We start from the raw sequence: 56534 nt of genomic DNA on the forward strand, positions 1-56534 counted from the left end.
GAGTCACGGCCCGGAGGTGGGCGAGCCCGGACTACTCGAAGAGGTAGCGCTGCACGGTCGGTCCGACGCGCGAGACGATGTCGTCGACGGATGCCGTGGCGATGGGCCCGAGCTTCAGCACGTACCGGGTGAGGAGCAGACCCGCGATCTGCGAGGCGACGAGCGTCGCACGCAGGTCGGCATCTGCGACACCGAGCGTCTTCGCGATCTTGCCGATGAGCTCGCGCGCGAGGAATCCCGCCAGCAGCGGCGTCGTGAGCCGGCTGCCGATCGCCGTGCGGATGAGCATGACCCCTCGGCGGCGGATGTCCGGCTGCTCGAAGGCCTCGAGCACGTAGCGCACGAGACGCTCGCCGACAGCGTCACGCGGACCCGCGACGATGGCCGGCACATCGATGTCGGGGCGGAGCGGAATACCGACCGCCTCGGCGAACAGATCGGCCTTCGTGCCGAAGTAGTGATGCACGAGAGCGGAGTCGACGTCGGCACGGGCGGCGATCGAGCGGATCGTCGAGCCGTCGTATCCGTGCTCGCCGAACTCGTCTACAGCCGCGGCGATGATGCGGTCGCGCGAGTCGGAGACGCCACGGGGTCGCCCGCGCTTCTTCGGCGTGCGCTGCTCGGTCATGGCGCCAGCCTACGACGAGGATTCGGCGTCATCGTCAGTCGAGCAGATGCCGCAGGTAACGCTGCGGATCTTGCAGGAACGAACGCCAGTGGTTCACGATCTCGAGGTCGTTCCATTCGGCGGGACGGATGCCCCAATCGCCCACCTCGAGGATCCGAGCCCCGGGCAGCGCGGCGAGCACCGGCGAGTGGGTGGCGCAGAGCACCTGACCGCCCTCGTCGACGATGCGCTGCAGCACGGCGATGAGGGTGAGCGTCGACTGGAACGACAGTGCTGCTTCGGGTTCGTCGAGACAGTAGAAGCCCGGTTCGTCGAATCGGCTCTCGAGGAGGGCGAGGAAGGACTCGCCATGACTCATCTCGTGGAACGGCACGTCGCCCCGCGGCGAGGGGTTCTCTTCGAGGTACGTGTAGAACGAGTGCATCGTCTCGGCCCGCAGGAAGAAACCCCAGCGGTTCGCTCCGACACCGCGTTGCAGCTGCAGCCACTCCGACAGCGGCGACTCTGTGGGCCGGGTGCTGTGCCTGGCGAACTTCGACCCGCCCTCGGGCGAGAGGCCGTACGCGATCGCGATCCCCTCGACGATCGTGGACTTGCCGCTGCCGTTCTCGCCGACGAGGAACGTCACACCCGGCGAGAGGTCGATCCCCTCTTTCAGCACCTGCGCCACGGCGGGGATGCTCGTGGGCCAGACCCGACCGGGTTCGGGGGCGTCGTCGTTCGCTCGCACGGCGACGACCGGCTGCTCACGTCGACGACGGCTGCCGGGGGCCCAGATCGATTCCATGCTTTCCTCCTCCGAAGGAGGCTAGCCCCAGCCACCGACGCGGCCGTCGGGCCGGCGGCTCAACACTCGATGACGTTGACCGCGAGCCCGCCCTCGCTGGTCTCCTTGTACTTCGTCGACATGTCGATTCCGGTCTGCCGCATCGTCTCGACGACCGCATCCAGCGAGACGTAGTGGCTCCCGTCGCCGCGAAGGGCGAGACGTGTCGCCGTCACCGCGGTGGAGGCGGCGATCGCGTTCCGCTCGATGCACGGGATCTGCACGAGCCCGCCGATCGGGTCGCAGGTGAGTCCGAGGTGATGCTCCATGGCGATCTCCGCGGCGTTCTCGATCTGCCGGTTCGTGCCGCCCATCACGGCGGTGAGGCCACCGGCGGCCATCGCGCACGCCGAGCCGACCTCGGCCTGGCATCCGCCCTCGGCCCCCGAGATCGACGCGTTCGCCTTGAACAGCGATCCGAGAGCAGTGGCGGTCAGCAGGAAGCGCCGGATGCCGCGGCGACGGTTCGCCTCGGCGACCGCGTCGGGGTCGTCGATCGCTCCGACGGCGACGAGTGACGCCTCCGCGCCGAAACCGAGCAGAGCGCTGCCGACGAGCTCGCCATACGGAGTGACCGCGTTGCCGGCGCCGAGGCCGGAGTCGGCAAGGAACCGCCACCAGTACATCGCGACGGCGGGCAGGATGCCGGCTGCGCCGTTCGTCGGCGCGGTGACCACCCGGCCGCCCGCCGCGTTCTCCTCGTTGACGGCGAGAGCGAAGGCACCCAGCCACTCGCCCGGAAGCTCGCGGTGCCCGTCGGCCTCAGCCTCTTCGAGTTGCCCGCGGATCGCGCTCGCGCGGCGCTTGACCTTGAGCATGCCCGGAAGCACCCCGTCGGAGTGCAGGCCGTTGTCGACGCAGGCGGACATCGCATCCCAGATCGCGTCGAGGCCGGCTGCGACGTCCTCCTCCGAGCGCTGCGCCGTCTCGTTCAGGCGAGCGATCTCGGCGATCGACAGCCCGTGCTCGTCGCACAGCGCGAGCAGCGACGCGGCGTCCGCATAGGAGTACGGCAGCGGAGCCGCGGAGATCTTCTCCTCCTCGCCGTCGCGACGGATGAACCCGCCGCCCACGGAGTAGTACGTCTCCTCCGACACGATCTGTCCGTCGGCGTCCCACGCTGTGATCGTCATGGCGTTCGGATGGCCGGGCAGACGGGTGCGCGGTTCGAACGCGATGTCCGTCTTCAAGAAGGGGATCTCGTGCGTGCCGTCGATCCGCACCGTCGCACCCTCGCGAAGGTCCGTCCAGGCGGCGCGCACCTCCGACGGATCGCAGGTCTCGGGGGCGAGACCGCGCAGGCCCGCGACGACGGCATCGGGCGTGCCGTGTCCGATGCCGGTGGCGCCCAGCGAGCCGTACAGCGTGCATCCGACGCGTGCGACGCGGTCGAGCGCCCCGGCCGAGCGCAATCGGTGGGCGAATTCGAGTGCCGCCCGCATCGGCCCGACCGTGTGGGAACTCGAGGGGCCCACTCCGATGGAGAAGAGATCGAAGGCCGAGACGTACGCTGTCACGTCCTAAGCGTACGTCGTGATCAGCGACACGGGCGATCCGGAGGCCGCCGTCAAGCCCCTTCATGCCCGCGGATCGAGACTCCATCCTGGTCATGCACTCGATGCGAAAGGACGATCATGACCGACAACACGCCTGCACAGGACCCGACCTCCAGCGCCGCCCCTGAGGCGCAGACCCCGACCCCCACACCGTCGTCCGGCGACGCCGGGGAGTTCAAGACCCCTGGCGAGAGCACGGAAGCCCCCGCGGAGGCGGAGTCCCCGGAGGACGCCGATCCCTCAGAGATCCCCGACAACGACGAGCTCGAAGAGCCGAGCACTGAGAAGGAACCGTCGGAGGAACCCAAGGCCCCGACACGCAACGACCCCGAACCCGACCATGAGGCGGTCGGGATCGGGGTCATCGACGGTCCGGAGACCGACGAGGGCGACTGAGCGACTCCTACCTCGCTCTGGCCCTCCACTCCCGTCGCGATCTCTGTCGCGCAGAGGGCATCAGCACGACGGATCGCGCGACGGGAGCGTGTTCGGATGCGGGCTACTCGACGAGCTTGCCCTCGGTGTCGACCTCGCGCATGAGCTCCGCGATCTCTGCGGGGATCTCGGGGATCGGCTCGTGCGTCACACCGCCCGTGGGCGACCAGACGAGGTTGACCTGCAGCGTCGGGTCGGTGTCGGGGTAGTCGCTGCGGTTGTGGCAGCCGCGGGTCTCGCGACGCTCGAGCGCGGCCTCGATCGTGGCGCGGGCGGCGAGCGCCGACGCCTTGAGGTCGAAGGCATGCGCGAGATCCTGGAAGCCCGCGATGTCGGGGTGGATGCCGATGTCCTCCATGCGTCCCTCGATCATGTCGAGGTCGGCAAGGCCGGCACGGAGCCCCTCCTCCGACCGCACGACACCGGCGTGCTCCGTCATGGTGTTGCGGATGGCGCGCTGCAGGGCTCGCACGTTCTCGCGACCGTCCGCCGCGAGCAGGTCGTCGATCTCGGCGCGGGCCTGAGCCACGGCATCCGCCGACCGACGCTGCGCGTCGAGACCCGCCGCGTGCGCCATGGCCGCCTGGCCGACGATGCGGCCGTAGACGAGCAGCTCGATCAGCGAGTTGCCGCCGAGGCGGTTCGCCCCGTGCAGTCCGCTCGATGCCTCGCCGATCGCGTAGAGACCGTCGACGTCGGTCTGGTGGTCCTCCGGACGCACCCACACGCCACCCATCGAATAGTGCGCGGTGGGCGCGATCTCGATCGGCTCGGTGGTGATGTCGAGCATCTGCAGCTCCATCATCGTCTGGTAGACGCGGGGCAGCCGGGTCATGATCGTCTCGCGCGGCAGGTGCGACACGTCGAGCCAGACGCCGCCGTTCTCGGTGCCGCGACCCTCGGCGATCTCGGTGTAGGCGGCGAGCGCCACGCGGTCGCGGGTCGAGAGCTCCATGCGCTCGGGGTCGTACTTCGACATGAACCGCTCGCCGAGGGCGTTGCGCAGGATGCCGCCCTCTCCGCGTGCGGCCTCGGAGATGAGGGTGCCGGCGGCGTTCTCGGGCTCGATGATCCCTGACGGGTGGAACTGCACGAGTTCCGGGTCGCGCAGTCGGGCTCCTGCCTCGACCGCGAGGCGGAACGAGTCGCCGGTGTTCTCGTCGCGGCGCGACGATGTGCGGCGCCAGATGCGGTTGTGTCCGCCGGCGGCGAGGATCACGGCATCCGCGTGGATCAGGTAGCGCGTGCCGTCGGACTGGTCGAAGCCGTAGGCGCCGAACACGACGTTGTCGCGCACGAGCAACCGCGTGATGTAGACGTGGTCGAGGATCGGGACCTCGAGCTGCTCGGCCTTGGCGACGAGCGTGCGCTGGATCTCGAGGCCGGTGTAGTCGCCGGCGAACGCGGTGCGGCGGAAGGTGTGCGCGCCGAAGAACCGCTGCGAGATGCGCCCGTCGTCTTCTCGGGCGAAGTCCATGCCCCAGCGCTCGAGGTCACGGATGCCGCGCTCCGCCCCCTGTGTCACGATCTCGACCGTGTGGGGGTTTGCGAGCAGGTAGCTCTCCTTGATGGTGTCGGCGGCGTGCTGCTGCCAGCTGTCGCCTTCGTCCATGGTTCCGAGAGCGGCGTTGATGCCGCCGGCGGCAAGAGAGGTGTGGGCATCCTGTCGGGGGCGTTTGCCGACGGCGAGGACGTCGATGCCGTGTTCGGCGACCTCGATCGCCGCGCGCAGCCCGGATCCGCCGGTCCCGATGACCAGGACCGTGGTGGAGATCTGACGTTCGCGAGTACTCATGCATTTCACGCTAGTTAGGGCGACCTAATAACTCCAATGCATTGTTCTACTGGTATCGATAGACTGCAGGTATGAACCTCGAGCAGCTCCGCGGGTTCGTCGAGGTCGCCCGCCTCGGCCACTTCACCCGCGCCTCCGAGCACCTGCATCTCGCCCAGCCGTCGCTCAGTCGACAGATCTCGACGCTGGAGCGCGAACTCGGCGCCGAGCTCTTCCACCGGGCTCGCGGCCACATCGCGCTCACCTCCGCCGGCGAAGCGCTCCTCCCCCGCGCACAGCGGATGCTCGCGGAATCCGACGCCATCCGCGAGGAGATGGGCGAGCTCGCCGGCCTCCGCCGTGGCCGCGTGCGTCTCGGCGCCCCTCCCACGCTCTGCATCAGCCTCGTCGCCGAAGCGATCAGCACATTTCACGCCGCCCACCCCGGTGTCGACCTGCACCTCACCGAGAGCGGCTCACGCCTGCTCGTCGACCAGCTCGCCGTCGGCGCGGTCGACATCGCACTCATCACCGAGTCGGAGGGGCCTCCGCCGTCGGGGTTCAGCCTGTCGCGGATGCCGCTGCTCACCGAGGAGCTCGTCGTGGTCTCCGCGGCATCCGAGCCCCCGGTGTCGTCGTCCTCGTCGATGAGTCTCGCTCACCTCGCCACCCTCCCCCTGATCGCCCTCGACGAGACCTATGAGCTGCGGGCGACGACCGATGCGGCGTTCCGCTCGGAGGGGTTGACCCCGAACTTCGTTCTCGAAGGCGCGGAGATGGATGCTCTGCTGCGTTTCGTCGAACGGGGAGTCGGCGTTGCGGTGGTTCCGGCGATGGTGCTCCTCGACCAGCCGGCACTGCGGTCGGTGCGACTCACGCATCCGATGATGAGGCGCACCGTGAGCCTGGCCCACCGCGCCGACGTCACCCCCGCGATCGCCGTCGCGGCGATGCGTCACGCGATCGTCGCCACCGCCGCAGAGGTCGCCCGCCGCGACCCGGCGATCACGAGCCTGCTCGAGTGAGGGCCCCTCAGCCGGCGAACGCGCGCGTGAGCCGCACAACCAGCAGACCGACGGACACGATCAGCCCCAGATACGCGAGGCCCAGCCCGACGATGGCGGCGGCGCGGAACGCACCCTGACGCCGCACGGAGGCATGGCCGATCAGCGCAGCGGCTGCGGCGATCGCGATCGCAATGAGGTACCCCACGATGCCGCTCGGCAGCACGAACAGCGACGCGATCGCCAGGACGCCGCACACCAGGCCGACCACGTGCCACACCCGGTTGTTCTGAGCCTGCTCGGGAAGCGTCATGAGCACGAGCCTATCGAGCAGGCGCGCCCGGATGCTTCTGCCCTCTCCTCGGAAAACGCAAAACCCCCGCCGCTTTCGCGACGGGGGTTTCAGCTCATCTGTGCGCCCGAAGGGACTCGAACCCCTAACCTTCTGATCCGTAGTCAGATGCTCTATCCATTGAGCTACGGGCGCTCCTGGACCGCTCAGCGGGCCGTGGAACAGCCTATAACAGTCCACACTCGAATGCGAATCGAGCAGGGTCAGTCGTCGTCATCGGGGACGGTCTGCTTCTTCTTGCGCTTGGCTTTCGCACGCTGCAGAGACGACAGAGCCTGCAGGTCGACGAGGCGTAGCGCCTGCATCCTCGCCTCGCGCATCCGCTCGTAGTCGGGGTCCTGATCGGGACGCATGCCCTCGACGTGCAGCCGACGATCGAGGTTGTGGCGCACGTCGGCCCAGGCACCCTCTCGGGCCTCCTCGACGATCGCGCGCAGCGCGGCCTCGTTCTCCATCGTCTCGCGCAGCTTGGTCGCGACTCCGTGCGACTGCTTCGCGCGACGACGGAGGTTTCGCACATCGCGGTCGCGGTAGTCATGCGTTCCGGAGGGGTCGGAGTGGCGACCGCGAGCGCGCTTGCGCAACTCTGTGAGGTTGCGTTCGACCTCTTCGGACTCCTCGGCCATCGCTCGCAGCGCCTCTCGCGCGTCGGCGACGTACTTGTCGGTGTCGAACACGCCGTTCTCGGCGATCGTGCCGATGAGGATGTGATTCTTCACGGCGAGGCGCGCGGCAGCGGTCGCGATCGCAACGCCTTCGGCGATGGCCTCCGCAGTTCGTCCCACCGCTACCTCCTCCCTTCGAGCGTACCGGTATCGCTCCCCGATGCAGTGGGCCAGAATGGATCGGAATCGGGTCGCCACGGCCTGCTCTACGACCTGCGGCACTCCCGAGCGCCGCCAGGAGGAGTGCAATGAAGCGTCTCACCCTCACCGGAAGCACCACTGTCATCACCGGGGCCGCGAGCGGCATGGGCGCGGAGATCGCACGGATCCTCGCCGGGGACGGCGTGCACCTCGCCCTGGTCGACCACAACGCAGAGGCTCTCGAGACGGTGGCCGCAGGGCTCCGCGGCACGACAGTCACCACGCACGTCGTCGATCTGCGCGACGATGAGGCCGTCTTCACCGCGGTGGGCGAGATCACCTCCGCTCACCCGCACGTCAACGCACTGATCACGTGCGCCGGCTCCTCGATGCTCGGAACCCTCGACCAGCTGACCATGGAGGAGATGCGCTGGCTGACCGATGTGAACCTCTGGGGCACGGTGTCGATCACCAAGGCACTGCTCCCGACGCTCCGCGCGGAGCGCGCCGCACACATCACGCACCTCGCGAGCATCTATGCGCTGGCGGCTCCCGCGGGGCGCATCCCCTATGCACTCAGCAAGTACGCCGTGCGAGGGTTCTCCGAGGCGCTCCGCCACGAACTCGAGGGATCCTCGGTCACCGTCGGCGCGATCTATCCGGCCGGCGTACGCACGGGCATCATCCTGCACGGCCGGTACGCGGCGGCCATCGACCCGGCGGTGGCGGCTCGGGCGGCGGCCGCGCAGGCGGCGATGTACCACACCGAGCCTGCGGATGCCGCGGCGCAGATCATACGTGCGACCGAACGTCGTCGGGCGCGCACCATGGTCGGCCGGGAGGCGAGACTCGTCGACGTGCTCGTGCGCGTCGCACCGGCGGCCTACTGGCGGGTGATGCGGCGGCCGCTGCGCGAGGCGGTCGACACGACCACCCCGGTCCGCTGAGTCAGCGGACCGCGCCGACCCAGATCCCCGACGCCCAAGCCTGCTGGTCGCCGTTGCAGCCGACCGAGCCGGGGAACCCGCGCACGACCGCCATGCAGTTCGCGAGGAACTCGGGGTCCCCGCCGAACATCGACTGGTACGAACCCGATGATGTGAGGGCGCCCCACACCCGGAACTGGTAGATGTGCGCGAGCTCGTGCGCCATCGCCCATCTCAGCCGGTCGGCGCCCCAGTTCGAGATGTCTGCCCGGTACTTGATGTACCCGTTGCTGTTGGCGCATGCCGGAGCCGTTCCTCCCGCGCACGACGACGACTCGTAGAGCCCGACTCCGCCGCCGCCGACCGCGTCCAGGGCGGCGCGCACTCGCGCGTAGCCGTCGGGGCCGCTCGACGACCAGGCCGGTCCCTCAGGAGCCGCGTACTGGGCCGCTTCCCACGTGGTCACATCCTCGCCGACCCTGTCGATGAGGGCATGGACCGTCGCGGTCGCCGCCACGACCGTGGCCGGGTCCTTGCGCTCCGCGAGCACGGTCTGCTGGGCCGACAGCACGGACGCCCGATGAGCGGCCGTGTCGACCTTGCCCTCGGCGCCGGCCATCGCGGCACCGAGCGCGGCGACCTCGTCGACGAAAGCGGGGCGCACCTCGAGCACTGCGGCACGCGAGGCCGTGTCCCTCTCGGCAAGGTCGATCGCACCCTCGAGGTGGTCCGTGCGCATCTGCGCGGTGCGCGTCGACTGCGACAGCGTCTGGAGCTCTGCGATGGCGGCTGCTCTGTCCTCGTCGAGGGCGACGGCGCGACCGATCACGCCCGCGGCGAGGAGGATCGCCGCGACCATGGTGACCGAGAAGACTCTGCGGATCACGACGCTCCCGTCATGGGAGGAACCCCGTGGTGTCGGCGAGCTGCGTCTCCTGCTCGGCGATCGCCGTGCGCAGAGCCGTCAGCTTCTCGGCGAGCAGGTAGTTCGCGTCCCGAGTGGCGTCGAGCTGCTCCTCGGCCTGTACGACTGCGGCGCGCGCCTCGGCGAGGGAGTCGACCCGCTGCTGATCCGCGACCACGACGAGCACCGTCCCGCCGATCAACAGCAGGCCTCCGGTGACGACGGCGAGGCCCCTCATACCGCTCCCCAGAACAAGATGAATATCCGGAACGATTTCCGTAGGGCCCAATATATCCTCGCGAAAGGCGCCGTTCTAGCGCACTGTCTCGCCCGCCGCGCTCCGGAAGCGACGGAGCCTGAGGCTGTTCAGCACGACGAACACACTCGAGAACGCCATCGCCGCGCCGGCGAGCATCGGGTTGAGCAGGCCGAGAGCGGCGAGCGGTATCGCCGCCACGTTATACGCGAGCGCCCAGAAGAGGTTGCCGCGGATCGTTCCGAGCGTGCGTCGGGCCAACCGGATCGAATCCACCGCGCCCCAGAGGTCACCCCGGACGAGCGTCAGATCGGATGCTTCGATCGCGGCATCCGTGCCCGTCCCCATCGCGATCCCGAGGTCGGACTGCGCAAGAGCCGCCGCGTCGTTGACGCCGTCCCCGACCATGGCGACGACGGCACCGCGTGCCTGCAGCGCGGTGATCGCATCGACCTTGCCCTCGGGGAGGACCCCTGCGCGCACCTCGTCGATGCCCACGGCATCCGCCATGCTCCGCGCCGCGCGCTCGTTGTCGCCCGTGAGCAGCACCGGACGCAGACCGAGCCCACGAAGGGCCGCGATCGCGTCAGCGCTGGTGGCCTTGACCTGGTCAGCGACGACGAGGACGCCTCGCACTCGGCCGTCCCACGCCACCGCCACGGCCGTGCGTGCGTCCGCCTCGGCGCTGTCGAACGCCGCGGCGAGGACGCCGTCGAGCGGCAGCGCCCAGTCTTCCAGGAGCGAGGGTCGACCGGCGATCACGGCGTGCGACTCCACGACCCCCGTGACGCCACGGCCCGCGATGCTGCGGAAATCCTGCACGGGGGGAAGATCGCCGATGCGCTCGGTGGCGCCCCGGACGATCGCCTGGGCGATGGGATGCTCGGAGGCCTCTTCGACCGCAGCCGCGTGACGGAGAACCTCGGTGACGTCTTCTCCGTCCGCGACGATGATGTCGACGAGCGCCATGCGGCCCGTCGTTACCGTGCCGGTCTTGTCGAGAACGATCGTGTCGACGCGGCGGGTCGACTCGAGTACTTCCGGCCCCTTGATGAGCACGCCGAGCTGCGCTCCGCGTCCTGTGCCGACGAGCAGCGCCATCGGCGTCGCGAGGCCCAGAGCGCAGGGGCACGCGATGATCAGCACCGCCACGGCCGCGGTGAACGCGGCAGCCGCACCGCCGCCGATCAGCAGCCACACGACCAGCGTGACGGCCGAGATGGCGAACACGATGGGCACGAAGACAGCCGAGAGCCGGTCGGCGAGCCTCTGCGCCTCGGCCTTGCCCGACTGGGCCTCTTCGACGAGCCGGGCCATGCGGGCGAGCTGCGTGTCGGCTCCCACACGCGTCGCCGACACGAGAAGACGACCGCCGACGTTGACGGTGGCGCCGGTGACCGAGTCGCCGGCTCGCACCTCGACCGGGATCGATTCGCCCGTGAGCATCGAGGCGTCGACCGCAGACGACCCCTCGCGCACGATTCCGTCAGTCGCGATCTTCTCGCCGGGGCGCACGACGAACGCATCCCCCACCCGGAGCCGCTCGAGCGGCATCCGCTCCTCGCGTCCGTCGCGCAGGACCGAGACGTCCTTCGCGCCGAGTTCGCCGAGGGCACGGAGTGCCGCACCGGCACGGCGCTTGGAGCGCTGCTCGAGGAAGCGTCCGAGCAGCAGGAACATGGTCACGCCGGCTGCTACCTCGAGATAGATGCTGCCGAGGCCGTCGCCTCGTTCGATCGTGAATCGGAACGGATGGGTCATCCCCCACATGCCGGCGGTTCCGAAGAACAGCGCGTACAGCGACCAGAGGTAGGCCGCGCCGACTCCGACGGAGATGAGCGTGTCCATCGTGACGGCGCGGTGGCGCGCGTTGAGGAATGCAGCACGGTGGAACGGCCAGGCGGCCCAGGTGACGACCGGCGTGGCGAGGATCAGCGACGCCCACTGCCACCCGGGGAACTGCAGCGGTTCGGCCATGGCGAGGGCGATCACCGGGATCGCGAGCACCGCGGCGACGATGAGACGGAGCCGCAGGCGACGATAGGCGGGATCGAGCTCGGCGGATGCGGTCTCGCGCGGAAGTGCGGCCGAATACCCCGTGCGGACGACCTCCGAGATGAGGTCGTCGACGGCGATGCCGGATGCGACCTGCACATGGGCCTTCTCGGTCGCATAGTTGACGGTGGCCGCCACCCCCTCCATGCGGTTGAGTCGCTTCTCGATCCGCGAGGCGCAGGACGCGCACGTCATACCGTCGATCTCGAGGTCGTAGGTCACCGCTTCGCCTGACATGCTCACTCCTCAGGCGCGGGCGGCGCTGTAACCGGCCTCATCGACAGCGGCCAGCACGGCGGCGTCGTCGAGTTCGGCTGTGGAGGTGACTGTCAGGCTGCCCGCCGCGGCGCTGACCTCGATGCCGGTCACGCCGTCGAGCTTCGCGACCTCGCTGCGGACCGACCCCTCGCAGTGTCCGCAGGTCATTCCGGTGACGGAGTAGGTGGTGGTGCTCATTCGTGCGTTCCTTTCGGCATTCATCAAGGGACTAATACCCCTAGGGGGTATCCCTACGATCACAACAGTACCCCGCGGAGGGGTATTCCCTCAACGCGAGGATGCTCAGATCGAGTACGTCGGGCTGCTGAGACGCCGCTCTGCCGCCGCCTGGCCGCTGGCCAGGTGACGCGGGATCAGCCACCTCAGCGTCTCGACGTCGCGGGCCACGACCGCTTCGAGGATCACACGGTGCTCCTCCGCCATGGCGAGCAGATCGTCGTGCTGTCCGAAGAGCCACCGCAGACGCGTGACGAACACGCCGATCAGCTCCCCGAGCATCTCGTTGCCGGCAAGCTCCGCCGAGATCTCATGGAACTCCCCCGCCGCGATGCGGGCGGCCTCGACGTTGCCCGCCTTCGACGCCGCGAGTTCGCGCTCGTATGCCGCCTGCAGTCTGGCGATACCCGCATCGTCGTGACGCTCGGCGGCGAACACGAATATGAGGGTCTCGATCGCCTCGCGCACCTCACCGAAGTCCTGGATGTCGCGGTGCGTGAATTCGCGCACGACGGCCCAGGTTCGGGGCCGCGCGACGACCACGCCCTCGCCGACGAGCGTGCGGATGGCCTCGCGCACCGGCAGGCGCGACACGTTGAGCTCGGCCGCGATATCGCGTTCGACGAGCCGGGATCCGGGCACACGGCGGCCCAGGATGATGTCATCGCGCAGAATGCGCGTCACCCTCACCGACTCGAGTTCGCCGGCAGTCCCCACCCCCGCCATACCGTGATTGTCCCACTCGCACCCCGCTCCGACAAGTTTTGGTATCCCAACGGGGTATTTATTACGAACTCTGCCGCTCGGCACGTGAAAGGGGCGGGGAGGACGCCGCAGCATCCGCCCCGCCCCCTCCGCCGTCGCTCAGGGCAGACGGTTCGCGATCGCGAGGTTGGCCTCGAGCTCGTCGGCATCCTGCTTCACGACGTAGGCGGGGCGATCGCGCTCGACCCGCCAGGACTCGCTGAGCGGACCGACGTTGACCGTGTCGAAGCCGGCCTCGTCGTAGAAGCGAGTGACGAACGCGACCGCCTCGGCGTCGTCGCCCGCGGTCGCGAGGGCACGGCGCCCCTCGGTGCCGGTCGGAGTGCCGTCGGTGGTGATGTCGGCGGCATAGATGTGGTTGAAGGCCTTGGCGATGCGCGAGGTCGGCAGCTGCTTCTGCAGCAGCTCCGAGGTCGTCGTCTCCCCCTTGTCGAGGGCGTCGATGTGGCCGTCGCGCTCGAAGTAGTAGTTGTTGGTGTCGAGCACGATCTTTCCCGCGAGCTGCTCCACGGGAAGAGCATCGATCTTGCCGAGCGGCACCGTCACGACGACAGCATCACCTGCCTCTGCCGCTTCCGCAGCGGTCGCGGCCTTCGCCTGCGACCCGAGCTCGGCGACGAGGTCTGCGAGCGTCTCCGGTCCGCGGGAGTTCGCGATCACGACGTCGTATCCGTTCGCCACCGCGACTCGCGCGACCTGGCTGCCGATGTGTCCTGCACCGATGATTCCGAGAGTTGTCATGCTCGGGCCAACGCCTGAGGCACGAGGCTATTCCCTCGGTGACGCCGTGTTCGCGATCAGACGCCGAGCAGGAATCGCTCTTCCACGCGGCGATACCCCAGGCTCTCGTAGAGCTGGATCGCACCGGTGTTGAACCCGAAGACGTGCAGACCGATCGAATCGGCTCCGAGCCGCGAGGCCTCCCGCTCGGCCGCATGCATGACGTCGCGACCGTAGCCCTTGCGCCGCTGGTCGTCGGCGATCTCGATGTCGAGGATGAACCCGTGCGGACGTCCGCCGCGAGAGCGGACGCCGATCCACAGCACCCCCACCTCGACGCCGTCGACCTCGGCGATGAACAGTTCCTGGCCCTCCGACGCGACTCCGTCGGGCAGCTCCAGCTCCATCTGCCTGTGCGACTCGACCGCCGCGTCCTCGGCCGAGTACCGGCCGGAGGCTGCGAGATCCTCGGCGAAGGCGGCTTCGGATGCCGTGGCGAAACTCGTGAAGCGCTCTGCCGTCATGGGTCTCACGACGACGCGCGAGTCCGACTCTCGCGTCGGGAGCGGTTCGAGGAGCATCTGGATCGAAGCGACCTCGAATCCACCCCGCTCGACGAACGCGCGACTCTCGCTGTCAGAGGCGTAGACGCCCATGCTGATCCGATCGACCTGTTGCTTGCGGGCGAGGGCCTGCAGCTCGTCGAGCAGCGCACCTCGCTGCGCGACGGTCGGCGCGAGCTCGAAGGAGAGATCCACCACGAAGAGGACACCGTTGTTCGCTGCGAGCCAGATGGTTCCCAGCCGCGACCCGTCATCGTCGATCTCGAGGATCAGCGAGGTCGGCGTCTCGTGTCCTTCCGCGAGCAGCTCGGCGAGGAACTCCTCGACGCGGGCGGCGGCGTCGTCACCGACGAACATCCCCGAGTCCTGCCGGAGAGCGATCAGACGCTCGCGCGTCGCCCCGAGCCAGTCGTCGAACCGGTCTGCACCGAGAGGATTCAGAAGAAGAGGCATGGTTCCATCCTGCACCTCACGGCGCCGGTCTCATGCCCTCCGCCTCACGCCTTGTGCAGGGCGTCCTCCACGGCGACCCAGGCCAGCATCGCGCACTTCACCCGTGCCACGTACCGCGAGACGCCGCCGAGGGCTGCGACATCACCGAGGAGCTCCTCGTCCGGCTCGATCTTGCCGCGCGAGCGCATCGCCTCGCGGAACGACGCGATGCGGATCTCCAGCTCCTCGACCGTCAGTCCCTCGGCGAGCTCGGCGAGAAGCGAGGCGGATGCCTGCGAGATGGCGCATCCGTGTCCCTCCCACGCGATCGCCTCGATGCTGCCGTCACCGGCTCGATGCACCTGCAGGGTGACCTCGTCACCGCAGGTCGGGTTCACCTGGTGCGACTGGGCCGCGATCTCGCCGCGGAGCCCGAACCCGTGCGGGGTGCGGGAGTGGTCGAGGATGAGTTCCTGGTACAGGTTCTGCAGGTCGCTCATGCGCCCCTCCGGAAGAAATCGATGGCGCCCCGGACGCCGTCGAGCACGGCGTCGATCTCGGCACCGGTCGTGTACAGATACGTGCTCGCCCTGGTCGACGAGGTGACGCCGAGGCGTCGGTGCAGCGGCTGAGCGCAATGGTGCCCGACGCGCACGGCGATGCCGCGGTCGTCGAGGAACTGGCCGAGGTCGTGCGAGTGGATGCCGTCGACGTCGAAGCTGGCGAGTCCCACTCGTGGCAGGTCGATGCCGGCGCCGAGCACGCGCACGCCGTCGATGGCGGAGAGGCCCTCGACGAGACGAGCGCCGAAGGCGGCCTCGTGCGCGGCGACGCGCGGCATCCCCACAGCCGTCAGGTAGTCGATCGCCGCGGCGAGCGCGACAGCCTGCGACACCCTCTGCGTGCCGGCTTCGAAACGCTGAGGCGGTGGCAGGTACGTGGCCTCGGTCGTGGTGACGGTCGTGATCATCGAGCCGCCGGTGAGGAACGGCGGCATGGCCTCGAGCAGCTCCCTGCGGCCGTAGAGCGCGCCGATGCCGGTCGGACCGAGCATCTTGTGCCCCGAGAGCACCGCGAAGTCGACATCGAGCGCGCGGACGTCCAGCGGCAGATGAGGAGCCGACTGGCAGGCGTCGAGCACGACGAACGCGCCGACGGCTCGGGCCAGGGCGACGAGATGCTCGACGGGGTTGATCACGCCGAGCACATTCGACACGTGGGTGAACGCGACGAGCTTGGTGCGCTCTCCGATCAGCTCGGCGGCGACGTCGAGACGCAGCGCGCCGTCATCGTCGAGCGGAATCACCCGCAGGGTCGCCCCGGTGCGCGCTGCGAGCTCCTGCCAGGGGATCAGGTTGGCGTGGTGCTCCATCTCGGTCGTGACGATCTCGTCGCCCTCGCGCAGACGGAGCCGCTCGGCGGCTACTCCCCCACGGCCGAGGGAGGCGTTCGAGATCGAGTAGGCGACGAGGTTGAGCGCCTCCGTGGCGTTCGAGGTCCAGATGATCTCGCCCTCGTCGGCGCCGATGAACCGCGCGACGGTGGCGCGAGCATCCTCGAAGACCTCCGTGGCCTCCGCCGCGAGAGTGTGCGCTCCGCGGTGCACGGCCGCGTTGAGAGTCGTCGCGAACGTCCGTTCCGCGTCGAGCACCGCGAACGGGCGCTGCGATGTCGCACCCGAGTCGAGGTACGAGAGCGGATGCCCGTTGACCTCGACCTGCAGGATCGGGAAGTCCTCGCGCAGGCGACGCACCTCGGCATCCGTCAGGGGACCGTCGCTCAGCGGGGCGATCACGTCGGCGTCGCGAGAAGTGCTCATCGTTCTAGCTTCTCATCTGGTGCGCCGAGTGGGGTCACGACCGCAGGCGGGCCGGTCAGGGAGAGACGAGGATATCCTCGTCCTCCGCGAGCCCGAGTGCCCCCGTGACCGGATCGACGTAGCGGACCGTGATCTGACGCAGCCCCGGTCGCATGTCGAGCACTGACACGACAGTGGATGCCTCCGTCAGCACGACGCTCATCGCCGCCTCGCCATCGACCGACACGGACACCGTCGAGCCGGTGATTCCCTGGAGCCACAGGCTGATGTCGTCACGCGAGCCGTCGGCGTCGAGATCGGTGCGCATGATGAACGTGTCTGAGACCTCGGCGAGCGATGGAGTCTCGAAGAAGAAGGGGCCGATCGGAGCGCTGACCGTCTGCTCGCCGGTGAGCGCGGTATGGCGCACGGAGATGGACATGCCCTGATGGAGAGCCTCGGCTCCGGGAAGAACCGAGAAAGCACCGGCGGAATCGACGACGGCGGACGCGATGGAGAGGCCGGTCTCGTCGAGGATCTCGACCTCAGCACCCGCGGCACCGGTTCCGACGAGAGCGGTGGGGACGATCATCGACGTCGAGACGTTCCACTCGACGGTCACAGGCAGGATCACCGGCTCCTCAAGCGGAGGTTCCTCGACCGGGGCCGCCGGCGGAAGCCGCTGCGGCTGGCTCCGCGGTTCCGGTGGAGTCGTCGTGGCGGCCTCCTGGGGGGCGGGCGGCGCCACGGTCGTTTCGAGGTCGACCTCGACGACGGGCTGAGACTCCGGGACAGGGTCGGGTGATTCAGGCACCACCGGCGGCGCGGGCGCTTCCACGGACTCCGTGGGCGTCGGCGCCGCGATCGGCGAGGGAGACTCGACGACGATCGCTGCAGGGGACGACGCGTCGGCGCCCGGCGTCGCCTTCGGTGCGAGCTGGGCGGCGACGGCCACCGCCGCGACGATGACGGCAGCCGCTGCGACCGCTCCGCCCACGAGCAGCCACGGAGCGGCTCCCCGGGGGAGCATACCGACCGAGACCGCTGCCATGACCGGAGCCGGCGTCGCGGCGGAGTACGCCGCCGCCGCCGGCCCACCGATGATCGCCGGCAGCAGCAGTGCGCGCAGCTTCGAGGATGCCTGGGCGACCTCCGTGCTCGCCATCGTGCAGCGGCGACAGCCCTCGAGATGCGCCTCGAACCGCTTCCGATCGGCGCGCGAGACCTGCCGCTTGCGTCCCTGGGCGACGATGCGCTCGCACGTCCAGCGGCATTCCGCGTCTCGCCCTGCTTCTTTGATGTGCGCGTTCAGCCAGGCGACCTTGAATCCCTCACGAGCGCGCGAGGCCAGCACCGAGACGGCGTTCGGAGTCATGCCCATCAGCGGTGCGATCTCGCGCGGCTTCATGCCCTCGACCTCGAGGTACCAGAGCAGGGTGCGCCAGCGCTCCGGCAGATCCTGGAATGCCGTCGTGAGCAGCGCCTTGTCGGAGAGGATGTCGAGGGAGTCCTCGGAGTCGTCGACGGGCAGCTCGTCGAGGTATTCGAGGGCGAGGTCCTTCTGCTTGCCTCCCCAGGTCGCGGCGGCGCTGCGCACCGCGGCGAACAGGTAGGGCCGGAAAGCTTCGGTCGGGCCCCCGCCGTTGCGGATCGCGCTGAAGGTCTTCGCGAAGGCCTCGCTGACCAGGTCCTCGGGGTCGATCGAGCTCGTGATGGCCCGAGCGGCGCGCAGCGCTGACGGTGAATGGCGCTCCCAGAGCATCCCGTACGCCCTGTTGTCCCCGTTGCGGGTGGCGCGCACGAGATCGTCGTCGCTCGTGTCGGGTTCGAGGCGAGTACGGATGACGGTCGGCGGCAGCACGGTCATGATCGGCCCTTCATCGCTGCGATGCACCGCGATGCGCGCAGGGTGAGCGCCCCGACGCTCACTGCGCTGCCTCGATCGCTGCGACCGCGGCGTCGAGACGCGGCCCGGTCGAATCCACCAGCGTGCACGGCATCTCCTCGATTCGGGTCACCCCGAGGAAGCCCATGACCGTGAGGAGCTCATCGTGGAGCACCTCGAACGCGCGCTCGACACCGGGTCGGGCTCCTGCCGCCAGCCCCAGCGCGAACGGTCGGCCCGCCGCTGCGGCATCGGCACCGAGCAGGAGCGCCTTCGCGATGTCGGAACCACGCCGGATCCCGCCGTCGACGATCACGGACGCGCGTCCGTCGACCGCGTCGACGACCCCAGGCAGCGCCTCGATCGTGGCCTGCTGACTGTCGAACTGACGGCCGCCGTGGTTCGAGACGAAGACGCCGTCTGCGCCGTGCTCGACGGCGAGGCGTGCGTCCTCGGGCGTCATGACGCCCTTGACGACGATGTTGCCCGTCCAGCTGCTGCGCAGCCGGGCGATGTCGTCCCACGTCGCCGTCTGATTCTCGTTGCGCTCCATCCAGACTTCCATCTCGCGCATGCGGATCGCTCGCCCGTCGATGCGGTAGTTGCCCCACGTCATCGATCTGCCCAGGAGCCACCGCATCACCCACCCCGGATGCAGCGCGGTGTTCATGACGTCGCGGACAGGCGGTCGCGGCGGCATGGCCGTGCCGTGACGGAGGTCGCGGTCGCGCTTGCTCGACACGGCGACGTCACCGGCGACGACCAGGGTGTCGACTCCGAGCGCCCGCGCCCGATCGATGTGCCGTCGGGTCTCGTCAGCATCGTTCCAGAAGGCGATCTGCGCCCACACCCGCTTCGGGGCGGCATCCGTCACCTCTTCGAGCGAGCAGCCGGACCAGGGGCTGTGCACGAACACACTGCCTGCGGTCGCGGCTGCCCGCGCGATGGCCACGTCGGCGTCGGGGTGGCACACCGTCAGAAGACCCATGGGGGACACGACCAGGGGAAGGTCGAGTCGGGTTCCGAGGATGCTGGTCGCCGCGTGGCGCTGCGAGGTGTCGACGAGCACCCGCTGGGGAAGCAGATGTGCGTCGAGAGCCTCACGGTTGCGTCGAAGGGTGAGCTCGTCGAGAGCTCCTCCCTCGATGAAGTCGAAGACCATCGCCGGCAGGCGCCGGCGAGCACGGATCCTGAGGTCTTCGATGCTGTGGATGTTGCGCACGTCATGCTCCTGTGAGGTGTGGATGTCAGTGCAGGATTCGGGAGAGGAAGGCCTGGGTGCGTTCGTGCTGAGGACGCGCGAGCACGTCCTCAGGCGATCCGCTCTCGACGACGACACCGCCGGCCATGAAGACGACCTGATCGCTGACCTCGCGAGCGAAGCCGAGCTCGTGCGTGACGACCATCATGGTCATCCCCTCTGCGGCGAGATCCCGCATGACGGCGAGGACCTCGCCGACCAGTTCGGGGTCGAGAGCCGAGGTCGGCTCGTCGAAGAGCATCAGCTTCGGCTTCATCGCCAGAGCCCTCGCGATCGCGATGCGCTGCTGCTGTCCTCCGGAGAGCTCCTGCGGGTACGAGGACGCCTTGTCGGCCAGGCCGACACGCTCGAGCAGCACCATCGCCTCGGCGATGACCTCGCCTCGGGGGCGCCCGAGGACCTGCGTCGGTCCTTCGATCACGTTCTCCAGCACCGTGCGGTGCGGAAAGAGGTTGAAGCGTTGGAACACCATGCCGGTGTGACGCCGCGTCCTCGCGATCGCGGACTCCTTCGCCTCGACCAGCCGTCCGCGGTGACGGGTGGCGCCGACGAGCTCGCCGTCGACGAGGATGATCCCCGCGTCGACCGTCTCGAGGCGATTCACGCAGCGCAGCAGGGTCGTCTTGCCCGACCCGCTGGGGCCGATCAGGCACGTCACGGAACCTGCGGGGATCCGGAGAGACACGTCTTCGAGCACGGTGTTGTGGCCGAAGGCCTTCCGCACTCCGCGGATCTCGACCACGTTGCGCGTCATGCGACCGGCTCCTTCGACTTCTTGACCCGGCCCGCCCGTCGCGGGGTGAAGCCCCGGCCGTAGCGTTCTTCGAGACGGGACTGCACGATGGTCAGGACCGTGGTCAGCACGAGGTACCAGATGCACGCGACGAGCAGCAGCGGGATGACCTCGTAGTTGAGCGAGTAGATCGATTGCACGGCGTACAGGAGATCGGAGATCGCGAGCACGCTCACCAGAGATGTGCCCTTGAGCATCGAGATGACCTGATTGCCTGTCGGTGGGATCACCACCCGCATCGCCTGAGGCAGCACGACACGGCGGAGCATCTTCGACCGCGTCATGCCGAGCGCCCGCCCGGCGTCCAGCTGCCCCTCGTCGACCGACGAGATCCCGCTGCGGATGATCTCGGCCATATACGCCGCCTCGTTCAGCGACAGACCGAGCAGTGCGGCTCCCAGAGGCGTGATCAGCACGTTGGCCGAGCCCAGTACGATGCTCGGCCCGCCGAACGGCAGCCCGAAGGCGATGACCGGGTAGAGAGCGGCGATGTTGTACCAGAAGATGAGCTGCACCAGCAGCGGGGTGCCACGGAAGAACCAGACGTAGGCGCCACTCACCCCGGCGAACACGGGGTTGCCCGAGACGCGCATGATCGCGAGCACGACGCCGAGGGCGATGCCGGCTGTCATCGAGACGACCGTGAGCACGAGTGTGAGCAGCATGCCCTGCAGCACCTGCGGGTCGAAGAGATAGGCGCCGACGACCGCCCAGCCGAATCGGGGGTTGGTGGCGACGTCGATCAGGAAGAACGCCACGAACAGGCAGAGGAGCACACCGCCGATGAGGATGCCGAAGCGGCGCCTCTTGTGCACCTCCAGCGACGTGAGCGTGCGCTGCAGCCCAGTCGCCTCTCCCGCGGGCTCCCCCGCTGAGGAGGCGCCCTGCTCGATGATGGCCATGGTGATCAGCCCTGCGCCGCGTTGACGCGGGCTTCGGTGATGGCCATCGACTCGAGCCCGTAGTCGGCGAGAAGTTCCTCGTATTCGGGCGAGGCGATGATTGCGCTCATCGCCTCGGCGATGGCGTCGAGCGTGCCGGCGTCATGCGGGATGCCCACCGCCACGGGGGCGAAGTCGTTCTCGTCGCCGACCTCGAGCTTCGAGTCCTGCGCGACCGCGTAGCCGAGGATCGGAGAATCCGCGTAGACGACGTCGGCTCGATCGCTGAGGAGCGCGGAGACGGCCTGCCGGGTGTCCTGGAACTGCAGGATCTCCAGCGGCTTCTCGCCCGCGTCCTCGCATGCCTGATCGAACCCCGGCACGTTGACCGTGAGCTGGTACGAACCCTTGAGCACGGCCACGCGCTTGCCGCACAGCCCGTCGAAGGCGAGCTTCTGCGGATTGCCCGTCGGTACGGCGAGCGCGCTGCCCATCTGCACGTAGTCGACGAAGTCGAGCTGCTCCATGCGCTCTTCGGTCGGCGTCATCGACGACACGGTGAGGTCGTACCGACCGGCGCTCATGCCCGGGATGATCGTGTCGAACGTGGTCACCTCGATGTCGAGATCGAGGCCGAGGGCACCGGCGAGGAGGCGGGCGATGTCGGGGTTGATCCCGGTCATGTCCTGGGTGCCCTCGCGGTAGAACTGTGTCGGCGGCTCGTTGGTGGGGATCGCCACCCGGAGGGTTCCGCCGTCCTTCAGCTCGTCCGGCAGCAGCGCCACGGCATCCGCCACCGGCTCCATGGTGATCTCGTCGGCGCTCGGCGCCGGGTCTGCCTGCGCTGCGCAGCCGCCGAGGAGGATCGCGACACCGAATGCGGCGAGGGCCGCCGCCGAGCGGCGCCGAAGATCGTGAGTGCTGTTCATGTGAGCGTCCTCTGTGAGGGGGCGACGTTGCCCGGAATCCATCTGCGCGTGTGACGTGCGAGAAGAGGAGATGGTCGGATATCTCGCGAGGTGCCCCGTCGACCTCGTACTCTCAGTCTTACGGGGAACCGATCTGACCGATATGTGAGTTCCTCCGGTAGTTGCCTTTTCTGAATGGAGAAGATTCCATGTCCATACCTTCGGAGCCCGGTGATTCGGGAGCCCCGACGCTGCGAGAGGCGATCCTCGTCGCAGACGGCTCCCTCTCCACCCGCACCGGGGACTCCGACGCGGAGGAGACAGTCTTCAGGGGCGTGGACTTCTACGACCCCGCTCTCGACGTGACGGAGTATCGCGATCAGATCGTGCTCGGCGCCGGAGTGTCGGAGACAGCGCTGCCCGCACTCGCCGTGCAGCTCGCGGCGGCGGGCGCAGCGGCATTGATCGTCCGCCGCGCGCAGCCGGTCGACATCACGAGCGAGGCTCCCGAATGGTCCCTGGCGCTGCCGCTGCTCCACCACCTCGAAGGCGATTGGGCGCAGCTCGCGAACCTGCTGCGATCGCTCCTCAGTCCGCACTCGGTCGGCCACGTGACGGGCGTGCGCCTCGGCGACCTGTTCGGCCTCGCGAACGCGCTCGCCACACTGTCGGAGGGTGCGGTGAGCATCGTCGATTCCACCGGCCAGGTCGTGGGGTACTCGACGCACAGCGAGCAGCCGATCGACGACATCCGGCGCCGCACCACGCTTCTGCTGCAGGAGGAGATCCCCATCTCCTCCGACGCGGAGTACCAGTCGCTGCTCCGCGCTCCCGATGCCCGGCACTTCCCTTCCGAGACCGACCAGTTCGGCAGGGTCGGCATCGCTGTGCGGGCGTCCGGCGAGCTTCTCGGGTCGATCTGGGTGATCCAGATCGACCCGTCGCTCGCCCCTCGCACGAACCTCCTGCTCGAGGAGATGGAGCCGATCGCCGCTCAGCACCTGCTGCGCGCACGCGAGGATGCCGCGGATCGGGACCAGCGCAACTCCGGGCTGCTTCGCACGCTGCTCGAGGACGACCGGCATGCCCGAAGTGCGGCGTCGCAGCTTCTGATCCGCCCGGAGGCGGGCTGCACGATCGTGTGCTTCCGCGTCGACACCTTCGACCAGGTCGAGGCGATGCGGGGCCTGCATCGCCTGCTGCACCTCGCGATCAGCGTGTCGAGCGCCGCGTTCCCCGGATCCCACAGTGCGGTGATCGGCACACAGGTCGTGACCCTGATCCCCGGCTCGATCGCGGCGCGAGCGCATACGTTCGCGCATTCGGTCATCAGAACCGACACCGCTCTGATCGCCGGCATCGGCACCCGTGCGTACGACGTGAACGGCATCGCCCGTTCGCATCGTGAGGCCGGTGCGACCGCCGGCGTGCTGATGAGCTCTCCGATCGCCGACGACCGCCACCGGCAGACCCGGATCGCCACGTTCGACGAGATGCGAGACCGACTCGCCATCCTCCAGGTCACCGACCTGATCGAGGGCCTCGACGCCGCCGTCGGCGACTCCGCGAGCATCCTGGCCGAGCACGATGCCGCACAGGGCACCGATCTGTCTCGGACCATGCGCATCTACCTCGATCACCTCGGGAGTGTGCGAGAGACCGCCGCCGCGCTGCACGTTCACCAGAACACCGTGCGATATCGGCTGGAGGTCGTGCGCAACGACCTGGGCATCGATCTCGACTCACCGGACACGCGGCTGTGGCTGTGGCTGCGCCTGTCTGTCGCCTCCCGCTCCACGCGTTGAGCACTCATCCGACACCTCGGGGAACCGCGACCGACACGCCGGACCGCCCCGACGTCGGATCGATGTAGCGGGCTGCGACGACCGGCGTTCCGGCTCCGACGTCGAACAGGATCAGCTCGTCGATGCCCTGGGGCATTCTCACCGTCTGCGAACGCCCCTGCTGGTCGAGCAGTTCGACCCACGCGCCCGGCACCGCGCGGAGGCTCAGGCAGCCGCGCTCGAGAGCGGACGGCACACGGCAGTGCTCGTCGTCGCCGGCCGTGATCACCGGGACCGAGAAGGACAGCGGACCGATCGCCTGCGCCCACCGTGTGACGCCGGTCTGGGGATCCTCGTGCCGCACCCTCAGCGTGATGCCCTGTCGCAGTCGATCACCGGACACGTCGAGCGCGAACGTACCGTCGTCGGCGACCGACTCCGCGTCGATGGTCACACCGGCCTCGTCGACCACGCTCACGATCGCGCCCGGCGACCCCGTGCCCTCGAGCCACCCCGGCACCAGGGAGTCCTGCGCGATCGACCGGGTGATATCGAATTCGTGGGGCTCTTCGGACAGGGAGTCCACCGCCGGCGGATCGGCTGGCGCCCTCGGCGACGACGTCGGCTGCGGTGCCGATGGCGGGATCGGCGTCTGCGTCGGGGCCGGGGTGTGCGTCGGGGTCGGCCTCGGCCGCGCCGCTGCGGGCGGTGCTTCGGCCGGGACTGACGTGCCGTCCGCCTCCACCGCGTCGGGCTGCACTTCGACGGTCAGCAGTCGTTGGCCACCGGGGCTCGGGAGCGTCCCGCGCATCGCGGGATCCGTCGCACGCGACAGATGCTCGTCGGAATCCGCCTGCGGTTGAACCTCGACGGGTCCGGATGCCTCGACCTTCGACGATCTGTCCTCATGTCCGCCCACGTCAGGGAGGCTGAGCACGCTCCCGGCGAAGACGACCGCTCCGATAACGGCGACGGTCGTGGCGGCCAGGGCGGCGAGCCCGCTCATCGGGAGGGAGGCGGACGAACTGGCGTGCGCAGCGATTCCGGCGGTCGAGGCGACAGCTGGGGCGCGCTCTGTCGCGCCGCGGGTCCCCGCATGCTCGGACCAGGTTCCGAGGCCACTCGCGTCGTCGGGCACCACATCGGCGGCGACCGACGGCGCATCCGTCGCCGCGTAGAGTCCCGCCGCGACACCGCCGAGCAACGCCGCGGGCAGGATCGACCGGAGCCTCTGCGAGACCGTGTCGATCTCCGCCGCGACGAGCTGACACCCGCGGCAACTGCCCATATGGGCACGGAAACGTGCGATGTCATCGCCCCGCACCGGACGCTCACGCTGCGACACGATCCGTTCGCAGAACCAGCGGCAGTCCTCGGATCGAGAGGGATCGTGGATGTGCGCCTGCAGCCATGCCCGGCGAAAACTGTCGCGTGCACGGAGCGCGAGCGCTGACACCGCGTTGGGGGTGATTCCCATGAGGGGCGCGAGTTCTCGCGGCTTCATTCCCTCGACTTCGAGGTACCACAGCAGCGTCCGGTGCCTCGCAGAGAGCTTTCCGAAGACCGCGGCCACGCTCGTCCGCTCCGAGATCCTCTCTATGGGGTCTCCCGCATCCGACGCCAGGTCCTGCTCGGAGATCACTTCGATCGACAGCATCCCGGATCCGCGCGACCATCGCGCGGCGGTGTTGCGCAGGGTGGCGAGGAGATACGGACGGAAGGCGTCGCTCGGCCCGCCGCCGGCCTTGGTCACGCGCAGGATCGACGCGAAGGCCTCGCTCACGAGATCGTCGGGGTCCGCCGACGGCGAGATCGCACGCGCGGCCCGACGGGCGGCGTCGACGTGACGCCTCCACAGGAGTGCGAAATCCCCGATGTCGCCACCACGCACCGCAGCGATGATCTGATCGTCGGAAGGTTCGACCGACGCGGCGTCGTCGCTGTCGAGAGGCGCGGCGGGATTCATGCTGCTCCGTGTGTGAGGGGACTCTCGATCTCACGAGAAGACGTCGGAGTCGGCGTCGAGCGCCACGACGCGTGCGCGCGTGTCGGGTAGCCCGTGAGATCGCGGAACTGTGTCTCAGGACAGGGCCGCGATCGGGCGCGTCCCTGACGCGCCCGCGTCAGGTCGGTGCCGGATGAGGGACGAGGCGTTGGGGGTGCCTCGTCCCTTCGACTCTCGTGAGGGTCGATTCCGCGGTGCGTGAGTCGGCCGGGGAGGCGTCGATTCTCGCGAAGCGGAGCGTCGGGCGGGAGTCCGACGCAAGGCCGATGGCCATACTTACAAGACCCTGACGGGAGCGAATCGTGACGAATGCGCGTGGAATCGACGTTCACGGAGGGCATCAGCCGGCGTTCGGCAGGGATTCCACCGGCGCGAGCGCCAGGAAGCGCATCTTGTTCTCGCCGTAGAAGCAGGTCTGGACCATGAATTCTCCGGACATGCCGACCAGCTCTTCGACGTTCGACCACTTCGGCGTGTGTCGCTCTTCTACGACCTCATAGACGATGTCGGAGCCTGCCACCATGACCCGTTGACCGATCTCCCAGCCCAGGATGACGTCTCCCCCGCAGTTGTTGTGCGCCGCGAACAGGGGCAGGACCGCATCGACCCGATAGCTGACCATCTCGGTGAACGTGCCGTCGCAGTGGTCGAGCTCCACCATGCCGCCTGCGGCACCGAGCCTGATCATCGGCAGCTCGTCAGGTGCGACGATCTGATGCAACTGCTTCTGCACGGCGACCTTGACGTCACCGGTCACCTTGTCGACGAGTTCGGGGGCGAAGGTCGACGCGGCGAGGAACGCGACCCCGAGGCCGACCAGCGCGATACTGCAGCCCAGCAAACCGACCCGCCGTCGGCGGCGCCGGCGGTGGGGGGCGGGGGACGACTCGGAGCCCGCTCCTGGCTTCATGCCGTCATCGACGCGGCGTTCCTCGATCCCGGCCGTCATGACGAGGGCGTCCGGTCGAGGTGAGTCGAGCGCCGCGGAGAGCGACGGTGATCACGGGAGCGGCGCCGAGAGCTGCTGCGATCGCGTGCTCGGCGCGGCTTGACGACGAGGAAGGTGAGCACCGGAACCGCGATGACGAGCAGCGCCCACCAGGGCAGGCCGGCAGGGCCCGTCGCATCCTCGATCGTGGTGATGGCCGTGTCATCCGACGGCGCGTCGATGCGCTCGGCGCGCACCAGAAGACGATGCGTGTTGACGCCTGTCGGAGTGCACGTCACGAGGGTGATGTAGTCCTTGCCCGGCACCTGGCGCAGCGCCTCGGTGTCATCGGGCAGCACGGTCGTGGTCTGATCCACCTCGTAGTAGAGGTCTTCTCCGAGTGTGGTGACGACGATGACGTCACCCTCGACGAGCTCGTCGATGTCGTCGAACAGCGTCGCCTGGACGAAGCCGTTGTGGCCCGTGAGGACCGAGTGCGTCCCTGCCCCGCCGACGGGGAGCGACGATCCGTAGAGATGTCCGACGCCGCGAGAGAGCGTCTCTTCGCTCGTGCCGTGGAAGATCGGCAGGTCGACGTGGATCTTCGGGATCCGCACGCGCGCCATCGCGTCGGTACCGTCGGGGCTCAGCGTGTCGAAGTACGCGGCGGCGCCGTCGCCGATGGCGGTCTGCTGGCCGTCCGCGCCGAGCGCGTAGGGATCACGTAACGGCCCGGTGGGCAGATTCTCGTTGTACGCCTCGGCATCCGCGAGCATCTCGGTGATCGCGTCGTCAGGTACCTGCTCGACCGACTGGACGTACCCGTCGACGTCGGTGTCATGGCTCCAGGCCGAGAACCACGATGCGGCAGTCGGGTACACCAGCACCACGATCCCGACGGTCGCGATGAGCATGACGATCGTCTGGCTCCAGCCCCAGCGCGCACGCCGCGCGGGGACCCGCGGGGTCGGTGTCGTGCGGGCATCCGGAGCGGATGCGTCGATGAGCGTCATGCGGAACTCTCTGTGTGGATGTCGATCAGCGTCTGAAAGTGAACCGTGCGGAGACGAATGGGCCGTGCGGGGGAAGGGACCTCAACACCTCCCCCGCACGGCCGGTCTTCGTATTACGCCTCGATACCGGCCTTGCGGCGGCTGCGGATGGCGAGGAGCACTGCTCCGCCGAGCAGCAGAACGCCGCCGGCCAGGAACAGGGTGGTGCCGGCGCCACCGGTCAGCGGCAGCTTGAATCCGGCGTTCGACGGGACGTTGACGACCTCGAGGTCGACGCCGACGGCCGTGGTGGCCGCGGTGACGGTGAACTCGATGGGAGCCGCGAGCAGCTCGAACCCGTCGGGAGCGACCGTCTCAGCGAGCCAGTACGTCTGGTAGCCGTCTTCGCCGGCAGCGACAGCGGCGTTGTCGGCCCAGTCGGAGTAGCGCAGACCCGAGATGGTCACGGTGCCGTCGGCGGCCACGGCGAACTCGGTCGCTCCGCCGAGCGCGATGGCGTTGGTGCCGTCGATCGCGTCCTGCTGAGTCGGGTACACCGAGAACACGGCGCCGGTCAGTGGAGCTCCGGCCTTGTCAGTCTTCTCGACCGTGATGTCGCCCCACTTGGTGATGACCTCAGGGGTGACGGTGGGTCCGCCGGGCTCGCCCGGAGCGACCGTGTACGAACCGAGGTTCGGGTAGAGCACAGCCGTGTTGGCGATCTCGCCCACCGTGTTGACAGCGGCCGTGAGCACCACCTGCACCTGCGTGGCCGGGTGAGCGGCGAGCACTGCGAGGCCGGATGCGGTGAACTCCACCGTGACCGTGTTGGTGGCGGCGTCGAGGACGACGGTGTAGTCGGTCGCGGCGAGCGCGGTGCCGTCGAGCAGCGTCACTGCGGCGCTGACGTAGTCGAGCTTGGCGTCGAGTGCGTCGACGACCTTGTAGCCGTCGATGACGGCGACGTTCGGGATGTCGGTCGTGATCGTGAAGTCGATCTCGTCGCCGAGCTTGACGTCCTCGGAGTCCTCCACGGTCTTCGTGGCCTCGGTGAGAGCGTTCTTCGGGTAGACGTGCACGTCGTACAGCCATGTGCTGTCATCGGCGGGATCGGTGAGCGGCACAGTCACGAGGAAGGGTGCCACGGCGGTCGATCCGCTCAGCGGTGCGGTCTCGACCACGAAGTACAGACCGAGGTCGAGGTTCGCGAGAGCGATCTCGCCGTTCGCGTCGGTCAGGGTCTCCCCGCCGATGGCGCTCGCGGTGTAGCCGGCTGCGGTGATGTCGGCGACGCTGTCGGGCGCGAGGTCTGCGAGGTCGTTCGCGTCGATCCAGCCCTGGTTGCTGGTGAGATCGATGGTGTCGACCTTGTAGACCGTGAAGCCCACGCCGGGGAGCGGTGCCAGGGCGACGTTCTGCTCGGTGCCGTCGTTCGGGAGCCCCGTCGGCGTCTCGGGTGCCTCGAACTTGTGGATCGTCAGCGAGCCGGTCGCGTCAGGATCGACGAGGTTGGGCGTCGCGGCACTCGCAGGTGCAGCGAGGGTCAGGGCGGCGACGCCTGCGGCAAGCAGGCCCGCTGCGACGCGGGAGCCGCGCCTGTTGTTCTCGGTGTTCACTGTGTCTCTCTCTCGGTAATCCAGGTCGCCCTGGAGGTCTTCGGATGGTGGTGAGCTGAAGCAGTTCAGAGCTGCGGATCTTCGGTGTCGGCACGTGCGCTGCGGCGACGGATCCAGAGTGCGAATCCACCTGCGCCCAGCACGATCAGGGAACCGGCGAGGATGTAAGGCAGCGCGCCCGTCCCCCCGGTGGTCGGAAGCTCCATCGCGGGCACGTCGTGCACGGTGATCGTCTGACCTGCTGCTGTCACGGCTTCATCCCCTCCGGCCGTGATGCTCACGGTGCGATCGGAGTTGATGATGAACTTCACCGGTGCCGCGAGCAGGCTGAACCCGTCGGGTGCTGTCAGCTCGCTCAGCCAGTACGTGCCGGCCGGGATGCTGTCGATCTGGAACAGACCGGTGTCGACGTCGCCGATCGTGAAGGGCAGTGCCGCGCCGGGCTCGCCGGCGACGTCTTCGAGCACCGCGAACGAGGAGCCGTCCATGCGCACCCAGGTGTCGGCGGCCGACTCTCCGACCTTCTCGATCTTGAGAGGGATCCGGAACGGTTCGATGGGCGTCTCGGTGCTGTCATCGTTCGATCGCACCGGTCCGCTGTCGGGGTCGGTGCCCGTCGAGTGGGCGGTGTTGATGACCTTCTTCGCGTCGACATCCGCCTGATCGATGACGTAGGGCGCGTTCGCGACGCAGTGCGCGATCTGGGTCGGAGCGATCGTCGTCGGCGTGCATGTGACGCTGATGTTCCGCTGGGTCAACCGGTCGTCGATCACGGTGATGTTCGCGACGGTGACGTTGCCGGTGTTGGTGACGTCGAACGCGTACATGATGTGATCGCCGAGCCCGGTCACGCCGTCCTGATCGACGTCGACGACGGATGCCGTCTTGTCGAGCACGATCTTCGGCGTCCACAAGGCGGGGATGATCTCGTCGTCCGTGTCGGTGACGTTCGGCCCGACCGTCGGCGTTCCGGTCGCCCGGGCGACGTTCGTCAGCGGCGCGTTGTCGAGGTCGGCCTGCTGCACCACGTACGTGGCCGTGCAGGTCATCGTCGCACCCGACGCGAGCGTGGAACCCTGAACCGGCGTGCACGACAGGGTCGTCATGTCACCCGCACCCGAGAACGTGTCCTCGGTGATCTGCACGTTCGTGAGGTTCGTATTGAGCGTCGTGTTGGTCGGCGCCTTGGGCGTCGTGTTGGTCGCCACGAACGAGTAGGTGATGACATCACCCACCTTGGTGAAGACCTTGTCCGGGTCGGTGTCACTCGTCACGGCGACTCCGTTCACGGCGGTGATGCGCTTGACCAGGTCGATCGACGGCTGGATGACCTCGAGCGACGCGTTGGCCGGCGGGTAGAGGTTCGTGGTGATGTTGGCCGGACCGTTGATGTAGGTGCCGTTGACCGTGGAGGTCACGTCGACCGTGATCGTGCACGATGCGACACCGACGCCGAGGTCGCCACCGGTGATGCCGACCGTCGTGCCGCCGGCGGGCGCGGTGACCGCGTAAGCCGCGCCGGTGCGCTGGGTGCAGGTGCCGCCGACGTTCGGCACGGCGGCGATCCTCAGGTTCGCCGGGAGCGCGTCCGTGATGAACCAGTCGTTCTTGGCCATCAGGTCGGTGGTGTTGGTGACCGTCAACGTCATCTTCGACGTGGTGCCGTTGAGGATCAACGTCGGGCTGAAGGCCTTGTCGAGCTGGGGCGTGACGTCGACGATCTGCGGGAGGTCGAAGGCGACGTCATTGCCTGCACCCGTGGCGGTCGCGTTGTTGAGCATCAGGCCGAGGTTCGGCGTGGTTCCGGTGGGCACCTGATAGGCGGCCGACTGCAGCTTCGCGATCTGCGTCTCCCAGACCGTGTTGTTCGTGCAGGGGTTCAGTCCGGTGCTCAGTGTGATCGGGCTGCCGTTCACGATGAGACTGAAGGTCTCCTTGGGCTGGTTGGCACCGCCCGCCGCCGGACAGTTGACCGCGGCGAAGTAGGCGGAGACCGCATAGTAGTGGCCGCCGATCGCGGGGATCGTGTTCACCGTGCGGAACTGAGTGCCTGCGGCGATGGCTCCGTTGGTCGCGTTGGTGTAGGAGGTCAGCACCTGGTTGGTCGCGGCCTGCGTCGTGGTCTGGCCCTGCGCCACCCCGAGCGCGCGAGCCATCTGCTGCAGGGTGGTCCATGTCGTGCTGACGTTGTTGAGGCAGCCCAGGTCGGTGATGGGGGCGGTCGGAGTCGCACCGCTCATGATCCAGCCGTTGCACTGGTTGCCGGCCGGCGTGTACTGAGCGGAGGCCGTGTAGGTGGAGTTCGCCGCGGCCACGCCACCCGTGTAGTTCAGGATGCTGATCGGCAGCAGAGACGCGTTCTGGTTCGAGAAGTTCTCGGTGTAGACGGGCGTCCCCGCCTGCGGGGCGCCAGGAGTGCCGGGAACAGTGGCCGCAGCGGTGAGACCGGAATTCGGGGCCAGTGTTGCTCCGGCGACGAGCACGCCGGCGACCGCGAGTGCGCCGAGCAGCCGAACGAGTGCCCGTCGGCGCGGCACGACCGCGGCGCGTGCAGAACGGCCCGTCGAGCGGTGGTGTGAGCGAATGCTCATTCGTGTCCCAATCCCGGCGCACGCCGTGCGTCGGCCGCGTACGGCGAAGCGACGACGGCGTGAGCCTGTCCCCAGAAGTGCGTGTGTGAATTCCCCTGTGACGTGCAGCCGAGATAGGCCGCCCATCACATACCCAGACCCCCGCGCGGAGCTTTTATGACGGTCCGGCGAAAACTTTCTGATCGGGCACCCCGGAGCTGCCCTAGGCTCGCAGCATGTTCAGCGCCGACACTCTTCTGACCTTCGTCGTCGCGGCGTTCATCATGGTCGTGATCCCCGGGCCGACCGTGCTCTTCACCATCGGAAGGGCCATGGCCCTGGGCAGGCTCGGCGGCTTCCTGAGCATCCTGGGCACCGCGATCGGCTCGATCGTGCTCGTCGTGGCAGTCGCTCTGGGCGTCGGCACCGTGGTCGCGCAGTCGATCGTGCTCTTCACGATCGTCAAGATCCTCGGCGCCGGCTACCTCGTGTTCCTGGGGATCCAGGCGATCAGGCACCGCAAGGACGCGGCGAAGGCGATGACGGGAGCCGTGCCCAGTCGTTCAGGTCTGCGGCTGCTCGGCGAGGGCCTCGTCGTCGGAGTCACGAACCCCAAATCGATCGCGTTCTTCCTGGCGATCCTGCCGCAGTTCGTCGATCTTCACTCGGGATCGGTGCCGATGCAGTTGTTCGTGCTCGGCGTGATCGTCGTCGCGATCGGTGTGGCGTGCGACGCGATCTGGGTGCTGCTCGCGAGCGCGGCGCGGGACTGGTTCGGTCGCTCGCCGCGGCGTATCGAGGCGATGAGCGCGACCGGCGGAGGCCTCATGATCGGGCTCGGCGCGTTCCTGCTGCTCTGGAGCGAGAAGCCCTCGAGCGTCTGAGACTCGAGATCACATGCGGGCGTAGCGCGCGCGGACCATCGAGAAGATGCCGTAGATCGCGAGTCCCGCGCCGACGAGCCACAGCACGAGCCGTCCGAACGGCAGGTCGGTGAGACTGCGGAGCGCGGCGTCGAGGCCCGCGGCCTTCTCCGGATCCTGCGTCCACGCCGCCACCACGAACAGCACGCCCGTGACCGCGATCGCGATGCCCTTGGCGATGTAGCCCGCGATCCCGAGGGCGACGATGCCCGGTCGGGCGGCGCCCGTCGGCACGTCCATCGTCTTCTCGAACCCCCGCGTGAACCCGATGACGATGAACCCGACTCCGACACCTGCCACGCTGAGCCCCAGGACGATGAGCAGCACCACCCCGCCGGGGGCGGAGAGCACCACGGCGCTGAGCGTCTGCGAGGTCTTCTCGGACTCGACCGTGCCTCCGAACGCGAAGATCAGCGCAAGCCCTGCGATCACCAGGTACGCCAGCGCGATTCCGATGAGTTTCACCCGCTGCCCCCACTTGCGTGGTTCCTTGCCCGAGGCGAGCATCCCGCTCGCGACCTGCCAGATCGCCAGCGCGATCAACGCGGTGGCGACCACCGCGAGCAGCAGTCCCCCGATGGGGGTGGAGCGGATCTGCTCCATGGCGCCGTCCTGATCGGCATCCCCGCCGCCGCCTGACGCGATCGAGATCGCGATGGCTCCGATGATGATGTGCACCACCCCGACCATCACGAACCCCGTCCGCGCCACACGGCGGAAGGCGTCGGAATGCTGGGCGGTGCGCGCGGCATCCTTCGGAGAGGAGGTCATCCGTGCAGGATATCGCCGCGTGGGGTGTCGGCGATGGGGCTGGCCTCCTGGCCCTCGTCGAGCAGTCGACGGTCGGCCTCGTCGTCGTAGCGGTCCTGAGCATCGAGGACCTCCTCGACATGCGATTCCGCCCACCGCTGCAGAGCCTGCAGCGGTTCGTGCAGTGTGCGACCGAGCGGGGTGAGGCGGTAGCGTGCATGCCCGTCGTCGTCCACGGCCCGCACGAGCATCCCGTCACGGTCGAGGGCGCGAAGAGTGTCGACCAGGACCTTCTTCGTGATCCCCTCGACCTTGCGGTGCAGCTCGCCGAACCGCAGAGGCTCCTCGTGCAGGAGGATCACGATCATCGCGGTCCACTTGTTGGCCACCCGCGCCAGCGACGCCCGAGACGGGCAGCTCGATGAGAACACGGTCCACTCGGGGCTCATCCGCTCGGCATCCTTCCGGTGACGTTGAAGTGACCGCGCTCGGGTGGAGACGCTGGACCCTCAGAGTACCGAGACAACGAGGAGGACATCATGTCGGCGATCGACATCGTGGGACAGTACGGCGCGGCCATGGCCGCGGGAGACATGCAGGCGCTGGAGGCGACGTTCGCCGCGGATGCCGTCTGGCACCAGCCCGGCGGGAGCCAGGTCTCGGGCGACAAGGTGGGGCCTTCGGCGATCATCGCGCACCTCGGACGCTTCATGGAACTGAGCGGCGGCACCTTCGTGCTCGACACCGACTCGGCGACCGAGAGCGGTGCCCTCGTGTCGGCGACAGTGCGCTTCCGGGCCGTGCGCGAGGGACGCGCCGATCTCGTGCAGCACGGGGTCGACGTGTTCCGCGTGGCAGACGGCCGGATCGCGGAGGTCTGGCTGATCAGTGAGGACCAGCAGGCGGAGGACGCGTTCTGGGGCCACGCCTGAGGCTGAGTTCTGAGAACGGAAGTCGGAGATGCGCGGGTTCGCGATGCGCGGGTCCGTGATGCGCGGGTCTTCGATCGGCACCAAGCGGTCTCCGGCTTCCGTGCAGGCACCGTGGGTCAGCTCACGCGCCCGACCGGTTGACGGAGGATCGTGCGGAGCTTCGCCGGCTCGACCCGCCGGACGTCGCTGAGATAGATCTCGTGATGCAGGCCCGTCATGCGCAGGCGGTTGTCGGGGATGAAGCGGTGGTGCAGGTCGTCGAGCACCGGAGCTTCGTCATCGTAGGACCCGACATGCAGTGTCTGCACGCAGAGCCCCTCGTCGAGCGTCTCGAGGCGCACCGAACGCAGTCCCGGAGTCTGCTGCTTCTTCTTCGCCGACTTCTGCTCGACCGCCTCGACGGCGTCGGCGAACATCTCGGGCGTGACGTGGTCGGGAACCAGGATCATGAGCGTCCACAACCATGCCGACTTGTCTCGCCGCGATGTGAACGACTCCATGTCAGGCGCGTGCCAGAGCCCTTCCAGCGGCATCACGACGGTGTCGACGCCGAGAGTCTTCCTGCTCTCGAACTTGAGCGTGTACGCCAGAGGGAAGAGTGCTGCGACCGCCTCCGAATACGCCGCCGCCGTGTTCGGGTCGCCCGCGCCGTCGATCATCAGGTACTGCATCGCCGGGACCTCGAGGATGCGGAACTCGCCCCGTTTCGCCCTGTACGCGTCGAGCGTCTTCTTCGGGTCGATCGCCATCGCCGTTCCTCTCGCTGCCAGGCACGGACCTCCGCCCGTGGCGACAGTGTCGCACGGACGGCCGACACCGGGTGGGCGAGGCGATGAGGCCCGCCCACCCGATCGCGATCACCCCTGCTCGACCGCCACCCAGAGTTCGCACGACGCATGCGTGCCGGTGAACTCGAGGTATCGGACGATCGACGGCCCCGGCCGCAGCCTCCACGGGTTCGACGGGAACCACTCGCTCGCCGTCGCGGCCCAGAGATTCTGCAGGGTTTCGGGGAACGAGCCCGCGGCGGCGAAGACCGCCCACGAACCGGCCTCCACTCGGATGGTGTCGAGGTCGGCGGGTACCGGTGCAGCCGGAGCCACGGAGACCCCGTGCAGGTAGGTCAGCTCGGTGCCTTCGGGGGCGTCCGGCGCGACGTCGCCCGTGATCGCGAGGATCCCCGAGGGCTCCGCGTCGCTCAGCTGCTTCAGCCGGATGTGCTCCTCGGGTGCGATCTCCGCGATGTGCGCCTGGATGTGCGGATTCACTCCGGCGTGGATGAGCGGGACTCGCGCGGCATGGCCGACGAGCACGAGCTCGGGCATGGTGGTGATGGTGACGTCCATCGGGGTGCTCCCTTCGACGCTCAGGCGGAACCGGAGCGTGGGTTGTGTACGGAGAGGACCCCCGTCCCTGCGCGCGTCGACGGGGCCGATGCCGTGCACCGCGCGGAACGCGCGGCCGAACGCCTCGGATGAGCCGTAGCCGTGTCGCGCCGCGACCTCGAGCACGTTCGGGGCACCCGCCGCGAGCTCGGCACCCGCGAGCGTCATGCGGCGTCGACGGATGTAGTCCGACAGTGGCATGCCCGCCAGCGCCGAGAACATCCGGCGAAGGTGATACTCGGTCGTGGCGTGAGTCCGAGCGAACCCGGCGACGTCGAGGTCTGTGCGCGAGTCGCTCTCCACGAGCTCGACCAGGGCGTTGAGCGTTCCGATCATGAGGTCCTCCTTTCCCCACCATCGTGCGCCGATCGGGGCCGCACCACCCGACCATCCGGATCGGATGCGATCAGGTGCGCTCCCCCGGATCGGCCAGCAGCCCGGCGAAGGCGAGCTCCGCGGCTCCGATCAGCAATCGGTCGGCACCGAGGGCGGCAGGGCGGATCTCGAGACCCTCGACGCTCTCGGACATGGCGAGCGCGCCGACGTCTGCGGCGATCTGCTCGGAACGCAGATCCGCGACCGTCGCGAGGAATCCTCCCAGCACGACGAGGGTCGGATTGAGCACGTTGACGGCGTTGGCCAGTGCACTCGCGAGCACATTCGCCTGTCGTGTGATCTCGTCGGCCACCGTCGGCGACTCCGACGAGGTGAGCTCGGCGTCGAGCGTCTCGTCGTCAGCAGCATCCAGGCCCACAGCATCGAGCAGCAACCGTCTGCTCACCTCGGCCTCGAGAACGCCGTCACCGGTGCGACGGTCGCCGTCCGCCGAGATGCGCGGACGGTTCTGTCCGAACTCCCCCGCGTATCCGCCTGCACCGGCGACCGCTCGTCCGTTGATGATCAGGCCACCGCCGATACCGGAGGCGCCGCCGTTCAGATAGACGATGTCGTCGATCCCCCTGCCCGCTCCGTAGCGGTGCTCGGCGATCGCGCCGAGGGTGGCGTCGTTGTCGACGAAGGCCGGCGATCCCGTCGCCGAACGCACGAGATCGGCGAGCGGAACATCGGTCCACTCGAGGTGGGGAGCGTTGCGGACGACGCCGTCCGTCGTCCTCACCAGGCCCGGTACGGCGACCCCCACAGCCTCGATCCGCGCTCCTGCGAGCGGCCCCGCTCGCCAGGCCTCGACGCGCTCCCGGATGGTCTTCGCCACGCCCTCGGGTGTGGGCAGGACCTCGTTCGGCAGTCGTTCGCGAACCAGGATGCTCCGGTCCAGTCCCACGGCGGCGATCTCGATCGCATCCACCTCGGGGTTCACGGCGATCGCGACGACGCCTGCAGAAGCCGTCACGACGGGCGAAGGGCGCCCCACTCTGCCCGGCATGTCGGGCACTCGTTCCTCGACGAGCCCCCGCCTGACCAGCTCGGCGACCAGATCGGCGATCGTCGATCGGTTGAGCCCTGTGGCCTCGGTGAGCGCCGCCCGCGACTGCGCACCCTCCTCGTGCACGAGGCGCAGGATGCGGGCGAGATTGTGCGCGCGGGTTCCCGATGCGGGACTCGGCTGTGACGGCATCCCTTCACTGTAGGGGGTGGACGCGGCTCCCGTCCTGATATATGTTGTGAATCGCAACTTATTCGATGACCTGCACAGGAGCAGCCATGCCCACCCCCACTCGTGATGACAAGTTCTCCTTCGGCCTGTGGACCGTCGGCTACAACGGAGCCGACCCGTTCGGCGGCCCGACACGACCTGCACTCGACGTCGTGCACGCCGTCGAGAAGCTCGCCGAGCTCGGCGCCTACGGCCTGACGTTCCACGACGACGACCTCTTCGCGTTCGGCTCGACCGATGCCGAGCGTCAGAACCAGATCGACCGCCTCAAGGGCGCTCTCGCCGACACCGGTCTCGTCGTCCCGATGGTGACGACCAACCTGTTCAGCGCACCGATCTTCAAGGACGGCGGCTTCACCTCGAACGACCGCGACGTGCGCCGCTACGCCCTGCGCAAGGTCTTCCGCCAGCTCGACCTCGGTGCTGAGCTCGGCGCCAAGACCTTCGTGATGTGGGGTGGTCGCGAGGGTGCCGAGTACGACTCGGCGAAGGACATCCGCCAGGCGCTGGAACGCTACCGCGAGGCCGTGAACCTGCTCGGCGACTACGTGACCGACAAGGGATACGACATCCGGTTCGCGATCGAGCCGAAGCCGAACGAGCCCCGAGGCGACATCCTGCTGCCCACGCTCGGCCACGCGATCGCATTCATCGACTCGCTCGAGCGCCCCGAGCTCGTCGGCGTGAACCCCGAGGTCGGCCACGAGCAGATGGCGGGTCTCAACTTCACCGCTGGCATCGCGCAGGCGCTGTTCCACGGCAAGCTCTTCCACATCGACCTCAACGGCCAGCGCGGCATCAAGTACGACCAGGACCTCGTGTTCGGTCACGGCGACCTGCACAACGCCTTCTCGCTCGTCGACCTGCTCGAGAACGGCGGCCCCGGCGGTGTGCCCGCCTATGACGGCCCCCGTCACTTCGACTACAAGCCGAGCCGCACGGAAGACGAGAAGGGCGTCTGGGACTCGGCTGCCGCGAACATGCGCACGTACCTGCTGCTCAAGGAGCGGGCGGCCGCGTTCCGCGCCGACCCGGAGGTGCAGGAGGCACTCGCCGCCGCCCGCGTCGACGAGCTCTCGACGCCGACGCTGAACGCCGGTGAGACGTACGACGACTTCCTCGCCGATCGCTCCGCCTACGAGGACTTCGACGCGGACTCCTACTTCGGCGGCAAGGGCTTCGGCTTCGTCCGTCTGCAGCAGCTCGCGACCGAGCACCTGCTCGGCGCCCGCTGATCGTCATGCCACTGGTTCTCGGGGTCGATTCGTCGACCCAGTCCTGCAAGGTCGTCGTCGTCGACACGTCGACCGGCGCGGTCGTCCGCTCCGGTCGAGCGTCGCACCCCGAGGGGACGTCGGTCGACCCCGAGGCCTGGTGGAGTGCACTGACTGCGGCGATCGCGGAGGCGGGCTCTCTCGACGACATCGCAGCCTGGTCGATCGGCGGCCAGCAGCACGGCCTGGTCGCTCTCGACGAGTCGGGCGCCTTGATCCGCGATGCGCTGCTGTGGAACGACACCCGCTCGGCGGGCGCGGCGCAGGACCTGATCGACGAGTTCGGCGCCGAAGAGCTGTCCACTCGAACCGGCCTCGTGCCCGTCGCCTCGTTCACGATCACGAAGCTGCGCTGGTTGCGCGATCACGAGCCCGAGAACGCGGCGCGGGTGGCCGCGGTGGCGCTGCCGCACGACTGGCTCACCTGGCGGCTGCGCGGCTTCGGCCCCGACAACCCCGTGCTCGAGGAGCTGGTCACGGATCGCTCCGACGCGTCAGGAACCGGGTACTGGAATCCTGCGACGGGCGAGTACGACCGCGCGCTGCTCGCGGCGGCGCTCGGCCATGATGCGGTCCTGCCGCGCGTGCTCGCTCACGACGAGTCGGTGACGGATGCCGATGGGCGGCTCGTCGGCGCGGGAGCGGGAGACAACGCCGCTGCCGCGCTCGGACTCGGTGCCGTGCCCGGCGACGTCGTGGTGTCGATCGGCACATCGGGCACCGTCTGCGCCGTCAGCACCACGCCGATCAGCGATCCGAGCGGCACCGTGGCCGGCTTCGCCGACGCCTCGGGCAACTTCCTGCCGCTCGTCGCGACACTCAACGCGGCTCGGGTCGCGGACGTCACCGCTGCTCTCCTCGGAGTCACCCACAGCGAGTTCAGCGACCTGGCGCTGCGGGCATCGCCAGGGTCCGGGGGCCTGACGCTGCTCCCCTACTTCGAGGGCGAGCGCACCCCGAACCTGCCGGATGCCACGGCTTCTCTCACGGGCATGACACTCGGCTCGACGACCAGGGAGAACCTCGCCAGGGCCGCGGTCGAAGGGATGCTGCGCGGACTCGGGGCCGGGCTCGACGCACTTCGCGACCTCGGCGTCCCGCTCGAACGGGCGCTGCTGATCGGCGGCGGTGCGCAATCCGAGGCCGTACGCCGCATCGCGCCCGAGATCCTCGGCCTGGCGGTCGAGGTGCCCGAGCCCGGCGAGTATGTGGCGCTCGGCGCCGCACGGCAGGCTGCGGCGCTGGCCGGCTGAGCGTCGGACCTTCGCTCCTTCGGGAGGAGAACTGCGCTTCGGGCTGACGAATACGCTGCATCCGTCCTCCCGAGGCGCAGTTCTCCTCCGCAGCAGCCCCGCGCGAGCGACCGGATGCCGTCAGCCGGCGAGCACCCGAGCATCCCGCTGCGCGATGATGCTCAGCTCTGCCGCCGTGAATGCGTGCGCCTGCGTCATCGCGAACTCGGTGCGGTCGAGGCAGTCGCGGATGAGCTGCCCGAAGAACGGGAACCCGGTCTTGCCGGTCGCGTCGAAGCGGAACTGACCGTCCTGATCGACGAGCAGCACCTGCCCTCCGCCGTTGTCGGTCGTGATGTCGGTGTACTTGCGCAGCTCGATGTATCCGTCGGTACCGAGCAGCACCGTGCGGCCGTCGCCGAAGACGTCGAGTCCCGCCGGGGTGAACCAGTCGACGCGGACATATCCGGTGGTGCCGTTGTCGAGCACCACGTGCGCGTCTCCGAAGTCCTGCAGCCCGGGGGTCTCGGGGTGCGCGTAATTGGCGACCGTCGAGCTGACGATCTCCCCGTCGGTCGCGCCCGTGTAATAGAGCATCTGCTCGAAGTTGTGGCTGCCGATGTCGCAGATGATGCCGCCGTACTGCTCGGGATCGTAGAACCACTCAGGGCGTCCTGCGCCGATGCGGTGCGGCCCGAAGGACGCCACCTGCAGCACCGTGCCGATCGCCCCCTGGTCGATCAGCTGCCCCGCGAGGATCGCCGCCTCCGAGTGCACGCGCTCGCCGTAGTAGACCGCGAACTTGCGACCCGTGCGCGCCACGGCGTCACGGGCGGCCTCGAGGTCGTCGATCGTCGTGATCGCGGGCTTGTCGGCGAAGAAGTCCTTGCCCGCATCGAGCACGCGCACTCCGAGAGGCGCCCGCTGATTCGCGATCGACGCGCTCGCGACGAGCTGCACCTCGGGGTCGTGGAGGACCTCCTGCTCGCTCGCGGCGACTCGTGCCTGCGGAAACCGCTCGACGAAGTCGGCGATCTTCGCGGGGTCCTCGTCATAGACGAGCGAGAGGGTCGCGCCGGCGTCGATGAGCTGCTCGACCATCCCGTGGATGTGTCCGTGCGCCAGGCCCACGGCCGCGAAGACGAACTCCCCGGGGCCGACGACCGGCTCGGGCAGCGGATCGAAGGTATAGGTGCGGGTCATCGGTCATTCTCCTCATCGGTCACGCGATCGGTCACGTCGCCATCGGTCACGTCATAGGTGCGCAGGCGTCCGCACATGCCGAAGCCGCGATCCCCCACCGAGGGTACGGCCTGGTGAACGCGGGCGTCGGCGAGGTGCGTCACCGAACCGGACGCGACGGCTTCGGCGAGCGCGAGCGACTGCTCGGCCTGGGCCAGCGGCCGCTCTCGCACGAGGTCTCCCCATGCCTCGGCACGATCGCGCACGAGCGCACCCGCGGCGGCATGGAACGCCTCGAGAGCAGCACGATCGCCGGCGACGACCGCATCCCGCAGCGCCTCGAATCCGGTCACGGCCAGGTCCCGACGTGCGGACGCACGCTCGGCTCGCTCGTTCTCGTCTCCGAGCGAGGCCGCCTCCGCATACGCAGCCGGGTCCGCCACGATCTCTGCGGGGAAGGTCATCACGGCATCCCCCGCCTCGGGCAGCCCGGCGTTGCTCATCAGCACGACGACCCGAAGGTCGCCGCGGTTCACGGCGCGATGGATGGTTCCCGGGGTGAACCACACCACCGATCCCGCCGCCAGGGCGGTCTCGCGGAAGCCGTCCGCGTCGATCGTCTGCAGCGCTCCCTCACCCGAGATCACCACGTATGCCTCGGTCGAGACGAGGTGCATGTGGGGGCTTCCGCCGCAGATGCCGTCGGGCGCCGCATCCGCATAGACGTCGAGATGCGACAGCGACGTGCCGCCGGGGAACGAGGATGCGGTCACGATGCCGCCTCGATCAGCGAGGTGGTCTTCTCGAAGAAGTGCGGAGCGTTCGCGACGAGCTGCCCGGCCCGGTAGTACGGGTCGGATGCCTCGATCGGCAGGGACACGAACCGGCGCTCGAAGCCCGCCTTGTAGATCGCCGTCACGACCTCGACCGCATTGCGTCCGTCGAGGCCGCCGGCGATCGGCGGCCTCCCGTCACGGATCGCGCCGAGCAGGTCACCGATCTGGCCTTCGTGCCCGAGGTGAGCGAGAGGTGTGCGCGCGGCGACGAGCGCCTCGATGCGCGCCACCACGTCGGAATCGCCTCCCTCTTCGGGGAATCCGTCCGCGCGAGCGCGCTCGGCGATGACCGAGAACGGCTGAGACACCCGGGCATTCGCGCCCTGGATGACGATCGCCTGTTCCTGCCCGTGGTGCACGACCGAGCTGGTGAGCTGGGCGAGGCCGCGGTCGTAGCGGAAGATCGCGACCGAGAGGTCCTCGACCTCGGCGTTGTCGTGCTGTGCATTGGCGAGCATCGCGGTGATCTCGCTCGGACTCCCCAGCAGCCACAGCAGCAGGTCGATGTGGTGGATGGCGTGGTTCAGGGTGCATCCCCCACCCTCCTTCTCCCACGTGCCGCGCCACCACAGGTCGTAGTAGGGCAGCCCCCGCCACCACGCCGAGTCGACGCGGACGTGCGAGATCGATCCGAGCAGCCCGGAGTCTACGACCTCCTTGAGGGTCGCGAGATCGTCGCGGAACCGGTTCTGGGCGACGACCGAGAGCACCGTGCCGGAGCGCTCCTGCGCCGCGAGCATCGCATCGCACTCTTCGAGCGACGGGGCCATGGGCTTCTCGACCAGCACGTGGATGCCGGCGTCGAGAGCCGCGATCGCGAGCGACGCGTGCGTCGACGGCGGGGTCGCGATGCTCACGATGTCGACCAGCCCGGAGGCGATCATCTCGAGCGGATCGTCGAACGTCGCGACGTCCGTCAGCCCGAAGGCCTCGGCCTTCTGCGAGGCCTTGCCGGAGATCACATCGGCGAGCGCCGCGATCTCACATTCGTCGGGGAACGAGAGGTATCCGTCGATGTGCGCGTCGGCGATCCCGCCGGTGCCGATGATTCCGATCCTGAGCATCCAGTGCCTCCTCGATGAGGTGTTACTACGTATTACTAAGACGTAGTAGATACTATCGAGAGAGACACCGGTCACGTCAAGCCCCGAAAGGACGGATGCCATGGAGAAGCGCCCGACGAGCCATGACGTCGCCCATCTCGCCGGGGTGTCGCAATCCACCGTGTCGTTCGTCTTCACGGGACGCGCCGGAATCTCCGAGGGCACCCGCGAGAAGGTGCTGCGCGCGGCATCCGAGCTCAACTACCGGCCGAACCTCGCCGCCCGATCGATGCGCACGCAGCGCACCGGCCGCCTCGCCGTCGTGGTGCCGATCGCGACGATGAATCCACTGACCCTGCTGGCGGGGGCCATCGCCGCCGCCCGCGATGAGGGATATGTCGTCGAGGTCGTCAGCCTGCCCGACGGCCCGGAGGAACGCCTCGAGCGTCTGACCGACGTGGTCGAGTCCGGGCAGTACGAGGGCGTGCTCGCGTTCACGCCGCTCCCGTTCACCGACACGACCGGCGGTGGGCCGATCGTGCTCTCGGTCGGCGAGTTCGACGACGCCATGCACATGACCGGCGAGTTCACCGACTCACGTCCGATCGCCGAGATGATCGAGCGGCTGGCAGCCCAGGGGCACCGACGGTTCATCCACCTCGCCGGGGCCGAGGACTTCCCCTCCGCACGAGCACGCCGCGACGCCTATCTCTCGACCATCGACCGACTCGGACTCGAGTCCCTCGGAGTCACCGACGGCGACTGGAGCGGCAAGGCGGGAGAGGATGCGATCGACGCCCTGCCCGACGATGCTCCCCCGCTCGCGGTGATCGCCGCGAACGACGTCATCGCGACCGGCGCGATCCGGGCCGCCACCAGGCGAGGGTGGAAGCTCCCGCACGAAGTCGCCGTGACCGGCTGGGACGATCACCCCCAGAGCGCGTTCCTCGTCCCCTCGCTCACGAGCGTCTCGCAGGACCGCGAACGTCTCGGCGCCTACTCGATGCACCGACTCGTCGCGGCGGTGCGAGGTGGCGAGCCGCCCGAGAAGCCCGACGGACTGCTCACCATCGTGTGGCGCGAGTCGACAGAGTCCCTTCAGTGACTAGCGTGGAAGCGGAGGCCCCCATGAAGATCCTGATCCCGAACACCATCGAACTGCCGGTGAAAGCCGACGTCGAGGCTGTCGTCTACGACATCGAAGCAGCCGTCCCGGAGGAGCACCGCGACGCCGAGGTGCTGGTCGTCTGGCACAACTCGTCGGAATGGCTGAAGGAGGCCGCCCGCGTGCTCCCCCGGCTCCGGCTCGTGCAGGCTCTCGCCTCCGGTGCCGATGTCGTGCTGAACGCCGGGTTCGGTGATGATGTGCGCGTCTGCTCCGGTCGTTCGCTGCACGACGGTCCTGTCGCCGAGCACGCACTGACGCTGATCCTCAGCGCGGTGCGGCGCCTCGATCGGCTCCACGATGCGCAGCGCGAGCACCGCTGGGACGAAGATTTCAACGACGTGCAGAGCGCTCCGAACACGCAGCAGTCCTACACACTCGCAGGCGCGCGGGTCACGATCTGGGGCTTCGGCTCGATCGCCGGGGCGCTCGCTCCCGTCCTCACGGCGCTGGGCGCAGACGTGCAGGGCATCGCCCGCACCGCAGGCACCCGATCGGGTTACCCGGTGCACGCGGATGCCGACGCCACGGCGATCCTCGCAGAGACCGACGTGCTCGTCTCGATCCTCCCCGCCACAGCCGAGACCACCGACCTGTTCGACACCGAGGTCTTCGGTGCACTCAAGCCCGGAGCGGCCTTCGTGAACGTCGGCCGGGGCGCGACGGTCGATGAGAGCGCCTTGATCGCGGCACTCGAGTCGGGCCGGCTGCGCGCCGCCGCCGTCGACGTCACCAAGTCGGAACCCCTTGCGGCATCCGATCCGCTGTGGGATGCGCCGAACCTGCTCATCACGCCGCACATCGCCGGCAACCGGCCGGTCGGCGCCGCGCACCTGGTCGACCAGAACGTGACCCGCCTGCACGCCGGCGACGACCTCGTCAACCAGGTGCGCCCGTAGGGTCTGGACACCGCGCGGCGAGCGGCGCATGCTGAACGCATGACCGCCTTTCAGACCACGCACGCGTTCAGCGGATTCAGCGTCGACGACATCGACGCCGCCCGCTCCTTCTACGGCGACACCCTCGGGTTGGATGTCACCACCAATGCCATGGGCTTCCTCGACATCAGCCTGCCCGATGGCGGCTCGATCCTCGTCTACGCCAAGCCGAATCACACGCCGGCGAGCTTCACGATCCTCAACTTTCCCGTCGACGACATCGACGCGGCGGTCGATGACCTCAACGGGCGCGGAGTCGTGACCAAGATCTACCCCGATTCGGACTTCGACACCGACGACAAGGGCATCCTTCGCGGTGGCCCCGATCGCGGCCCCGACATCGCGTGGTTCACCGACCCTGCGGGCAACGTGCTCGCGGTGATGTCAGCCGCCTGAGCGACGCGGCCACCACGACAGGTCAGGGCGTGCGTGTGCTCGACACGATCAGCGCGCGCCCCAGTGCGGCGGCTCCCAGGAGTTCGACGGCAGCGGGAGCAGATGCATCTCTTCGAGAGCTAGCTCCGCTGCGATCGGATCCGCGTCCTCGACCGCGCGACCCAGACGACCCCACCCGGTCTCGAGCATCGCCCAGTTCGGCTCGCGATCGCCTGCCGTGATGCGGATCTGGTAGCTCATCGGGGTCATCGCCGCGCGCGCGAGTGAGGCCAGCGCGGCATTGGCGCAGCGTCCGAGCAGCAACTCGTACATCTCGATCCCCAGACGCAGGTGCTCATGCGTGTCTCGCGCCGTGAGAGCCGACTCGACCCTGCGGACGATCGCGGCGAATGCCGCCCGGTCGGTGTCGTCGAACGCACCCACCGTGGTTCGGGTCACTCCGCCCATCACCACGCCCAGAGTCTGGATGAACGATTCCACGTGCTCGGGGTCGGGCTTCACGACACGCGTGTAGCTCTGCGCAGCCGACTCGACGAGCCCTTCCATCGCCAGGCCCTGCAGGGCGTCGCGAATCGGTGTCCGCGAGATGCCCAGCCACTGCTGCAGCTCTTTGTCATCGAGGCGCTCGCCCGGCTTCAGCGTGCCGTCGAGAATGGCGTCGCGGATCGCGTCGTGGGCTTCATCACGCAGAAGCCGTCGCTGGACGGTCGGCTTCGAATCATTGGGAACCGGCATGTGGCTTCCTGCTCGGGGGTCGGGAACGCTGCAGCACAGGTTACCGGTCTGCCGTCGCTCAGATCTCCGTCCTCAGGCGAGCAGCCCGTCGAACAGCACGTTCATGGCAGGGTCGACGCGCTGCAGCTCCGGGTGCGCGTCGTGCCAATCGATGATCTCTCTCGCCGCGGTGTGCAGGGGCACGACCGGGTTGAATTCGGGCACGACCCGGCGGATCTTCGTGTTGTCGAAGATGACCGAGTGCGCCATGTCGCCGGTGAGCTGACCGGCACGGTCGGGCGCAGCATCCTCGATCGCCGCGCTCGTGGCGTAGCGGATCTTCGGCTCGGCACCCGCCGCACGTCCGAGGATCGAGTAGATGTCGTTCCAGGTGTAGACGAAGTCGCTGGTGATCTGGAAGGTGTCGCCGTAGGCGAGCGGGTTGCCGAGCAGCCCCGCGAAGCCCACCGCGAAGTCGCTCGAGTGCGTGAGCGTCCAGAGCGACGTGCCATCGCCATGCACGATGATCTCCTCGCCGCGGCGGATGCGGTCGATCGCCGTCCATCCGCCGAAAGCAGGGATCGTCCACTTGTCGTACGTGTGCGACGGACGCAGCACCGTGACCGGGAAGCCGCGGTCACGGTAGGCGGCTTCGAGCAGATCCTCGCAGGCGATCTTGTCGCGCGAGTACTGCCAATACGGATTGCGCAGCGGCGTGGACTCGGTGATCGGCAGGCGCGCCACGGGCTTCTGATACGCGGAGGCCGAGCTGATGAAGACGTACTGCCCCGTGCGGCCCTCGAAGCGATCGATGTCACGCTGCACCTGGTCGGGGGTGAAGGCGATCATGTCTGCGACCACGTCGAACTCGCGGCCGGCGAGGGCGGCGTCGACCGCCGCGGCATCCGAGACATCGGCGGTCAGCACCTCGACGCCCTCGGCGGGCTCACGACGCGACTGCCCACGGTTCAGCAGGGTCACCTCCATGCCCCGAGACGCGGCGAGCGCGCTCGCCGCAGAGGAGATGATCCCTGTCCCACCGATGAACAACACCTTCGTCGCAGTCATGCCTTCGACTCTATCGACGGGTCAGGCGCAGGGCTCCGATCACTGCCCGTTGCGGCAGACTGATCGCATGGCCCCTCGCTCCCGCCTGCTGGCACGCTCCTGGTTCGCGATCGTCGCCCTGATCGGCGTCATCGGCTTCGCCCTCCAGTTCTACCTGCTGTTCACCGGCGGCGCCGACGCGAACTCGGGCGAGACCGGAGCGACCGCACCGCTGGGCGTCAGGTTCTTCCGCCTGTTCAGCTTCTTCACGATCCAGAGCAACGTGTTCGTGCTCGTCGCGTCGCTGCTGCTCGTCTTCCGCCCGCGCCTCGGACCGGTGATGCGCGTGATCTATCACGATGCCGTGTTGAGCATCGCGGTGACCGGACTGGTGTTCAGCTTCGTACTCGACCCCACGCTCGAGCTGCGCGGCGAGGCTGCGGTCGTCACGACGCTCTTCCACAACGTCATCCCCGTCGTGTTCCTCGCCGGGTGGCTGCTGTGGGGACCCCGCAGACTCTGGACGTGGCGCAGCACCCTGTGGGCCTTCGCGTGGCCGCTCGCCTGGATCATCGGATGCTTCGCCGTCGGCGCGGCGACGGGCTGGTACCCCTATGCGTTCCTCGACCCGTCGATCGCAGGACTCGGCGCCGCGGTCGGAGGCGCCGCGATCGTGTTCGGACTCGCGGTCGTGCTCGCCCTGATCACGCTGCTGATCGATCGCAAGGTTCCCGCGATCACCGCATCCGGAGACACGCGCCGCGATGATCGCGGCGAGGCAGCGCTCACCGCGGCGAGGCGCTAGCCGCAACAAGCCTCAGACGACGGTGGCACCGCGGGTGGCCGCGTACACGCGCGATCGCGGCGGACTCAGGCGAGCTGCTCGAAGAGCGCGCGAACTGTCGTCTCGGTGGCTTCCGGTTCTCCCTTGAGTATCGCCCGTGCAGCCGCTCCGGCCGCAGTCGAGTGCGCCTGCGTCGTGGCGTCACGAGGTGCGCCCTCCGAGAGCTGCAACGCGCACTGAGCGAGAATCGTGCTCTCCACGAGATGTCTCGCCTGTCGAGGATGCTCGACGAGGTCGGCCACGGCGGCGAGGAACGCGATCGCTGCCGCATTGCGGTCGGCTGCCGCGTCTGCGCGACCGATCAGTGCGAGATACTCCGCGAGCTCCGAGCGGACCTCGTCCGCAGCCGTGGGAAGAGTCCTTCTGAGCGCTGCGCCGGCGAGCACGCCGGCATAGCCGATCGCCGCACGCGACTCGGGGGTCATGAAGTCGGCGACCTTCGTGTACCGGGCGGGAGTGACCTCCACCAGTCCGATGTCGCGAAGCCGGATGATCGCCTCGCGGATCGGATTCAGCGACATGTCGAGCTCCCTGGCGAACCGGGTGGTGTTGAGCGTGTCGCCTGACGCATACTCTCCCCGGAGTATCGCCGCGAGGATGTGCTGGAAAGCCCGTTCAGGCAGCGGAACGGACCCGTGATGGATCCACTGTCGCGCCCGCGGCTCGGCATAGGCGATGGTCATTGTTGCTCCCCGGGTCCGTCGTGGACGCCCCCGTGCGTAGGAGCCCCTACTGAACAGACTCGCTGCGGGCCAAAATATTACGCCGAGCCGCCGATACGCCTCAGACGACGGTGGCGCCGGGGGTGGCCGCGAACTCCTCGAGAGCTGCGATGAGGTCGACCGAGAGCACGACCTGGCTCGCCGCGACCGCGTCGTCGATCTGGCCGGTGCGCGATGCGCCGATGATCGCGGTGGTCACCACCGGATCGCGCAGCACCCAGGCGATCGCGAGCTGCGGGATCGACAGGCCCGCGTCCTTGGCGACGTGGTCGATGCCGCGGATGCGCTCGAGATAGCTGTCGGTCAGTGCCGAACCGTTGAGGAAGTGGCTGTTCGCCGCACGCGAGTCGGCAGGGACGTCGCCGTCGATGTACTTGCCGGTGAGCAGCCCCTGGGCCAGCGGCGAGAACACCGCGCTGCCGACCTTCAGCTCGCGCAGCACGGGGAACAGCTCAGCCTCGGGCGTGCGGTCGAACAGCGAGTATCGGGGCTGGTGCAGCAGCAGCTTCACGCCCTGCTCGGCCAGCAGCTCGTAGGCCCGACGGGCGAGCTCGGCCGGGTAGTTCGAGATGCCGACGTACAGCGCCTTGCCGCTGCGCACGATGTCGGCGAGGGCCGTGACCGTCTCTTCGAGCGGGGTCTCGGGGTCGGGGCGGTGCGAGTAGAACACGTCGACGTAGTCGGTCTTCATGCGCTGCAGGCTCTGCTCGAGCGAGCGCGTCAGGTACTTGCGCGATCCGCCGTCGCCGAAGGGGCCGGGCCACATGTCGTAGCCTGCCTTGGTCGTCACGAAGAGCTCGTCGCGGTAGCGGGCGAGGCCGCTGTCGAGAACGGCGCCGAACGTCGACTCGGCCGAGCCGTAGGGCGGGCCGTAGTTGTTGGCGAGGTCGATGTGCACGACTCCACGGTCGAACGCATGCAGCACGATCTCACGCTGGCTGTCGAAGGTGCGGTCGCGGCCGAAGTTCTGCCAGAGGCCCAGCGACACCTTGGGGAGCTGCACCCCGCTGGCACCGGCCCGCTGGAAAGGCACATCGTCGTACCGGGTGGAGGCGGCCTCGAAGGGGCTCGTCAGGCGGGGGTCATCGGCAGCGATGGGCATGAGGGATGCTCCTAGATTCGAGGCGGGGGAAGGCCTTCAGGATAGCGCTTGCCGCACCGCGGACCGGGACTCGCCGTGATCTGCGATCGTCAGGGCTCCGTCCCGAACTCGCCTGCTCCGACCGAGCCCTGTCAAGGACTCCGACGAAGTCGGACGGTCGAGGTAACGTGGCGCGGAGTCGGCGAACATCGCATCCGTCCCCGCTGTGCGCGGGATATGAGAAGAGGTCCATGATGGGCGGGACCCCACCGTCGAAGCTCTCCGGCACGTCGAACGCCATCGTCGTGACCGGAGCACGTGTGCACAATCTTCGTGACGTGAACGTCGCGATCCCCCGCGACGCCCTCGTCGCCTTCACGGGTGTCTCGGGTTCGGGAAAGAGCTCCCTCGCATTCGGCACCCTCTACGCCGAGGCCCAACGTCGGTACTTCGAATCGGTGGCGCCCTATGCGAGGCGCCTGATGAGCCAGGTCGACATCCCCGACGTCGACGCCATCGCGGGGCTGCCCCCGGCTGTCGCCCTCCCCCAGCAGCGCACCGCCGGGAGTGCTCGATCGACGGTCGGCAGCGCCACGTCGATCGGCAACGTCGTGCGGATGCTGTTCTCACGCGTCGGCACCTACCCGCCGGGGGCAGACCCCTTGCTCGCCGAAGACTTCTCGGCGAACACCGTGCAGGGCGCCTGCCCTCGGTGCCACGGGATCGGACAGGTGTACGACGTGCCCCTTCACCTCATGGTCCCCGACGAGTCGCTGTCGATCCGCGATCGCGCTCTCGACGCCTGGCCGAGGGCGTGGCACGGCAAGCAGCTCATCGACAGCCTGATCTCCCTCGGCTACGACATCGACATCCCGTGGCGCGAGCTGCCCGAGGAGCAGCGCCAGTGGGTGCTGTACACCGAGGAGTCCCCTCAGGTGCCGGTGTTCACCGACCGCGGTCCGGCGCAGGTGCGCAAGGCCGTGGCCGCCGGCATCGAACCGTCGTACATGAGCACGTTCGTCGGCGTGCGGCAGTACGTGCTCAACACCTTCGCCCACTCGAAGAGCGCGAAGATGCGAGAGAAGGCGGCGAGCTTCATGGTCAGCGTCCGCTGCCCGCTGTGCGACGGCCGCCGGCTGAAGCCCGAGGCCCTCGCCGTAACGTTCGCCGGTCTCGACATCACCGAGATGGCCGGGCTGCCGCTCGCCGATCTCGCCGCTCTCCTCGAGACGGCACTGGATTCATCCGGGCGCGGGTCTGCTGATGCATCCGATGGCGAGACCCTCTCGCCCGAGAAGCAGCTCGCGGCGCATCGGCTGGTCGACGAGCTGCGCGATCGGGTCTCGCCCATCATCGAGCTCGGTCTCGGCTACCTGTCCCTGGATCGATCGACCCCCACGCTCTCGTCCGGGGAGTTGCAGCGGATGCGGCTCGCGACCCAGGTGCTCTCGCAGCTGTTCGGGGTCATGTTCGTGCTCGACGAACCGTCTGCCGGGCTCCATCCCGCCGACGGCGAAGCGCTCGTGCGCATCCTCCGCTCGCTCAGGGACTCGGGCAACACGGTCTTCTTCGTCGAGCACTCGCTCGATGTGATCCGGCATGCGGACTGGATCGTCGACATCGGCCCTGGAGCGGGAGCCACCGGGGGCGAGATCGTCTACTCCGGCCCGATCGACGGGCTCCGAAAGGCGGAGCGCTCCCAGACTCGGCGGTACCTGTTCGCCGATGAGCTGCGCGCCGAACAGCCGACGACGCCGAAGCCTGCCTCTCGCGAGCCTGACGGCGAGCTCGTTCTCACCGATGTCTCACGGAACAACCTCCGCAGCGTGTCGGTCTCGATCCCTCTCGGCTGCCTCACCGCCGTCACCGGGGTCTCGGGATCGGGCAAGTCGTCTCTCGTCACCCAAGCTCTGCCCGATCTGCTGCACAAGAGCCTGTCCAGCGAGGTCGACAGCGCGATCGACGCATCGAGCGAGACGCAGAGCAGCACGGCAGCGGATCCGCTGTTCTCCTCGCCGACGGCCGAGACCACAGGGCGCGCTTCCGGTCCTGCCAGCCGCGTGCGGCGCGTCGTGCAGGTCAGTCAGAAGCCGATCGGCCGCACGTCACGATCGAACGTGGCGACGTATACGGGCCTCTTCGACCGTGTCCGCGCTCTGTTCGCCGCGACTCCGGAAGCACGTCGGCGGCGATATGCCGCGAGCCGGTTCTCGTTCAACCTGGCCAGCGGGCGATGCCCCACCTGCAAGGGCGAGGGCACGGTCGAGGTGGAGCTGCTCTTCCTCCCCACCGTCCATGCCCCCTGCAGCACGTGCGGCGGCACCCGCTACAACCCCGAAACCCTCGAGATCGAGCTCCACGGGCACACCATCGCCGACGTCCTCGCCCTGAGCGTGAACGACGCGCGTGTTCTCTTCGCAGACGACGCCGACGTCGCGCGACACCTCGATGCCTTGCTCGATGTAGGCCTCGGATACCTGCCGCTGGGCCAGTCGGCGACAGAGCTCTCCGGCGGCGAGGCACAGCGCGTGAAGCTGGCGTCCGAGCTCCGACGCGCCCAGCACGGCGACACCCTCTACCTGCTCGACGAGCCCACCTCGGGACTGCATCCGTCGGACACCGATCGGCTGCTCGTGCATCTTCGGCATCTGGTCGACGCCGGCAACACGGTCGTGATGGTCGAGCACGACATGCGTGTGGTCGCTCAGGCCGACTGGGTGATCGACATGGGCCCAGGGGCCGGCGACCTCGGAGGCACGGTCGTGGCGCAGGGAACTCCGCGCGCGATCGCCTCGGCTAGCGGGAGCACGACTGCTTCGTACCTTGCGGACGCGCTCGCAGCGCAGGACCCCAGAGTCAGCGCCTGAAAACAGAAAATCCCTGCCGAGGCAGGGATTTCATCTGCGGAGACGAGGGGATTTGAACCCCTGGTCCCCGTGAGGGGACTCCACCTTAGCAGGGTGNACTACGACGGAATTGCGGCACCCTGACGCGCCCCGATCAGCATGCTTGTCGCGAACTCGACACCAGGGTTGCCGCGGCCGTCCCCGGCGGAGTATTCGCGCCCAAATGTCGCACTTCGTGCGGGTAATGTGTGGCGCCTGCGACGGTAGTGGCGAAGAGCCGCCCGGGGAATTCCCGAGCGGCTCTCAGGCCGAATCCGCTAGTCGTTGGTGACGGTGAAACCCTGCTTGCTTCCGTACTCGGTACTGACGTCCTGCCAGGCGGTCAGCCCTTCGAGGAGATCGGTCTTTTTCGCGTACGACTGTCCCACGGTGTCCGAGTAGACGCTGTTCGCGTAGGCCTGGAACGGAAGATATTTCCATCCGGACACGACGTCCTTCGACCCTTGCACGAGCACCTCGTTGATCTTCTGACCTCCGAAGTAGTCGCTGGTGTAGTTGAGGAACTCGTCAGCCTCGAGGTCGGCGACGGTCGAGGGGAAGCCTCCGCCAGCCGCGTGAATCGCTGCGCCCTCGGGACCGTTCAAGAACTGCATGAAGCCGTAGGCGACGAGCTTGTTCTTGCTCTGCGCGATGAGCGCATCTCCGCCGCCGCCGTTCTCGGCGTTCGCTGCTGCGCCGCCGTCATACGTGGGCACCGGAGCGACCCTCCACTGTCCTGCGCCAGCGGGTGCGCCGTTCTCGAGGTTGCCCGGCATCCAGGCACCGGTCACGAGGCTCGCGATCGATCCCTCGCCGAGCGCGCGGAACCACTCGTCGCTCCAGTTGGGGATCGGGGACACCAGATCCTCCTGGACCATCTGGTTCCAGACCTCGGTCCACTTCTGCGTGCCTTCATCGTCCGCGAAGTTGATATTGACGGTCTCGCCCTCACCGCTGTAGGGCTGGCCGCCGGCCTGCCAGATCATGCTCTCGGTGAAGCCAGGGTCGCCGATGTCGTTGATGATGTACTTCGACGGATCGGCCGCATGGATCTTCCGCGCCGCGTCGAGATACTCGTCCCACGTCTTCGGCACAGCGATGCCCAGACCCTCGAAGACATCGGCACGGTAGAACATCGCCATGGGACCGGAGTCCTGGGGAAGGCCGTAGATGCCGTCCTGGATTGCGACCGACCCCCATGTACCAGGCGTGTACTGGTCTTCCAGCTCGGCGGCTCCGTACCCGGTGAGGTCCTGGAGCGAGTCCGAGAGAGCGAACTGCGGGAAGGCGTAGTACTCGATCTGCGCGACGTCGGGCGCGCCCGTGCCCGCCTTGATCGCGTTCTGCAGCTTCGTGTAGTGATCGTTGCCCGTTCCGACGTTCTCGAGCTTCACGTCGATCTTCGGGTACTTCTCCTCGAACGCCTCGACGATGTCCTCCGCCTGCGGCGCCCAGGTCCAGAAGGTGATGCTGCTCTCCTTCTGCAAGGCGGCGTCGATCTCCGCCTGCGTGGCTTTCGTGACGTCGCCGCCGCCGTCGGGCGAGGCGCTCGGTGCGCAAGCGGCGAGCGAAGCCGCGAGGAGGCCGGCGGCACCGACAACAGCCGCGACGCGTCGGGCGTGAAGATATCGGGTCATGAGGGTGTTCCTTTCACTGCGTTGTGTGGATGGGGCAAGGGGTCACTGCTTGACGCTGCCGGCGGCGAGGCCGGACTGCCAATAGCGCTGGAGGAAGAGGAAGACGACGATGATGGGAATGATCGTCAGGAGAGAGCCGGTGATGACGAGGTTGAAGATGGCCTCGCCGCCGGCGGTCGATGCCTGGGCGTTCCACGCGTTGAGGCCGACCGTGAGCGGGTACCACGTCGAATCGCTGAGCATGATCAGCGGAAGGAAGTAGTTGTTCCACGTGGCGACGATGGTGAACAGGAGCACCGTGACGAACCCCGGGGCGAGCAGACGTGCGGAGATGGTGAAGAAGGTGCGGAACTCACCCGCTCCGTCGATCCGAGCCGACTCCAGGAGCTCGGTCGGCACCGCATCGACGGCATAGACCCAGATCAGGTAGAGACCGAACGGGCTGATGAGCGAGGGAAGGATGATCGCCAGGGGCGTGTTGGTCAAGCCGAGCTGGCTGAACATCAAAAAGGTCGGCACGGCGAGCGCCGTACCCGGGACGGCGACCGCACCCAAGACCACCGCGAACACGGCGCGGCGCCCGGGGAACTGGAACTTGGCGAGCCCGTATCCGGCCAACGTCGCCAACAACGTCGCTCCGCCGGCGCCCACCACGACGTAGAGGACCGTATTACCGAACCACCTCAGGAACGCGCCGTCGTCGTAGGTGAGAGTTTGGACGATGTTGTCCCAGAGGGCGAAGTCCCCGGAGAACCACAGGCCGAAGCTCGAGAGCAGCGCATCCTGCGTCTTGGTCGAGCTGACGACCAGCCAGAACAGCGGCAGCAGTGCATAGAGCGCGAGGACCGCCATCACCACGGTCAGGATGATCGATCGACGAGGCTGAAGAGCCCCGTTCGCCCTGGCTAGCGAAGGCCGAGAAGACTCCTTTCGGAGGCGGGGCATCACGAGCGTGCGAGTCTCAGACATCATCGGTCGCCCTTTCTGGTGCCGCTCAGCTGCACGACGTAGGCGATGACCATGGTGACGACAGCCATGATGATTGCGACGGCGGCGGAGTAGTTGAACTGCTGCCCGGCGAACGACAGGTTGTACGCGTACATGTTCGGAGTGAAGTAACTGGTGATGGCGTTCGGGGCGAGCGATTGAAGGATGTCGGGCTCGTTGAACAGCTGGAAGCTCCCGATCACAGAGAAGATCGCGGCGATGACGATGGCGCCGCGAATCGCCGGCAGCTTGATGTACCGGATGACGCGGAACGCTCCGGCGCCGTCCAAGGACGCTGCTTCATAGAGGTCATGGGGAATGACGCGAAGAGCGGCATAGAAGATCAACATGTTGTATCCGACGAACTCCCACGTGACGATGTTGCCGATAGCGGCCAGAATCAGCTCGCTCGACAGTGGCGAGGGAAGCTCGATTCCGAACGCATCGTTGATGTTGCCGACGAGCCCGAAACGCGGTCCGAAGATGAATCCCCACATGAGGGCGGCGACCACGGCGGGCACGGCATAGGGGAGGAAGAGCGAGATGCGGAAGAACCCGGAGAGACGGAGTCTTCCGCTGTCGATCGCGAGAGCGGCGATGAGGGCGATGCCCAACATCAGCGGCACCTGCACCAGGAGGAAGACGACGACCCGGCCGAGCGACTCCCAGAATTTTGAATCAGCAAGCGCTTCCGCATAGTTCTCGAACCCGACGAACTCGACCCCGCCGATCAACTGCTCCCGGAAGAGACTGAGATAGATCGAGTAGATCACCGGAGCCACGAGGACGAGTGCGAACACCGCCAAGAACGGTCCGACGAACGCCCATCCCGTCCATGATCGGCGGTCGCGTCGCACACCGCTCGACCGCCGCGAAACCTCCCCAGACACCATTGTCATTTCTTCCCAATCCGATTTCTTAATTATCGTATTTTAACACTACATGCCGTCGCTGGCAAATTCTTGTCCGTTATCGGCTGGCACGCGCTTCGGCGATGACGCTCAGCAGCTCGGCTGCTGTGTGCGCCG

General features: G+C 68.2%; 54 protein-coding genes and 1 tRNA gene (1 of these 55 only partly in view). 13 read left to right on the plus strand and 42 right to left on the minus strand.

Annotation, left to right across the window (positions count from 1 at the left end; translation table 11 throughout):
- Positions 1–31: 31 nt before the first annotated feature.
- The 3 genes from ASF80_RS08110 to ASF80_RS08120 are packed head-to-tail and all read right to left on the minus strand — an operon-like array spanning position 32 to position 2971.
- The gene (locus ASF80_RS08110) at positions 32–628 is read right to left on the minus strand and encodes a TetR family transcriptional regulator (protein ID WP_056309658.1); all 597 of its coding nucleotides are present in this window, start codon (positions 626–628) and stop codon (positions 32–34) included.
- A 34-nt stretch (positions 629–662) separates the two neighbouring features.
- The gene (locus ASF80_RS08115) at positions 663–1415 is read right to left on the minus strand and encodes an AAA family ATPase (protein ID WP_056309660.1); all 753 of its coding nucleotides are present in this window, start codon (positions 1413–1415) and stop codon (positions 663–665) included.
- Between the two features lie 59 nt (positions 1416–1474).
- Entirely contained in the window at positions 1475–2971 is a 1497-nt protein-coding gene (locus ASF80_RS08120; protein WP_056309663.1) for an L-serine ammonia-lyase, iron-sulfur-dependent, subunit alpha, read from the minus strand.
- Between the two features lie 117 nt (positions 2972–3088).
- Here ASF80_RS08120 and ASF80_RS08125 point away from each other — a divergent pair, with 117 nt between their 5' ends.
- Complete coding sequence (locus tag ASF80_RS08125) at positions 3089–3406, plus strand: hypothetical protein (protein ID WP_056309665.1); 318 nt, start codon at positions 3089–3091, stop codon at positions 3404–3406.
- Between the two features lie 103 nt (positions 3407–3509).
- Here ASF80_RS08125 and ASF80_RS08130 read toward each other — a convergent pair whose 3' ends face one another.
- Positions 3510–5240, minus strand: coding sequence for an L-aspartate oxidase (locus ASF80_RS08130; RefSeq protein WP_056309668.1), 1731 nt, complete (start codon positions 5238–5240; stop codon positions 3510–3512).
- 71 nt (positions 5241–5311) lie between these two features.
- Here ASF80_RS08130 and ASF80_RS08135 point away from each other — a divergent pair, with 71 nt between their 5' ends.
- The gene (locus ASF80_RS08135) at positions 5312–6244 is read left to right on the plus strand and encodes a LysR family transcriptional regulator (RefSeq protein ID WP_056309669.1); all 933 of its coding nucleotides are present in this window, start codon (positions 5312–5314) and stop codon (positions 6242–6244) included.
- 7 nt (positions 6245–6251) lie between these two features.
- Here the strand turns inward: ASF80_RS08135 and ASF80_RS08140 are convergent, their stop codons facing one another.
- From ASF80_RS08140 to ASF80_RS08150, 3 genes are all read right to left on the minus strand, one after another.
- Positions 6252–6536, minus strand: coding sequence for a hypothetical protein (locus ASF80_RS08140; RefSeq protein ID WP_157521004.1), 285 nt, complete (start codon positions 6534–6536; stop codon positions 6252–6254).
- A gap of 101 nt (positions 6537–6637) precedes the next feature.
- Positions 6638–6710 (minus strand) — tRNA-Arg (locus ASF80_RS08145).
- Positions 6711–6778: 68 nt separating this feature from the next.
- On the minus strand, positions 6779–7360 hold the full coding sequence (locus ASF80_RS08150; RefSeq protein ID WP_056309674.1) for a hypothetical protein: 582 nt from the start codon (positions 7358–7360) through the stop codon (positions 6779–6781).
- 128 nt (positions 7361–7488) lie between these two features.
- Here ASF80_RS08150 and ASF80_RS08155 point away from each other — a divergent pair, with 128 nt between their 5' ends.
- Positions 7489–8328 (plus strand): SDR family NAD(P)-dependent oxidoreductase, encoded by an 840-nt coding sequence (locus ASF80_RS08155; protein ID WP_056309677.1) that lies wholly within the window; start codon positions 7489–7491, stop codon positions 8326–8328.
- 1 nt (position 8329) lies between these two features.
- On the opposite strand, the gene ASF80_RS08160 is transcribed toward ASF80_RS08155, so the two are convergent.
- The 14 genes from ASF80_RS08160 to ASF80_RS08225 form a co-directional block, all read right to left on the minus strand.
- On the minus strand, positions 8330–9193 hold the full coding sequence (locus tag ASF80_RS08160; protein ID WP_235559912.1) for a hypothetical protein: 864 nt from the start codon (positions 9191–9193) through the stop codon (positions 8330–8332).
- A gap of 10 nt (positions 9194–9203) precedes the next feature.
- Positions 9204–9449 (minus strand): hypothetical protein, encoded by a 246-nt coding sequence (locus ASF80_RS08165; protein ID WP_056309679.1) that lies wholly within the window; start codon positions 9447–9449, stop codon positions 9204–9206.
- 75 nt (positions 9450–9524) lie between these two features.
- Positions 9525–11759 carry a heavy metal translocating P-type ATPase gene (locus tag ASF80_RS08170; RefSeq protein ID WP_056309681.1) on the minus strand — a complete coding sequence of 745 codons (2235 nt, stop codon included), beginning with the start codon at positions 11757–11759 and terminating at the stop codon, positions 9525–9527.
- Positions 11760–11768: 9 nt separating this feature from the next.
- Positions 11769–11978, minus strand: coding sequence for a heavy-metal-associated domain-containing protein (locus ASF80_RS08175; RefSeq protein ID WP_056309683.1), 210 nt, complete (start codon positions 11976–11978; stop codon positions 11769–11771).
- 105 nt (positions 11979–12083) lie between these two features.
- Positions 12084–12743 carry a GntR family transcriptional regulator gene (locus tag ASF80_RS08180; RefSeq protein ID WP_056309685.1) on the minus strand — a complete coding sequence of 220 codons (660 nt, stop codon included), beginning with the start codon at positions 12741–12743 and terminating at the stop codon, positions 12084–12086.
- 138 nt (positions 12744–12881) lie between these two features.
- The gene (locus ASF80_RS08185; RefSeq protein ID WP_056309688.1) at positions 12882–13523 is read right to left on the minus strand and encodes an NADPH-dependent F420 reductase; all 642 of its coding nucleotides are present in this window, start codon (positions 13521–13523) and stop codon (positions 12882–12884) included.
- A gap of 56 nt (positions 13524–13579) precedes the next feature.
- Positions 13580–14518, minus strand: coding sequence for a GNAT family N-acetyltransferase (locus ASF80_RS08190; RefSeq protein WP_056309690.1), 939 nt, complete (start codon positions 14516–14518; stop codon positions 13580–13582).
- 44 nt (positions 14519–14562) lie between these two features.
- A complete protein-coding gene (gene sufU, locus ASF80_RS08195) occupies positions 14563–14997 on the minus strand; it encodes a Fe-S cluster assembly sulfur transfer protein SufU (protein WP_056309693.1) in 435 nt (144 codons plus the stop codon).
- Positions 14994–16316, minus strand: a complete 1323-nt coding sequence (locus ASF80_RS08200; RefSeq protein ID WP_056309695.1) for a SufS family cysteine desulfurase — start codon at positions 16314–16316, stop codon at positions 14994–14996. The genes sufU and ASF80_RS08200 overlap by 4 nt, the downstream gene beginning before the upstream one ends.
- Positions 16317–16371: 55 nt before the next feature.
- Positions 16372–18162 (minus strand): sigma-70 family RNA polymerase sigma factor, encoded by a 1791-nt coding sequence (locus ASF80_RS08205; RefSeq protein ID WP_056309697.1) that lies wholly within the window; start codon positions 18160–18162, stop codon positions 16372–16374.
- 58 nt (positions 18163–18220) lie between these two features.
- Complete coding sequence (locus ASF80_RS08210; RefSeq protein ID WP_056309700.1) at positions 18221–19402, minus strand: alpha-hydroxy acid oxidase; 1182 nt, start codon at positions 19400–19402, stop codon at positions 18221–18223.
- A gap of 25 nt (positions 19403–19427) precedes the next feature.
- Complete coding sequence (locus ASF80_RS08215) at positions 19428–20195, minus strand: amino acid ABC transporter ATP-binding protein (protein ID WP_056309701.1); 768 nt, start codon at positions 20193–20195, stop codon at positions 19428–19430.
- Positions 20192–21136 (minus strand): amino acid ABC transporter permease, encoded by a 945-nt coding sequence (locus ASF80_RS08220; RefSeq protein WP_056309704.1) that lies wholly within the window; start codon positions 21134–21136, stop codon positions 20192–20194. The genes ASF80_RS08215 and ASF80_RS08220 overlap by 4 nt, the downstream gene beginning before the upstream one ends.
- A 5-nt stretch (positions 21137–21141) precedes the next feature.
- Entirely contained in the window at positions 21142–22044 is a 903-nt protein-coding gene (locus ASF80_RS08225) for a transporter substrate-binding domain-containing protein (RefSeq protein WP_056309706.1), read from the minus strand.
- Positions 22045–22232: 188 nt separating this feature from the next.
- Between ASF80_RS08225 and ASF80_RS08230 the strand changes: the two genes are divergently transcribed.
- Complete coding sequence (locus ASF80_RS08230; protein WP_056309708.1) at positions 22233–23828, plus strand: PucR family transcriptional regulator; 1596 nt, start codon at positions 22233–22235, stop codon at positions 23826–23828.
- A 4-nt stretch (positions 23829–23832) separates the two neighbouring features.
- On the opposite strand, the gene ASF80_RS08235 is transcribed toward ASF80_RS08230, so the two are convergent.
- The 5 genes from ASF80_RS08235 to ASF80_RS08255 form a co-directional block, all read right to left on the minus strand.
- Positions 23833–25773 carry a sigma-70 family RNA polymerase sigma factor gene (locus tag ASF80_RS08235; protein ID WP_056309709.1) on the minus strand — a complete coding sequence of 647 codons (1941 nt, stop codon included), beginning with the start codon at positions 25771–25773 and terminating at the stop codon, positions 23833–23835.
- 379 nt (positions 25774–26152) lie between these two features.
- Positions 26153–26761, minus strand: a complete 609-nt coding sequence (locus ASF80_RS08240; RefSeq protein WP_056309712.1) for a hypothetical protein — start codon at positions 26759–26761, stop codon at positions 26153–26155.
- On the minus strand, positions 26758–27753 hold the full coding sequence (locus tag ASF80_RS08245; RefSeq protein ID WP_056309714.1) for a class C sortase: 996 nt from the start codon (positions 27751–27753) through the stop codon (positions 26758–26760). The genes ASF80_RS08240 and ASF80_RS08245 overlap by 4 nt, the downstream gene beginning before the upstream one ends.
- A 113-nt stretch (positions 27754–27866) precedes the next feature.
- The gene (locus ASF80_RS08250) at positions 27867–29348 is read right to left on the minus strand and encodes a SpaH/EbpB family LPXTG-anchored major pilin (protein ID WP_056309716.1); all 1482 of its coding nucleotides are present in this window, start codon (positions 29346–29348) and stop codon (positions 27867–27869) included.
- Between the two features lie 65 nt (positions 29349–29413).
- Entirely contained in the window at positions 29414–31939 is a 2526-nt protein-coding gene (locus ASF80_RS08255; protein ID WP_056309718.1) for a prealbumin-like fold domain-containing protein, read from the minus strand.
- A gap of 215 nt (positions 31940–32154) precedes the next feature.
- Here ASF80_RS08255 and ASF80_RS08260 point away from each other — a divergent pair, with 215 nt between their 5' ends.
- A complete protein-coding gene (locus ASF80_RS08260; protein WP_056309720.1) occupies positions 32155–32802 on the plus strand; it encodes a LysE family translocator in 648 nt (215 codons plus the stop codon).
- A 9-nt stretch (positions 32803–32811) separates the two neighbouring features.
- Here the strand turns inward: ASF80_RS08260 and ASF80_RS08265 are convergent, their stop codons facing one another.
- On the minus strand, positions 32812–33612 hold the full coding sequence (locus tag ASF80_RS08265; protein WP_056309723.1) for a DUF1206 domain-containing protein: 801 nt from the start codon (positions 33610–33612) through the stop codon (positions 32812–32814).
- Positions 33609–34040 carry a winged helix-turn-helix transcriptional regulator gene (locus ASF80_RS08270; RefSeq protein ID WP_056309724.1) on the minus strand — a complete coding sequence of 144 codons (432 nt, stop codon included), beginning with the start codon at positions 34038–34040 and terminating at the stop codon, positions 33609–33611. The genes ASF80_RS08265 and ASF80_RS08270 overlap by 4 nt, the downstream gene beginning before the upstream one ends.
- A 90-nt stretch (positions 34041–34130) precedes the next feature.
- Between ASF80_RS08270 and ASF80_RS08275 the strand changes: the two genes are divergently transcribed.
- A complete protein-coding gene (locus tag ASF80_RS08275) occupies positions 34131–34523 on the plus strand; it encodes a nuclear transport factor 2 family protein (RefSeq protein ID WP_056309726.1) in 393 nt (130 codons plus the stop codon).
- A 116-nt stretch (positions 34524–34639) separates the two neighbouring features.
- Here ASF80_RS08275 and ASF80_RS08280 read toward each other — a convergent pair whose 3' ends face one another.
- The 3 genes from ASF80_RS08280 to ASF80_RS08290 all read right to left on the minus strand — a co-directional run bounded on the left by ASF80_RS08280 (position 34640) and on the right by ASF80_RS08290 (position 37484).
- Positions 34640–35272 (minus strand): GyrI-like domain-containing protein, encoded by a 633-nt coding sequence (locus tag ASF80_RS08280; protein WP_056309729.1) that lies wholly within the window; start codon positions 35270–35272, stop codon positions 34640–34642.
- A gap of 108 nt (positions 35273–35380) precedes the next feature.
- Positions 35381–36244, minus strand: a complete 864-nt coding sequence (locus ASF80_RS08285; RefSeq protein ID WP_056309733.1) for an AraC family transcriptional regulator — start codon at positions 36242–36244, stop codon at positions 35381–35383.
- Between the two features lie 70 nt (positions 36245–36314).
- Complete coding sequence (locus ASF80_RS08290) at positions 36315–37484, minus strand: ROK family transcriptional regulator (RefSeq protein WP_056309735.1); 1170 nt, start codon at positions 37482–37484, stop codon at positions 36315–36317.
- 86 nt (positions 37485–37570) lie between these two features.
- On the opposite strand from ASF80_RS08290, the gene xylA reads away from it, so the two are divergent.
- Both xylA and xylB read left to right on the plus strand, forming a co-directional pair.
- Positions 37571–38758, plus strand: coding sequence for a xylose isomerase (gene xylA / locus ASF80_RS08295; protein WP_056309738.1), 1188 nt, complete (start codon positions 37571–37573; stop codon positions 38756–38758).
- 5 nt (positions 38759–38763) lie between these two features.
- Positions 38764–40050 carry a xylulokinase gene (gene xylB / locus ASF80_RS08300; RefSeq protein WP_056309740.1) on the plus strand — a complete coding sequence of 429 codons (1287 nt, stop codon included), beginning with the start codon at positions 38764–38766 and terminating at the stop codon, positions 40048–40050.
- A 120-nt stretch (positions 40051–40170) separates the two neighbouring features.
- Here xylB and ASF80_RS08305 read toward each other — a convergent pair whose 3' ends face one another.
- From ASF80_RS08305 to ASF80_RS08315, 3 genes are read right to left on the minus strand one after another with little or no spacing between them, the layout of a single operon-like run.
- Complete coding sequence (locus tag ASF80_RS08305; protein ID WP_056309742.1) at positions 40171–41232, minus strand: Gfo/Idh/MocA family protein; 1062 nt, start codon at positions 41230–41232, stop codon at positions 40171–40173.
- Entirely contained in the window at positions 41229–41984 is a 756-nt protein-coding gene (locus ASF80_RS08310; RefSeq protein WP_056309744.1) for a cupin domain-containing protein, read from the minus strand. Before ASF80_RS08310 ends, ASF80_RS08305 begins: the two co-directional genes overlap by 4 nt.
- A complete protein-coding gene (locus ASF80_RS08315) occupies positions 41981–43111 on the minus strand; it encodes a Gfo/Idh/MocA family protein (RefSeq protein WP_056309746.1) in 1131 nt (376 codons plus the stop codon). Before ASF80_RS08315 ends, ASF80_RS08310 begins: the two co-directional genes overlap by 4 nt.
- Before the next feature lie 100 nt (positions 43112–43211).
- Between ASF80_RS08315 and ASF80_RS08320 the strand changes: the two genes are divergently transcribed.
- Genes ASF80_RS08320 through ASF80_RS08330 form a run of 3 tightly spaced genes read left to right on the plus strand, consistent with a single transcriptional unit; the run spans position 43212 to position 45589 of the window.
- On the plus strand, positions 43212–44195 hold the full coding sequence (locus ASF80_RS08320; protein ID WP_056309748.1) for a LacI family DNA-binding transcriptional regulator: 984 nt from the start codon (positions 43212–43214) through the stop codon (positions 44193–44195).
- Positions 44196–44218: 23 nt separating this feature from the next.
- Positions 44219–45154 (plus strand): NAD(P)-dependent oxidoreductase, encoded by a 936-nt coding sequence (locus ASF80_RS08325; protein WP_056309750.1) that lies wholly within the window; start codon positions 44219–44221, stop codon positions 45152–45154.
- Between the two features lie 39 nt (positions 45155–45193).
- A complete protein-coding gene (locus ASF80_RS08330; protein ID WP_056309753.1) occupies positions 45194–45589 on the plus strand; it encodes a VOC family protein in 396 nt (131 codons plus the stop codon).
- A gap of 48 nt (positions 45590–45637) precedes the next feature.
- Here ASF80_RS08330 and ASF80_RS08335 read toward each other — a convergent pair whose 3' ends face one another.
- A complete protein-coding gene (locus ASF80_RS08335) occupies positions 45638–46324 on the minus strand; it encodes a GntR family transcriptional regulator (protein ID WP_056309755.1) in 687 nt (228 codons plus the stop codon).
- A gap of 72 nt (positions 46325–46396) precedes the next feature.
- On the minus strand, positions 46397–47371 hold the full coding sequence (locus ASF80_RS08340; protein WP_056309758.1) for an NAD-dependent epimerase/dehydratase family protein: 975 nt from the start codon (positions 47369–47371) through the stop codon (positions 46397–46399).
- A 67-nt stretch (positions 47372–47438) separates the two neighbouring features.
- Between ASF80_RS08340 and ASF80_RS08345 the strand changes: the two genes are divergently transcribed.
- Complete coding sequence (locus ASF80_RS08345; protein ID WP_056309761.1) at positions 47439–48155, plus strand: Pr6Pr family membrane protein; 717 nt, start codon at positions 47439–47441, stop codon at positions 48153–48155.
- Between the two features lie 65 nt (positions 48156–48220).
- Here ASF80_RS08345 and ASF80_RS08350 read toward each other — a convergent pair whose 3' ends face one another.
- Positions 48221–48877 (minus strand): GntR family transcriptional regulator, encoded by a 657-nt coding sequence (locus tag ASF80_RS08350; protein ID WP_056309763.1) that lies wholly within the window; start codon positions 48875–48877, stop codon positions 48221–48223.
- Positions 48878–48977: 100 nt separating this feature from the next.
- A complete protein-coding gene (locus ASF80_RS08355) occupies positions 48978–50018 on the minus strand; it encodes an aldo/keto reductase (protein WP_056309764.1) in 1041 nt (346 codons plus the stop codon).
- Between the two features lie 230 nt (positions 50019–50248).
- Here ASF80_RS08355 and ASF80_RS08360 point away from each other — a divergent pair, with 230 nt between their 5' ends.
- Positions 50249–52864, plus strand: coding sequence for an excinuclease ABC subunit UvrA (locus tag ASF80_RS08360; RefSeq protein WP_200934752.1), 2616 nt, complete (start codon positions 50249–50251; stop codon positions 52862–52864).
- Positions 52865–53160: 296 nt separating this feature from the next.
- On the opposite strand, the gene ASF80_RS08365 is transcribed toward ASF80_RS08360, so the two are convergent.
- From ASF80_RS08365 to ASF80_RS08380, 4 genes are all read right to left on the minus strand, one after another.
- Positions 53161–54519: an ABC transporter substrate-binding protein gene (locus ASF80_RS08365; protein ID WP_056309766.1), complete on the minus strand. Its 1359-nt coding sequence runs from the start codon at positions 54517–54519 to the stop codon at positions 53161–53163.
- A gap of 42 nt (positions 54520–54561) precedes the next feature.
- Positions 54562–55464 carry a carbohydrate ABC transporter permease gene (locus ASF80_RS08370; protein WP_056311928.1) on the minus strand — a complete coding sequence of 301 codons (903 nt, stop codon included), beginning with the start codon at positions 55462–55464 and terminating at the stop codon, positions 54562–54564.
- Positions 55465–55487: 23 nt separating this feature from the next.
- Positions 55488–56405, minus strand: coding sequence for a carbohydrate ABC transporter permease (locus ASF80_RS08375; protein WP_056309769.1), 918 nt, complete (start codon positions 56403–56405; stop codon positions 55488–55490).
- A 70-nt stretch (positions 56406–56475) separates the two neighbouring features.
- Positions 56476–56534, minus strand: partial view of a bifunctional 4-hydroxy-2-oxoglutarate aldolase/2-dehydro-3-deoxy-phosphogluconate aldolase gene (locus ASF80_RS08380; RefSeq protein WP_082488233.1) — the 3' portion only. The gene runs 574 nt beyond the window's last position; the window shows 59 of its 633 coding nt (coding positions 575–633); its start codon lies off the right edge, out of view; it ends in the stop codon at positions 56476–56478.

The organism is Microbacterium sp. Leaf159 (assembly GCF_001423615.1).
In the GTDB taxonomy this organism is placed as follows: Bacteria; Actinomycetota; Actinomycetes; order Actinomycetales; family Microbacteriaceae; genus Microbacterium.

Bases quoted from the DNA above. Each gene is read 5' to 3' on its own strand.
- ASF80_RS08115 (WP_056309660.1), bottom strand. From the start codon at position 1,415: ATGGAATCGATCTGGGCCCCCGGCAGCCGTCGTCGACGTGAGCAGCCG.
- ASF80_RS08140 (WP_157521004.1), bottom strand. From the start codon at position 6,536: ATGACGCTTCCCGAGCAGGCTCAGAACAACCGGGTGTGGCACGTGGTC.
- ASF80_RS08335 (WP_056309755.1), bottom strand. From the start codon at position 46,324: ATGCCGGTTCCCAATGATTCGAAGCCGACCGTCCAGCGACGGCTTCTG.
- ASF80_RS08235 (WP_056309709.1), bottom strand. From the start codon at position 25,773: ATGAATCCCGCCGCGCCTCTCGACAGCGACGACGCCGCGTCGGTCGAA.
- ASF80_RS08280 (WP_056309729.1), bottom strand. From the start codon at position 35,272: ATGGCGATCGACCCGAAGAAGACGCTCGACGCGTACAGGGCGAAACGG.
- ASF80_RS08370 (WP_056311928.1), bottom strand. From the start codon at position 55,464: ATGCCCCGCCTCCGAAAGGAGTCTTCTCGGCCTTCGCTAGCCAGGGCG.
- ASF80_RS08220 (WP_056309704.1), bottom strand. From the start codon at position 21,136: ATGGCCATCATCGAGCAGGGCGCCTCCTCAGCGGGGGAGCCCGCGGGA.
- ASF80_RS08215 (WP_056309701.1), bottom strand. From the start codon at position 20,195: ATGACGCGCAACGTGGTCGAGATCCGCGGAGTGCGGAAGGCCTTCGGC.
- ASF80_RS08180 (WP_056309685.1), bottom strand. From the start codon at position 12,743: ATGGCGGGGGTGGGGACTGCCGGCGAACTCGAGTCGGTGAGGGTGACG.
- ASF80_RS08270 (WP_056309724.1), bottom strand. From the start codon at position 34,040: ATGAGCCCCGAGTGGACCGTGTTCTCATCGAGCTGCCCGTCTCGGGCG.
- ASF80_RS08240 (WP_056309712.1), bottom strand. From the start codon at position 26,761: ATGACGGCCGGGATCGAGGAACGCCGCGTCGATGACGGCATGAAGCCA.
- ASF80_RS08315 (WP_056309746.1), bottom strand. From the start codon at position 43,111: ATGCTCAGGATCGGAATCATCGGCACCGGCGGGATCGCCGACGCGCAC.
- ASF80_RS08255 (WP_056309718.1), bottom strand. From the start codon at position 31,939: ATGAGCATTCGCTCACACCACCGCTCGACGGGCCGTTCTGCACGCGCC.
- ASF80_RS08330 (WP_056309753.1), top strand. From the start codon at position 45,194: ATGACCGCCTTTCAGACCACGCACGCGTTCAGCGGATTCAGCGTCGAC.
- ASF80_RS08345 (WP_056309761.1), top strand. From the start codon at position 47,439: ATGGCCCCTCGCTCCCGCCTGCTGGCACGCTCCTGGTTCGCGATCGTC.
- ASF80_RS08155 (WP_056309677.1), top strand. From the start codon at position 7,489: ATGAAGCGTCTCACCCTCACCGGAAGCACCACTGTCATCACCGGGGCC.
- ASF80_RS08130 (WP_056309668.1), bottom strand. From the start codon at position 5,240: ATGAGTACTCGCGAACGTCAGATCTCCACCACGGTCCTGGTCATCGGG.
- ASF80_RS08230 (WP_056309708.1), top strand. From the start codon at position 22,233: ATGTCCATACCTTCGGAGCCCGGTGATTCGGGAGCCCCGACGCTGCGA.
- ASF80_RS08110 (WP_056309658.1), bottom strand. From the start codon at position 628: ATGACCGAGCAGCGCACGCCGAAGAAGCGCGGGCGACCCCGTGGCGTC.
- ASF80_RS08260 (WP_056309720.1), top strand. From the start codon at position 32,155: ATGTTCAGCGCCGACACTCTTCTGACCTTCGTCGTCGCGGCGTTCATC.
- sufU (WP_056309693.1), bottom strand. From the start codon at position 14,997: ATGAGCGACCTGCAGAACCTGTACCAGGAACTCATCCTCGACCACTCC.
- ASF80_RS08320 (WP_056309748.1), top strand. From the start codon at position 43,212: ATGGAGAAGCGCCCGACGAGCCATGACGTCGCCCATCTCGCCGGGGTG.
- ASF80_RS08350 (WP_056309763.1), bottom strand. From the start codon at position 48,877: ATGACCATCGCCTATGCCGAGCCGCGGGCGCGACAGTGGATCCATCAC.
- ASF80_RS08340 (WP_056309758.1), bottom strand. From the start codon at position 47,371: ATGACTGCGACGAAGGTGTTGTTCATCGGTGGGACAGGGATCATCTCC.
- ASF80_RS08205 (WP_056309697.1), bottom strand. From the start codon at position 18,162: ATGACCGTGCTGCCGCCGACCGTCATCCGTACTCGCCTCGAACCCGAC.
- ASF80_RS08125 (WP_056309665.1), top strand. From the start codon at position 3,089: ATGACCGACAACACGCCTGCACAGGACCCGACCTCCAGCGCCGCCCCT.
- ASF80_RS08170 (WP_056309681.1), bottom strand. From the start codon at position 11,759: ATGTCAGGCGAAGCGGTGACCTACGACCTCGAGATCGACGGTATGACG.
- ASF80_RS08245 (WP_056309714.1), bottom strand. From the start codon at position 27,753: ATGACGCTCATCGACGCATCCGCTCCGGATGCCCGCACGACACCGACC.
- ASF80_RS08290 (WP_056309735.1), bottom strand. From the start codon at position 37,484: ATGCCGTCACAGCCGAGTCCCGCATCGGGAACCCGCGCGCACAATCTC.
- ASF80_RS08190 (WP_056309690.1), bottom strand. From the start codon at position 14,518: ATGCCTCTTCTTCTGAATCCTCTCGGTGCAGACCGGTTCGACGACTGG.
- ASF80_RS08325 (WP_056309750.1), top strand. From the start codon at position 44,219: ATGAAGATCCTGATCCCGAACACCATCGAACTGCCGGTGAAAGCCGAC.
- xylA (WP_056309738.1), top strand. From the start codon at position 37,571: ATGCCCACCCCCACTCGTGATGACAAGTTCTCCTTCGGCCTGTGGACC.
- ASF80_RS08305 (WP_056309742.1), bottom strand. From the start codon at position 41,232: ATGACCCGCACCTATACCTTCGATCCGCTGCCCGAGCCGGTCGTCGGC.
- ASF80_RS08185 (WP_056309688.1), bottom strand. From the start codon at position 13,523: ATGACAACTCTCGGAATCATCGGTGCAGGACACATCGGCAGCCAGGTC.
- xylB (WP_056309740.1), top strand. From the start codon at position 38,764: ATGCCACTGGTTCTCGGGGTCGATTCGTCGACCCAGTCCTGCAAGGTC.
- ASF80_RS08275 (WP_056309726.1), top strand. From the start codon at position 34,131: ATGTCGGCGATCGACATCGTGGGACAGTACGGCGCGGCCATGGCCGCG.
- ASF80_RS08360 (WP_200934752.1), top strand. From the start codon at position 50,249: ATGATGGGCGGGACCCCACCGTCGAAGCTCTCCGGCACGTCGAACGCC.
- ASF80_RS08135 (WP_056309669.1), top strand. From the start codon at position 5,312: ATGAACCTCGAGCAGCTCCGCGGGTTCGTCGAGGTCGCCCGCCTCGGC.
- ASF80_RS08365 (WP_056309766.1), bottom strand. From the start codon at position 54,519: ATGACCCGATATCTTCACGCCCGACGCGTCGCGGCTGTTGTCGGTGCC.
- ASF80_RS08265 (WP_056309723.1), bottom strand. From the start codon at position 33,612: ATGACCTCCTCTCCGAAGGATGCCGCGCGCACCGCCCAGCATTCCGAC.
- ASF80_RS08200 (WP_056309695.1), bottom strand. From the start codon at position 16,316: ATGAGCACTTCTCGCGACGCCGACGTGATCGCCCCGCTGAGCGACGGT.
- ASF80_RS08355 (WP_056309764.1), bottom strand. From the start codon at position 50,018: ATGCCCATCGCTGCCGATGACCCCCGCCTGACGAGCCCCTTCGAGGCC.
- ASF80_RS08225 (WP_056309706.1), bottom strand. From the start codon at position 22,044: ATGAACAGCACTCACGATCTTCGGCGCCGCTCGGCGGCGGCCCTCGCC.
- ASF80_RS08175 (WP_056309683.1), bottom strand. From the start codon at position 11,978: ATGAGCACCACCACCTACTCCGTCACCGGAATGACCTGCGGACACTGC.
- ASF80_RS08285 (WP_056309733.1), bottom strand. From the start codon at position 36,244: ATGATCGGAACGCTCAACGCCCTGGTCGAGCTCGTGGAGAGCGACTCG.
- ASF80_RS08375 (WP_056309769.1), bottom strand. From the start codon at position 56,405: ATGACAATGGTGTCTGGGGAGGTTTCGCGGCGGTCGAGCGGTGTGCGA.
- ASF80_RS08165 (WP_056309679.1), bottom strand. From the start codon at position 9,449: ATGAGGGGCCTCGCCGTCGTCACCGGAGGCCTGCTGTTGATCGGCGGG.